Below are 57,216 nucleotides of genomic sequence, written 5' to 3' on the forward strand. Positions count from 1 at the left end.
GATCTGCTCCTCGCTGAACCTGGTCTTCTTCACATCCATCTCCTCACGAAGGTGGACTCTAGCTCAAACTGGCGGAGTTTCAGGGGAGCACGTCACCATCCTAAAATGCCAATTTCGGGAAAGAGCAATTGGGAACATATTTCGGGAAAGCCGATGCCTCCGACGCCTCTCGGCATGGTGAGAAAGGCTACTTTCCCGCTACGGGTTCCCAATCGGGAATCGCGTACCAGAGATGATAGCTCGCAGGATTCTCAGACGGGCTTCGCTGCCTCCCGATCCATCAGCCGTCGCATGGCTCCCACGATCTCTACGTGATCCACCGGCTTAGGATAGAACTCGGCACGTTCGGGGAGTTCGACGCTCTCGCGCGTGAAATACGCCGCGGTCAGGATGATCTCGATCGGCGGCCAACGTTTCCGGATCGCGGCTGCGATTTCGATACCCTTGCGACTGCGCGGCATATCGAGGTCCATGTAGACCAGGCGGATGTCCAGCCGTTCTTCAAGGAGTCGAATGGCGTCGGCGCTGCTCAGCGCTTCGACCGCCTCGAAGCCGGCTTTTTCGACCATGCTGATCGCGTCGAGCCGCAGGATCGGTTCGTCTTCGACGACCAGCACGGGCCACCGTGTAAGAGGTTGAGACTGTCCCATATCGTCTAGTTTCGCACTACGCCTCTTGGACTTGGTAAAGCGGTGCAGTGGCCTCCATCGTGAGACCCTGCGTTTCATAGCGCAGCTTAACGCCTCCGGAGCCGCTAAGACCCATGCGGATGATCCGCGAGCCGAAGCCCTTGCGGGTCGGTTCGACCGCTGGCGGGCCGTCCCGCTCGGCCCAGCTCAGATGGAGCACGTCCTGATCCGCCTCACGGCGCACCGCCCAGTTCACCGCGACCGTGCCGTCCGGCACGGTCAGCGCACCGTATTTGGCAGCATTGGTCGCGAGTTCGTGCAGCATGAGGGTCAGCGCCAGGGTCGCGCGCGGCCCGATCGTTACCTCGGGCCCGGCCAGCGTGAAGCGATCCTCGCCGAACGTCTCGAGCGCGCCGCGGGCGACCTCGCCCAGCTTCGCCGTCGACCAATGGTCGTGCGTCAGCGCGTCGTGCGCGGACGCGAGCGCGCCCAATCGCTTGCCGAAGGCAGCGACAGCCTCTTGGTCTTCCGCCTTGCCCAGCGTCTGATTGGCGATCGCCTGCACGACACTCATGGTGTTCTTGATACGGTGCGCCAGTTCCCCGTTGAGAAGCTGTTGCTGCTCGCGACCCTTCTGAAGCTCCGTGTGGTCACGCGATACGGACAAGATGCGGGCCACCTCACCGTTGGGGCCAGGAATCGGCGAGACGGACACAGACCAATGTTTGGCTGTGCCAAGATAGGTGTCAGCCGGCGTTTCGAAATGCGTCGTGACGCCGCGCTTTGCCGCTTCGAGCGCCTCCCGCGCTTGTTTGGAGCCGTTTTCCCTCAGCAGGTCGGGCCATGGACACCCGCGAACGGCATTGAAGTCGCTGATCTCCATCACCTCCATGCCGCCATCGCTCATGAAAGAGAGCGTGCCGTCCAGCTCCACCACCTTGATGCAGTCGGTGGACGCGGCAAGGACGCTGCGCATGAAGCTGGCGGTCTCCCGCGCCTCCTGCTCGGCGCGGCGACGTTCGAGCGCGGCCCGCGTCCGATTGGCGGCATCGGCGATGAATGCAAGTTCCTCGGCCGTCCAATCGCGGGGAGCATCGACATTGACGTAGAGGACCGCGACCGTTCGCCCTTTCTCTACGATCGGCCGGTTGACCAGGCTGCGCACCGCCACGGTCTCCAGCGGCATCGTGTTGGACGACGTGCGCGGATCGAGGCGGATGTCGGGGATGACGACGGTGCGACCCTGGCGGAGGTCTTCCGCATAGCCGCCATAATCATCCATGCGGTAGGCGCCGGCGAGGCTCGGGTAGCCCTCTCTGGTCCAGTCGTTCGGGACCGTGAAGGTCTCACCGTCCTCGGCAACCGTGCCGTATCCGACGCGCCCGACATCAAGGGTGCTTCCAATGATCGCGGTCGCCGCACGCACGACGTCGTCGGGATCGCTGATGGTCGGCAGAACCCGACCCAATTCCGCCAGCGCTTCGCGCCGCTGTTCAGACCGAATACGATTGGTGACTTCGAGGAAAAGAACCGTGAATCGGTCGCCTCCGGCAGGCTGGCATATACCGTCATACCAACGCTGCAGATCGCCCACCTGACGGGTGAACCGTATCGCCTCGCCCGTTTCGACGACGCGGGCGATCTCCGTCACCCATTCGTCCTCGATGCCAGGAAAGAGTTCACGGACCGTCCGTCCGACCGCGCAGCCACGTTCAACGCCGAGCAGATCATACCACGCGTTATTGACCTCATCGTAGCGCCAGTCGACGATCCGGCCGTTTTGATCGCGAACGACCTCGCCGAGAATAAACCCCTCTTCCAGCGTCTCGAACAGTTCACGCCATTTCGCGTCATTAGTCGAAAGCTCGACTGCCGTACGATCGCGGTCACGCTGAGCGTTGACCCGCACGGTGCTTTCCGATGTGACGTTGAGCAGCCCCACAACCTTTCCCGCGTCGTCCCGCACCGGCGAGTAGGCGAAATCGTACCACGTCTCTTCCGGGAAACCATTGCGCGTCATGGTCAATGGCTGGTCGCGGAAGGCGACGCTCTCTCCCGCAAAGACACGGTCGATCAGCGGCTCGATGTCATACCAAAGTTCCGGCCACACTTCGATCGTCGGGCGCCCAAGGGCACCGGGATGGCGCGTGCCCAGGATGGGCGCGTAGCCGTCGTTATAGAGGAGGATGCGTTCGGGACCCCAGATCAGGCACATCGGGTGCAGCGAAGCGAGCATCGTATCGACCGTGATCCGCAGCGGCGCCGGCCACGCGCTTCGCGCTCCGAGCGGAGTGCTGCTCCAGAGGTGCCCGGCAATCAGCTCGGCAATGCGCGGTGTAACGTTATCGACGTGCGTTACCATTCCTGCCGCCGCTTCCTCGACTTTGATGTTCGACATCTCCCGCCCCCCGGCAGGCCAAACCCGACATTTAGGAGTTCAAGCAAGAAAAGGAAACGGGAGTAGACGGATACCCTCTCGCGAAGACATCCCTGCCGATCAACGACGCCGCTGCGCTTGGCGATATCGTTACCCGGCACTGCGCAGGACCCGCGCCAACACCTTCGTCAGCTCGTCGACCGAATAGGGCTTGGAGAGCAATTCAAAACCCTGGGTGCCCCCCTCCGCCACGGCCGAGCTGTACCCGCTGGTGAGAAGAACCGGGAGTGACGGGTAGAGGCGCCCGATCTCGATGCCGAGTTCGATGCCCGTCATGCCGGGCATCATCACATCGGAGAACACCAGATCGAAGCGATCGGGTTCCGCCTCGAGCATGGCGAGCGCAGACGCCGCGTCGGGTGCCCATTCCGTTTTGTGGCCGAGCTCGCGCAGGATCTCCGTCGAGAAGGTGCCGACCTCGACATTGTCCTCCACCACCAGGATGCAGGCGTTACGGATTGGTAGCCTATCGCCTTCTTCATCCCCCGCGGCATCAGGGGTGACGCTCGCGACGCTGCACGGCAGGTAAATGGTGAAAATCGCGCCCTGCGCCGACGAGCGGACGCCTACTTCGCCCCCGGACTGCTTGGCGAAGCCGAACACCTGACTAAGGCCGAGCCCCGTCCCCTTGCCCACATCCTTGGTGGTGAAGAACGGCTCGAAGATGTGATCCAGTGCCGCATCCGGGATGCCCGGGCCAGTGTCGGTGACGGAGATAGCCAGGTGCGGCTCGCGAATAGGCGGATGGTGGCGAACCGCAGGCACCTCGGCCACGCTCTCGATCTTCAAGGAAAGGCAACCGCTTCCCTTCATCGCGTCGCGGGCGTTGGCAGAGAGATTGAGAAGCGCGGTTTCCAGCTGCGCCGGATCGGTTTCCACATGGCAAGCCGACGCGTGACGCTCGAACGTTACCTCGATCTGCGTGCCCACAAGCTGGCGCACAAGATCGAGCATGTCCTGGACCTTGGCGCCGGCGTCGATCACCTCCGATCGCATCGGCTGCCGACGCGCGAACGCCAGCAGCTGACCGGTAAGCTTGGCCGCCCGATCCGTCGTTTCCAGCACGGCGGTTGCGTATCGCTGGCGCTTGGTTTCGGGAAGGTCGGCGCGCGTGAGCAGTTCGGCGGCCGAACGGATGATCGTCAGCAGATTGTTGAAGTCGTGCGCGACGCCGCCCGTGAGCTGGCCGATCGCCTCCATCTTCTGCGACTGACGCAATGCCTCTTGGCTCGCGAGGAGCTCGCTTGTCCGGCGCGTGACTTCTGTCTCCAGTCGATCCGACAGCCTGCGCAGTTCATTCTCTGCGCGACGCCGCTCGGTGATATCCTGAAACAGCACCGCGACCTGTCGGCGCTCGGCGGGTTCGAGCCGGAAGGCGGACAATTCGAGCTGACGACCCGTTGCCACCAGCTCCTGCTCAAAGCGGATCGGCTCGCCGGTGCGCAGCACCTCACCGTAGCGCGCCACCCAACTATCCGCCTCGTCGGGCACCATTTCGCGGACCTTCTGCCCGACGACATTGGCGATGCCGGCATTGCGCTCATAGGCCTCGTTCGCCTCGACATGCACATAGTCGCTGAGCGGGCCGTGCGGGCCGTCGAGGAACTCGATGATACAGAAGCCCTCGTCCATCGCCTCAAACAGCGAACGATACCTGGCCTCACTGTCCTGCAGATCAGCCCGGGCCTGCGTCAGCGAGGTCACGTCCACCTGGCTGCCGAAGAAGTAGAGGAGATTGCCATCGCCATCGAAAACAGGGCTGACGTACAATTCGTTGACGAAGGTGCTGCCGTCGCGGCGGTAGTTGAGGATATCGACCGCGATCGTCTCGCGAGCGGCGATGGCTTCACGCACGCGACGAACCGCGCTCGGGTCGGTGCCGGGCCCCTGGAGGAACCGGCAGTTGCGTCCAACCAGCTCCTCCTCCCTGTAGCCGGACAGCGCCAGAAACGAGCGGTTTGCGAAGATGATCGGGTTGTCGGGCTGATGCGGGTCCGTGAGGATCATCGGCATGCGAGTGGATTGGATCGCGGAAAACAGCGCGGCGCGATCCGGTGCGCGGGCGATCGCCTCCGCACGCTCACGTCCGGCAGCCAGCGGCTCTGCCCCGGTGATCGGCCAGATGCCCCGCTGCGCATCCAGCATGCTCTCCAGCGCGGTGACGTCGTTCATCACCTGCGCATGACGGCGCTCCTGCGTGCGCATCTGAACGCGCGCGCTGATGAGCGCCGTCACAGATCGGCCGATCGCCAACAGTCCTGCGCGTTGTTGCTCGTCGAGGCCCTGCGGTCGGGCTACGGTATCGATTGCACACAAGGTGCCGATCGCGATCCCGCTGTCGGTGACGAGTGGGACGCCGGCATAGAAACGGATCTGCTCCGGACCGGTCACCAGCGACATGGAAGCCGTGCGCGGGTCGGCCGACAGGTCGGGGATGACGAACAGATCGCGCTGTTCGATCGCAATCGAGCAGACCGAGGTATCGCGGCCAGTCTGACCGATCGTCACGCCGGATGCGGCCTTGAACCACTGGCGGTCGCGATCAACGAGCGAGACCAAAGCAATCGGCACATCGCAGACGGTACGGACGAGCGCTACGGCATCGTCGAAGCCCTGCTCCGCCGGTGTGTCGAGGATCGCGAGGCGGGTCAATTCGGCGATACGGGCATGATCGGACGTGTCGGTCATGGTCGGGTCGATCATTTACGTCGGGTCTCATCGTATCGGTTTGACGAGGCTGGAGCGCCGGTATTTGCCTCTATCAGCAGTCGAAGGCCGGCGCGAACGACCTCACTGGCGCTGCCGTAGGAGCCTGACGACACCTGACTTCGCACGAAAGAAGCGAGTTCGGCGGTCAGCGAGACGTTCAAGGCGACACGGTTAGCCATTCCAGCGGGATGCCATGGGTGCGGTGAGGATGCCAGTCTGTGACACAGACAGGCGACGGAATTGCTATCCCGACACGCGACGAGCAGCGTAGATTCACTCGTACGATCCCAACGCTGCGGAGTTCATGCGTTACGAGACGCTCATTCCTTTCCCATTTTACCATCGATTCCGAGAACGTCGGCGCTGTCTCGCTCGCCCTTTCCGATCGGGAAGGCTGATAACCGGCTCACCCATGGAATAAACTCCGACGAGCATCGTCTATGCTTTCAAGACTGATGCGCCGGAGGCTTATGCGTAGACGAAATTGGATGCTGAGCCTGACTGCTTCGGCCCTGCTCACAGGCGCAGTCGCGGCCGCCCCCGCCGATGGCTATGCCAGCATGGTGTCTGCCGCGATGGACCGGATGATGGCGGGCATGATGGTCAAGCCGTCCGGCGACGTCGACCGCGACTTCGTGGCGATGATGCTCCCGCATCATCAGGGCGCCATCGATATGGCGGTTGCAGAGCTGCGCTATGGCCACAACGAGCAGCTCAAGCGCATCGCGCAGGAGATCATCATCGATCAGCAGCAGGAGATCGCCGCCATGAAGCTGGCGATCGGTCAGCCGCTACCGCCTTCGACGCCAGCCCCGACGCAGGGCGGCGACCACCACAGCCCTATGGAGCACTGACATGATCCGGACCATCCTGCGCTCGGCCGCCTTGCTGATGAGCGCCGCACCGGGCATTGCCATGGCCCAGCAGGCGCCGTGGAACGCCAAGGACGTGCCTGTCAGCCACCGCGACCGCGTCTATGCCTCCGAACAATTCTCCAACACGGTGTCGGTGACAGACCCGGCCGACAACCGGTTGCTCGGCGTCATCAAACTCGGCGATCCGCAGCCGATGAATTTCTCGCCACTCTACAAGGGGCAGGTGCTGGTTCACGGCTTGGGCTTCTCGCCGGACGGGAAGACGCTCGCGGTCGTGTCGATTGGATCGAACGCCGTGTCGTGGATCGACACCGCCACCAACACCGTCAAGCACACGACCTATGTCGGGCGCAGTCCGCACGAGGCGTTCTTCACGCCAAACGGAAAGGAAGTCTGGGTCACCGTCCGCGGCGAGGACTATATCGCCGTGCTCGACCCTACGACGTACAAGGAGACCGGGCGCATTAAGACGCCCGGTGGTCCGGGTATGACGATTTTCTCGCCCGATGGCCGATACGGCTATGTCTGTTCCTCGTTCAATCCGGTGCTGGCCGTGTTCGATGTCGCAACCCACGCGCAGGTCGGACAGGTGGCACAGCCAACCCCCTTCTGCCCCAACATCGCCGCGACGCCGGACGGCAAGCAGGTGTGGTTCACGCTGAAGGACATCGGCAAGACGGTCGCTTTCGATGCCAAGCCGCCTTTCGCGATCCTCAAGGTGCTGGATACCGGGCCGATCACCAATCACGTCAACTTCGCCCGCACGGCCAAGTGGCAGTTTGCCTATGTGACGGTCGGCGGGGAGAATGCGGTCAAGGTGTTCCGCACGTCCGACTTCGCGCTTGTCGCCACCATCCCGGTCGGCAAGATGCCGCACGGCGTCTGGCCATCGGGCGACGGCCGGCGCATCTATGTCGGGCTGGAGAATGCCGATGAACTCGCCGCGATCGACACCACAGGCAACAAAGTGGTCGCCACCGTGCCGGTCGGACAGGCACCGCAGGCGATCGCCTATGTGCCGAACGCTGTCCCGACAGGCCCCGGCACCGACAATCTCCAACCACTCGGCACGGCCGGCAAGGCTTTGCATTTGAACATGGGTCCGGTTGGCGGCAATGGTGCGGCAAGCAGCATCACCCTCTTCGACCAGGGCATCATTCAGGTCGTGCAGAGTGCCGTCACCGGTTTGCAGCCCAAGAAGCCCTACATGCTTGTGCTCACTGCCAACGCGGACGGCAGCGGTGCGGTAGAGCCGCTCGCGAACTTCATGAGCAACCCGGCAGGTGGGGCGATCGTCAACGCGTCGGGTCCGATACGGCAGATCGTTCAAGGCAGCACCGCGGCACCCCGGCGCTTTCTGGCGGTCGCCGAGGTGGTGAATGGCGCGCCGGGCCGCATCGTGCAGGTGCAGCGCGACTGAGATGGACCCGATTGCCGCTGCGATCGAACCGCTGATCCCCGGTCTGCGCCGCTATGCCCGGTCGTGGTTGCGCGATCCGGCGATGGCGGATGACGTGGTGCAGGATTGTTTGGAGCGCGCGGTCGGGCGCTGGCGACAGCGACGGGGTGCGGAGGTGCGCCCGTGGGTCTATACGATCCTGCACAACCTGTTGGTCGACCATCAGCGGCAGCATATGCGGCGAGGTACGGCGGTTCCACTCCACCTCGTGGACGAAGTCGTGCTCGGCCGCCCGGCCGATCAGGATACAGGCCTGCACCACCGCGACCTGCTGCGCGCGCTTGATGCGTTGCCTGAGGAACAGCGAACGGTGCTGCTCCTCGTCTCGGTCGAGGGCCTGCCCTATGCGGAGGTCGCTGCCGTCGTCGGCGTGCCGCTGGGCACGGTGATGTCGCGCATATCGCGGGGGCGCGACCGTCTGGCGACCCTCCTCCGGGAAGGGGAACGGCCGCGATTGAGGAGCGTGCAATGACCAGCCCGATCGGCGAGGACGATCTGGCCGCGTGGATCGATGGCAAGCTGTCGCCCGAGCGGCAGCGCGTGGTCGACGCCTACCTTGAAGGCCAGCCGGAGGTGCATGCCCGTTTGCGAGAGCAGGCGGAGCAGGCGCGAGCCCTTGCGTCCCTGTTCGCTCCCATCGCGGATGAACCTATTCCGGCGACGATGCGCGTCGCAGCCATCAGGGGACGGCAACGCCAACCGCGTTGGCAACTCGCCATCGCCGCGTCGCTTCTGCTGGCGGTCGGGTTTGGCGGGGGCTGGTCGAGCGCGCGGTGGAGCGGCGAACCGCGCGCGGGCATCGCGGCGCTGGCCAACGAGGCGAGTGACAATTTCCGGGTCTATGCCGCCGACCGGATCCGACCGGCGGAAATCGGCCCCGACCAGCGCGCCATGCTGATCCGGTGGACCTCCGCCCGACTGGGTGAGCGCGTCACCATCCCGGACCTCAGCACAGCCGGTTACCGCTATGGCGGGGGGCGATTGGTCGCAACGCCCCACGGCCCTGCGGCACTACTCCTCTACGATGGACCGCAAGCGTCGAAGCTCGCGGTGCTGACGAGGCCTATGCAGATCGACAAGACCGCGAGCATGACCAGCACGTCCAGCGGGACCATGGGCCGGGTCACATGGGCGGTCGACGGGATCGGCTATAGTGTGGTGGGCGAGCGGCCTGCGGCCGAGCTGCATCCGATTGCCGATGAGGTCCGGCGGCAGGCCGATGCGGCGCTGGTGTCCTGATAGCGCCCTTGCTGCTTCTCAGCGCCGACAGGCACTGGGCGGTCCAGCGCGATCAGGGCTTGCGCTCGGCATCCTTCCTGTCGGCCTCGGCCGGCGTCAGGCGGGCCCGCTCGCGGATGCGCCGTTCCAGCGGAGCGCCGACGAACAGGACGAGCATAGCAAGGCTTACCCCGCCGATGATGAGCGGCCACACCGCCAACCCTGCCGCCGCGCCGATCGTGGCCGTGACCCAGATGCACGCGGCGGTCGCGAGGCCATGCACTTCCTGACCCTGGCCGACCCGCAGCACCGCGCCGGCACCGATGAAGCCGACGCCGGACAGAATGCCCTGCATCGCCCGTCCTGCGGCATCGGCGTTCACGTTCGGCAAGCCACTGTGCACGATCGCCTGCACGGCGATGCAGCTCGCCAGACCGACCAGACCCAGCGTCCGCAAGCCCATGATCTGCCGGTTCTCGCGCGAGCGTTCCCAGCCGAGCACCATCCCGGCCGCGGTCGCCACCATCAGCCGGCCGATCGCATCGATCCAGAAGGCGATGTCCGATGCCGCTGACGCTTCGATCATTCGACCAGCACGTGCACGTGATGCCAGGCGGTGCACAGGTAGCCGGCGAAGTTCCACATCGTGTCCGGCCGTTCGGGCTGTCCCTGTCCAGCCTCGTCGAAGGCGCGCACGACAAGGTGCTGGCGACCTTTGGCGAGCGTGGCGTCGAGGGTCCAGCGCCGCCAACCCCAGTGCGTCTCCGGATCATCGGCGAACATCGCCTGTTGCCAGTCGCGACCACCGTTCACCGACACTTCGACCCGAGAGACGCGGCGATCATAGGCGATGGCATAGCCCTCGATCCGCACCTCCCCGGCCGGCAGGCTTTCGCCAGAGCCGGGCGAGCAGATCGCGGCGTTGAGCGGCATGGCATTGATGGTCAGACCCTGGCTCCAGTCGACGGTGTCGCTCGTCACGTCGGCGGGAAAGAGCTTGTAGTCATGCGCCTGGATCGGTGCGTCGGAGGGCGTGCCGCACACCTCGATCCGTGTCAGCCATTTGGCGCTGCGCACCCCGGCATAGCCCGGCACCACCATGCGGAGCGGGGCGCCGTGTTCGGGCGTCAGCGGCTCGCCGTTCATCGCCCAGGCAATCAGGACGTCGGGTTGCCGCGCCTTGTCCATCGCGATCGAGACCCCGAACAAGGCTTCCTCACCTTCGACGTCCACCTCGTCCGCGCCGGTGAACGCCACGAACAGGTCGGACGCATCCGGCGCACCGACGGCATCCAGCACGTCGGACAGTCGTACGCCGGTCCACTCCGCATTGCCGATCGCGCCCACGTCCCATGGGTCGCCGGACGTTTTGGCGACCTGCTGGAGATCCGTGCGCCGGTTGCCGGCGCACTGGAGAACCGCCGTCACAGTGCGCGTGGCAAACGCGCTCCTTAGATCCTCCACCGAGAAGGAGCGACCTGCCAGGCCTATGCCACTTACCTCGATCTGGTGATCGGCGGACAGATCGGGCACCGCACCGTGGCTGCGCACGTAGAACAGCGCCTGCGGCGTCAGGAACCGCTCGATCAGCGCGCCGGGAGTCGGCTCGGCGTTAAGGGGATCGGATTTGCGCTCGATCATATCGGTCATGGACGATTAAACGCTGCGGGCGCGCGTATCGCTTCAGGTCTTCGAGACTATCGCAGACGAAGGGTTGCCGATCGTTCCGATATCCAGATTGGAACAAACAGATCAAACGGTTGGTCGTATCGATCAGATTGCGCGATGTAAGCTGCATGACCCTGGAGCAGCTCAGAATCTTCGTCGGTGTCGCCGAGCGAGAACACGTCACCAAGGCAGCGGAAGCGCTGAACGTCACGCAGTCCGCTGCCTCCGGCGCCGTTGCTGCCCTCGAAGCGCGCTACGGGGTTCCTCTGTTTCACCGCGTCGGGCGTGGCATCCAGCTGACCGAAGCAGGCCGCGGCTTTCTGGAGGAAGCGCGCGCGGTGCTGGGGCGGGCAGCGCATGCCGAGACGATGCTGGCGGACTATGCCGGGCTTGCCCGTGGTTCATTGCGGATCGTCGCCAGCCAGACGATCGCTAGCTACTGGTTGCCGGCAAAGCTCGCCGCCTTCCACGAACTCCACCCGCAGATCGCGGTCGAGCTGGCGATCGACAACACCGAGGGCGCGGCAGCGCAGGTGCTGAGCGGCGCGGCGGAGCTCGGTTTCGTCGAGGGCGAGGTGGACGAACCGGCGCTCGCCCACTGGCATGTCGGGCGTGATCCGATGGTGCTGGTCGGCCGCGAGGACACCGGGCGCGTCGACGAGGACTGGCTGCGCAGTGCACGCTGGATCGTCCGCGAGCAGGGTTCGGGCACGCGCTCGACCTTCGAGGACGTACTGCGAACGCGCGGGTTTGATCCGGCCCAGCTGACGGTAGCGATGACGCTGCCGTCGAACGAGGCGGTGCGTACCGCGGTCGAGGCCGGTGCCGGCGTCGCTGTGTTGTCGCGATTGGTCGTCGCACGCGCGCTCAAGGCCGGCGATCTGGTCGAGCTGCCGCTTGGGTTGCCCGATCGCGCCTTTCACGCGCTGCGCCACAAGGAACGCTATCGCACCCGCGCGGCCGACGCGCTGACGGACCTCATCAAGGAGCAGGTCGCATGACTGCCGACACGCATTCCGTTCTTGGCGGCCTCAAGCCGCTCAGCCGGCTCGATCACCCCCGCGAGATGATCCGCCAGTTCACGCCCAACTGGTTCGCCGCGACGATGGGCACCGGTATCCTCGCCCTCGCGCTGCCGCAGATGCCCGGCATCGGCCCCTCGCTCAAGCCGGTCGGCGAGGTGTTGTGGTTCTTCAACATCGCGCTCTTCGCGCTGTTCGCCGGCCTCTATGGCGCGCGCTGGGCGATGTTCGGGCACGAGGCGCGGCGCATCTTCGGGCACAACACCGTGTCGATGTTCATCGGGACCATCCCGATGGGCCTGGCGACGATCATCAACGGATGCCTCGCCTTCGGGATCGCGCGGTTCGGTAACGGCATCGTGCCGGTCGCCCATATCGTGTGGTGGATCGACGTCGCCATGTCGCTCGCCTGCGGCGTGCTGATCCCGTATTTGATGTTCACCCGCCACGAGCACAGCCTGGACGGCATGACCGCGGTATGGCTGCTGCCGGTCGTCGCAGCCGAAGTGGCGGGTGCCAGCGGCGGGTTGCTCGCGCCGCATCTGACCGACGCGCAAGCGCAGCTAGTAACCCTTGCGACATCCTATGTGCTGTGGGCCTATTCGGTGCCGGTCGCGTTCGGCATCCTCGCCATCCTGATCCTGCGCATGGCGCTCCATAAGCTGCCGCATGAGAGCATGGCGGCATCCTCCTGGCTCGCGCTGGGGCCGATCGGCACGGGTGCTCTGGGCATGCTGGTGCTCGGGACGGATGCGCCGGCGATCCTCGCGGCGCACGGGCTGGCCGGTGTCGGTACCGTTGCACAAGGGATCGGCGTCGTCGCTGGGCTCTGCCTATGGGGTTTCGGCCTTTGGTGGCTGGCGCTCGCGACCCTCATCACCATCCGCTACTGGCGCGCCGGCGTCCCGTTCAACCTTGGCTGGTGGGGCTATACCTTCCCGCTCGGCGTCTACACCGTCGCCACCTTCCGCCTCGGCACGACGCTGAACCTTGGCTTCTTCGGTATCGTCGGCACGGTGCTGACGATCGCGCTCGCGGCGATGTGGCTGCTGGTTGGCGCCAAGACGCTCGCCGGTGCGTGGCGCGGCAACCTGTTCGTCTCGCCCTGCATCGCCACCCCGAACTGATCCGCCGTGGTGATCGGATCAGTTGCCCCGATCACTTGCGAAACGCCCCTTCGATCCGCCAGCGTGGCTGGCCACAGGAGAGCCTTGTCATGGACAATTTCGACGCCGGGCTGGCGAGTGAGATCAGCCGTCGCCGCTTTCTCAGGCATGCCGCGCTCGGCAGCGCCGGCCTTGCCGCAGCACCTGCGCTGGCACAGCAGCTCGTCGACCTGAAGCTGCCTGGGGGCAATGCCGAACGGCCGATGACCAGCGCCTTTCCCGGCAAGGGCAGCATGATCCTCCAGCGTGTCCATCCGCCCTTGCTGGAGACGCCGATGGATGTGTTCGACAAGTCGGTGTTCACGCCCAACGACCAGTTCTTCGTCCGCTGGCACTGGGCCGACATCCCGACCTCGATCGACGTCGAGACTTTCCGCCTCAACGTCTTCGGCCACGTCAACCGACCGCTGTCGATCAGCCTCGCTCAACTGCTGCGACTGCCGCGCGTCGAGATGGCGGCGGTCAACCAGTGTTCGGGCAACAGCCGTGGGCTGTTCCAGCCGCGGGTCGCGGGTGCGCAATGGGGCAACGGCGCGATGGGCAACGCCAAATGGCTCGGCGTTCGCCTGCGCGACGTGCTCGACCTCGCCGGGGTCAAGACAGGCGCGGTGCAGGTGCGCTTCGGTGCGCTCGATCAGCCCGTGGTCGCTGGCGCCCCTGACTTCGAGAAGGCGCTCGATATCGACCATGCCCGCGACGGTGAGGTGATGATCGCCTTCGGCATGAACGGCGAGCAGCTGCCGCTCCTCAACGGCTTTCCCTGCCGGCTGATCGTGCCGGGCTGGTATTCGACCTATTGGGTCAAGATGCTGAACGCGATCGAGGTGTTGCCCGGTCCCGACGACCGGTACTGGATGGCCAAGGCCTACAAGATTCCCGCGACGACGGGCGCGAATGTCGCGCCCGGGGCCAAGGACTTCCCGACCGTGCCGATCAATCGCATGATCCCGCGCAGCTGGATGACCAGCCTGCCCGATGGTCAGGAGATCGCATACGAGGCGTCGATCTCGGTCGGCGGCATCGCGATGGGCGGCGACTGCGGTGTCGCCAAGGTCGATGTATCGTCGGATGGTGGCCGCACCTGGTACAGGACGGCGCTTGGAGCGGACGAGGGCAGGTACAGCTTCCGGCGCTGGGACGGGCGCGTGCCGCTCCGACGCGGCCCCAACCCGATCATGGCGCGCTGCTGGAACACCAACGGGGTCGCCCAGCCGATGAAGCCGATCTGGAACCCAGGCGGGTTCATGCGCGGCAACATTGAAACCACCACCATCATCGCGGCCTGAGGAGCGAGTAGCATGAAGACCCCGTCTCCCGGCATCATGGCCGCTGGCCTGATCGGCTTGACCGGCATTATCCTCGTCTCGATCGGGGCGCCGAGTAGCCGCAAGGCGCCTGCCCCGATCTCCGAGACATCCGAGCCGGCACCGCCCACCAGCGTCTCAGCCCGCGGCTTTTCGCTCGCCTCGACCAGCGTCGACCTGCCGGTCGATGACGCTACCTACCCCGATGGTCCGCACGCCGACGTCATCAACGCCAACTGCACTTCGTGCCACTCGGCCAGCATGGCGCTAACTCAGCCTGCGCTATCGGCGGACCAGTGGAAGGCGACCGTCACCAAGATGCGTGAGGTGTACAAGGCGCCGGTGGCCGAGAAGGACGTTGACGCGATCGTTGCTTATCTCACCGCTATGCCGAGCCAGAAGGCGGCACCCGAAACCGGCAAGGCGCAGGATCCCGACCCCAAGGCGGCTCCCGATGGCTCAGGTGGAACCGGCTAAGCGAGCCACCGCCACAATCCCAAAACACCATCCCAAACGGGACGTCGTGGCCGTCTCGCCGTCCGTCCGTTGATCGGGGCTGCTGATCCGAGGGGACCTTACGCAGCCAGTTTATGGAGCGAGGCGATCACGCGGTCCTGTCGGTACGGCTTGGGGAAAAACAGGGTCTCCGCCGGCATGACAGTTCGCGGCGGCAGGGGCTTCCCCGATGTCATGATGATCTTGATCGGGGGCCAGCGGTCGCGGATGCACGCGGCCAGTTTGATGCCGTCCAGCCCGCCGGGCATGTCGATGTCGGTGAAGACGATCCGGATGTCCGGCCGGCTCTCCAGGATTGCGATGGCCTCGGCGGCGTTCGCCGCCTCCAGCGGTTCGTAGCCGGCATCCTCGACCACCTGTGCAGCGAACAGCCGCAACAGCGGCTCGTCCTCGACGACGAGGACGATCGGCACGGGATCTTGATCGGTAAGGGTCATCGGTGCCTGCTACGCCTGTGCCAGATGCTCGACGGAGGCCCGCAGGTCGGCCTCGAATCCATCGGGGTCATAACGGAGGTCGGTGCCGCCCGTTCCGGTCAGACCGAGCCGTATCAGTCTGGAGCCGAAGCCTTTCCGGCTCGGTGCGACGACGGGTGGACCGCCACGCTCGCGCCAGCGCACGATCAGCGATGCGTTCGGGGCGTTGCCCTCGATGATCCATGTCAACTCGACGTGCCCGCCCTCCATGCAGAGCGAGCCATATTTGCACGCATTCGTCATCAGCTCGTGAACGACGAGCGAAAAGGAGAGTGCGGCGCGCGCGCCCAACGGCACCGAAGGACCATCGAGGTTCACGCGGTCGCCGAAGCCGACCGTCTCCACCACCGCCTCGGCAACAGTCCGCAGGTCCGCGTCCTTCCAGCTTTTCTGCAACAGCACGTCATGCGCGGCGCTCAGCGCGACAAGGCGACGCTCGAAAGACTCTACCGGCTCGCGCTCGGACACAGCGCGCAGGGTCTGGCTGGCGATCGCCTGCACCATCGCGAGCATGTTCTTGAGGCGATGGTTGATCTCGCCGTTGAGGATGCTTTGCTGCTGCTCGGCACGCAGGCGGGCGACACCGGCTTCGAGACGGTCCGCAACGCTGCGCAGGAACAGCAGCTCGTCGGGCGTCCATGTCCGTGGTCGTGCGGCATTGACGATGAAGATGGCGACCGTGCGCCCACGTTCCCGAACCGGCATATTCACCAGCGCGCCGATATCGAGTGCGTGCATCGCAGCGGTATTGGCCGAGGTGCGGTGATCGGTAGCCACGTCCTCGATGACCAGTGGTTCGCCGGCTACCAGATCGGCGCGCAAAGCGCCGTAATCCGCGAAGCGGTGACGCCCGGCGATGCTGGCGACGCCCGGCGCGGTCCAGTCCGCTTCGACATCGACGTTTTCCACGTCGGGATCGACCAGGCCGAAGCTCGCCCGCTCCACCTGAAGGACGCGACCGACGACGGCAGCCGCTGCGGAGGTCATTTCGACTGCCTCCTCGCTGGCGCGGATGCACTCGCCGATTTCGATCAATGCCGATTGCAGTTCCAGCAGGCGAGCGCTGATCTGTCCGGCGCGTCGAAGGTCAAGCTGGTCGGACACCTGCCGTCCGAGCGCGCGCAGGAGCGTCAACTGTTCGGGCGTCAGGCCTTCCGGGCGCGGTACTGTATCGATCACGCATAGCCGTCCTACGACGACACCGGAGCGCAGAACCAGCGGCGCGCCGGCATAGAAGCGGAACGCCCGCTCGCCGGTCACCAGCGGATTCTTCGCGGTGCGGGGATCGCAGGTCAGATCAGGTATGACGAGCACGTTGGCTTCGTCGATGTCGATCTGGCACACCGACTGAGCGATCTCGGTCTCACTCACGTCCAGGCCGACGCGCGCCTTGAACCATTGCCGGTCATGATCGAGGAGACTGATAAGAGCGATTGGCGTGTCGCAGGTGCGCGACGCAATAAACACGATGTCGTCGAACGCCTGCTCTTCAGGAGTGTCGAGCACCGCCAATTCTCTTAGCGCGCCTGCATGACGCGCGGCCTGACTCTGTGGCAATCCCCGCCCCTTTCAATAGCCTGGCCGTCCCCCCGGACTTCCGGACCTGCATAGCCTTAGCCGGGTATGAGGCGGGGTGATACGCGCGAATTGCAGCACAGGACGCTAACCAAAGTTTGAGGCGATTAAGCAGGTGCGCGGCGGAGGCCGTCGTTTCAGATCGAAGCTACCGGCGTACCAGCTCGGACATCGTAGCGAGATTTTGAGAAGGCCATTCCTTTCCCGATATTCGATCGTTTGCGGGAAGGCGGTCAGTTGGCTCGACAGGCCCCCAAATGGTCAAGGGCGGTCTCGACGGCCGCCACGATGTCAGCCCCGACGCGCATGATCGGTAGCGGCGGATCGCCGATCGGCAGCGAGAGCCGGCTGGCGATGGCGTACATGAGGCGGAGACTGCCGTGTGCCTTGAACAGCGACCATAGGGGCGAGAACGCTGCGTCGATCACCGCAGCTTCGTCGCTATCGTCGTTCTGTGCTGCACGGGTCAGCCGCAACGCCGGTTCCGGCAGCAGGCCGGCGATCACGCTGTACCAGGCATCGCCCCCCGCCAGGAGCGACGGAGCCGCACCCCAATCGCCGCTGTAGCCGATCGCGAACGCCTCAGGTGTCGTGGCGCGAAGTCGCGCCAGCTCGCCGGCATAGTCCTCGCCGGCCGGCAGCGGCATCTTGATCGCGGCGATGCCCGGCAGCGCGGCCAGCTCGCCAATCAGCGCGTCGGAGAAGCTGAAATTGGTCGTGCCGGGATTGTTGTAAATGCACAGCGGCAGCGGCGTGGTGCCGGCGACCGCACGGTAGTGTGCCGCGGCCTCGCCATCCGTCAGCGCCGCATAGGATACCGGCGCGAGCAGAAGGCCCGATGCGCCGGCCTGTTCTGCGTCGCGGGCGAGGTCGATCGCCCAGCTTGTGCGGAGCGCGCCGATGCCGACGATCAGCGGCACCCGCCCATCGGCCGCCTCTATCGCGGCGGCTACGGCGCGGCGACGTTGGGTGCGATCGAGGTAGGCGTAGATGCCGGTGCTGCCGAGCAGGCCGATCGAGTCGACGCCCGCCGCCACCAGGCGCTCGACCAAGATGCCGAGCATCGCGGTATCGACCACCCCATCGCCATCGGCCGGGGTCAGCGGAAAGGCCGACAGGCCGGTGAATAGCTGGGACACAAGCGCGCCTTTCGGATCAGCGGACGGTGAGGAGTTTCATGCCGGCTCCGGCGAACACCACGGCCAGCGTTCCCTCGATCCAGCGGCGCGCGCGCGCATAGCCGCGCACCATCGGGGCGGTGGAGAACAGCAGAGCATAGCCACCGAACAGCATGGCGCCGAGCGCGACGCAGCCGAGGAAGGCCGCCACCACCCGCCCGGTGGCAGCGTGCGGGCCGACGCCGAGCGTCATGATCGCGAGCCAGGATAGCACCGACTTGGGATTGCCGAGGTGCATGAGGACGCCGCGCCGGTAGAGTGCGCTCGCGCCCGGACGTTCGCGTGATGCGGGCACCGCTGCATCGTCACCACGCAGCGCCGCTCGCGCCGACTTGAACGCCAGCCAGATCAGGTAAAGGCCGCCCGCGACCTTGAGGATGACGAGCGCCTGCGCGTAGCGCGTCAGCAACGCGGAGAGGCCGGTTGCGGCGATCAGGCCCCAGGCGAACGACATGGTGACGACGCCGGCCGCCAACGCGAGCGCGGGGCGACGCCCCTGCCCCATGGCGACGTTCATGATCGCCATCGTGCTCGGGCCGGGACTGCCCGCCGCGATCACATAGGCGACATAGACCAGCAGCAGCTCCTTCATCGTTCATCCCCCTACGGCGTCGCGAGCTTCATCATGACGAGCCCGCTCAGGATCAACAGTGCAGCGATCAGCCGCATCGCATTGGCCGGCTCGCCAAGGACCAAGATGCCGACCGCGAACGCACCGACGGCACCGATCCCGGTCCAGACCATGTAGGCGGTGCCAAGCGGCAGCGAGCGCATCGACCAGGAGAGCAGCGCAAGGCTCAGCACTACCCCGGCGACGGCGATGGTGCTCGGCACGATCCTTGTGAAGCCGTGCGACTGCTTCATCGCGAACGCCCACACAACCTCGAACAATCCTCCGACGACAAGCACGACCCACGCCACAGCAGCCTCCACGATGATGAGCTGCCGGGCCGTCCCGGTCTTGATACCCCATGAGCGGAGGCGGGAACGTCGTCGCCGCTGCCGCGAACGTAGCTGTAGCCACTATTTGAGGGAATATTGTTTAACTACATCGAATGAAGCATAGCTTCATGATGCTAGATTACACCTCGATCGCCGCTGTCTCCGCCATAGTGCGCGAGGGCACGTTCGAGCGGGGTGCCGCTTCGCTCGGCATCACTCCGTCCGCCATCTCGCAGCGCGTGCGCGGGTTGGAAGAACGGCTGGGCGCGATCCTGATCGTCCGCGGCCAGCCGTGCGAGCCGACCGAGCTGGGCCGCACGCTCTGCGCGCACCTCGATCGCGTCCGCCTCCTCGAACATGACCTCGCCCCGTCGCTCGGCCGCGGCGCGGCCGAAGCCGGCGCGCCGGTGACGCTTCGCATTGCCGTCAACTCCGACAGTCTGCCGACATGGTTTCCGGCCGCCATCGCCGCCTTCGACCCCGACCCGGCTATCACGCTCGACCTGACGCTCGATGACGAGGCGCGGACGGCCGACCGGCTCCGCGCCAATGAGGTGTTGGCGGCCGTCACCGACGATCCCGAGCCGGTCCAGGGCTGCAAGACCATCCCGCTCGGAGCCCTCCGTTATGCTGCGTGCGCTACCCCGGCGTACCTCGCGCGCTATTTCGGTGACGGGGTAACGGCCGACAGCCTCGTACGTGCACCGCACATCCGCTTCGACCGGCACGACGCCATGCAGGCCCGGTGGGCGCGGGAGGCACACGGCATCGACCTTGCCAGCCCCGTCCATTGGGTGCCGTCGACCCACGGCCTGCTCGACTTCATCCTTGCCGGCATCGGATGGGGCATGAAGCCGGTGCAGCTCGTGGAGGAGCATCTGGCATCGGGGCGGCTCGTTGAGCTGCCGCCCGCCCTCCGCCTCGACGTGAAGCTCTATTGGACCGTCGCTCGGCTCCACGCCGCTACACTCCGCCATCTCACCACCGCCATTTGTGCAGTCGCTGCTCGCGAGCTGACGTGAAGCAAGGCTTCACGCCAGTAAGAGCGATGAGTTTTACTTACCGGCGGTCAGGCACCAGATAGGGGACGACCCGCAACGGGCCAGCACCATTGTCCCGAAGGTATCCATGCCCGCAACCCTGTCCCATGCAGTTCGGAGCGCCCCAGGTGCACGATCACAGCCAACCCCATCGCACACCGCCCAGCGCGGCGGCTTGTGGCAGATGATGTTGCAGGCGTCCGAGGTGGCCGTCCGCCACCACTACGCCGCCCCTTGGCTTGTCGGCGTTCGTCGTTGACCATCGATCCGGAAGCGCCGCCCATGTTCCCGCAACCGACCATCGACCCTGCCATGGCGCCGATCGCGCCGGGGTTTCGGGCGGTAAACCTATTCGTTGACGCGCACGGTGCAGCGCCGGCTGCGCTTGATCCCGCTATTCTGGCGGGTGCGTGCCGCACCGTTCGGGAAGGTGGCCCGGCATGGGCCGAGGCGCACCTTGCGAACTGGGCGGAGGTCTATGTCCGCTTCGGTGCCAAGCCCAACCGCACGCCCTGTTCCGCGCAGGCGCTCCGCAAGCGCGTCCTGAAGGACGGCAGCTTGCCGGCGATCAACCCCGTGGTCGATCTCTATAATGCCGTGAGCTTGCTCTTTGCCGTGCCCGTGGGAGGCGAGAACATTGACTCCTATGCCGGCGCACCGCGGCTCACGATCGCCGACGGCAGCGAGCCGTTCGACACGATCGCCAATGGCGAGCCTTCGATCGAGCATCCCACCCCCGGCGAGGTGATTTGGCGTGACGACGTGGGCGTGACGTGCCGGCGTTGGAACTGGCGACAGGGAGCCCGCACCCGGCTCGACACCTTCACCGGGCGCATGTGGTTCGTGCTGGAAAGCCTCGACGCCATGCCGATCGAGGCATTGGACGATGCTGCGACGTGCCTTGAGCTGGGGCTTCGCACGCTGATCCCCGGTTGCTCCATCATCCGCGAAACGCTCGCGGTCGAATGACCGTCATCATCCAATTAAGCAGGAGAGAGGCATGAAGATCGAGACGATCGCGGTTCATTCCGGCCGCCAGGTGGACCAGGCTACCGGCGCGGTCAGCGCGCCCCTTCACCTGTCCACCACCTTCGAGCGCGACGCCGATGGCGGCTTCTCCCGCGGATTCGAGTATAGCCGGGACGACAACCCCAACCGCCGCTCGCTCGAAACCGCGCTCGCGGCGCTGGAAGGCGGCGAGGCCGCGGTCGCCTATTCGTCGGGCATGGCCGCGATTTCGGCGTCGATCGAGGCGTTGCGTCTAGATCATCCCGGCCGGCTCGTGCTGCCAAGGGATATGTATTTCGGCGTTCGCTCCTTCCTTACCGACACCGCGTTCGGCCGCTCGCTCGAAACGATCGTGGTCGATATGGCCGACCATGCCGCCATCGAGGCGGCGTGCCGCGACGGCGTGCCCGGCATCGTCTGGATCGAGACGCCTTCCAACCCGCTGGTCAGCATCGTCGATGTTGCCGCGGTGACGACGATCGCCGAGGCCGCCGGGTTCGCCACCGTCGCCGACAACACGTGGGCGACGCCGGTTCTGCAACGCCCGTTCGAGCAGGGGGTGGACGTGATCGTCCACTCGCTGACCAAGTATATCGGCGGGCATAGCGACGTGATGGCCGGTGCCGCGATCGTGCGGGAGGCCGGCGCGCATCTTGACGAGCTGCGCGCCATCCAGCGTCACCGCGGCGTATTGGCGTCCGCCTTCGATAGCTGGCTGGCGTTGCGCGGGATTGCGACGCTGCCGACCCGGATGCGCGCCCATAGCGCCACCGCCCTCACGGTCAGTCGCTACCTCGAAGGGCATCCGGCCGTCGCCAGGGTCCACTATCCGGGCCTGCCCTCGCACCCCGGCCATGAGGTCGCCTCCCAGCAGATGCGCGAGTTCGGGGGCATGGTGTCGTTCGAGGTGCATGGCGGACGTTACGAGGCGATGGCGGTTGCCGCGGCGCTGACCATCTTCACCCGCGCGACCAGCCTTGGCGGTAATCACAGCCTGGTCGAGCATCGCGCCTCGGTCGAAGGCCCGGCGACCACCGCGCCGGAGTCATTGCTTCGCGTCTCGATCGGGCTCGAACATGGCGATGATCTAATCGCCGATTTGGCCCAGGCGCTCGATCGCATCGCCAAGCCCGGTGCGTAGCTCGTTTCACCGGCATGGTGGTGGGCAACCGTTAGCTGGGTTCGGCGATGTGGCGAGGTTTGGGAAGCCGCACCTTTCCCAATGAACCATCGTTTTCGGGAAAAGGCTGTGCCGCGCGATGTCGGCTATCGCCCTCGGCGTTCCCGTAAGCAGACGTTCCGCTTTCCTGCCAATTGCGGACATAGAGGCGGAACTGACCTCCACCGCGTTCACCCACCAGCATGTCCGAAATCGCCCGATGCGATCGCCTCCGTCAGGCGTGGTATCCTGATCTCCTGGCCCGGGAAGATTTCGTCGGGATCGTCCAGCGTGTCGATGTTCGCCTCGAAGATCGCCCGCCACAGACTCGCATCGCCGTAGTGCCGATGCGCGTAGTGGCTGAGCGTGTCCGACGGCTGCACGATCTCGACCGCGAGGACGTCGGCGGCCGGCTCGAAGGTCCACATGCCCATCGCGTTGAGATCCGCAGCCACGTGCTTCAGGGTGTCGGGGCGGTATGACTCGCCGCCGAGGCGGTCGGCCGGCGTGCGCCAGCGGCGCTGGGCCGCCTGAGCGACCTGCCACACGTGTCGGGGACCGTCGCGATCGTCCTTGATGAGCTGAGTGGCGCTCCACTCCGGCTTGGTCTCGTTCACCAGCGGCGCCAGCGGGTCCGGCCTGAATCCGTGAATGCGCGTCCCGTGGGCGGTGTCGAGCTTCAGCCCGGCCTTCTTGGCCCCGGCCAGTACCCAGGCGAGCGCGTCGTCCGACAGGCCGCGTATGTCGCCGCCCCCTCCGATCGCACCGTGCACGCCCGGAAACCACTTCTCCTGGTAGGGCGCGTCCGGGTGGTCCGGCTCGACACCGGCAGATCGGTTGAGATGGGTAAGGTCGCCGAACGGAACGACGGGGAACAGTTCACGCCGCTCGTCGATCGCGACGGCTTGACGTGCGCTCTCGACGAAGGCGTCGAGGCTCGGGTCGTGGAAGTCGTACTCGCGATTGAACCATCCGCTGAACGGCAGCTTCTCGGGCACGCCGAGAGCTCCAACCGTGTCCCATACGCCCAGATATTTGACCCGCAGCTGCGGCGCCGAGCCGGGCTTGTAGCCCTCGACGTTCGCGCACCGCCACTTGTCGTCGCCTTCGCCGATGCAGACGGAGCCGGAGTACCGCGACCGGAACTGCCGCAGCGCGCCGTCCGATCCCTCGTCACCTTTGCGCCGCTCCTCGTAGAGCTTCAGCGCCTCGTCGATGCGGCCGACATGCAAGCGCTGCAGCGGGCCGACATGACGGATGAAGCCGACGAAGGTGCGCGCGCTGTATGCTCCCCGCGAGAAGCCGAAGACGTGGATCTCGTCTCTGGGATCGTAGTTGAAGATGAGGAAGCGGTACGCCTCGCGGACGTTGTCGATCAGGCCGGTGCCGAACATGCCGCCCCGGAACTGGTCCAGGTCGCCGGTACCGACCCCCTCGTCGTAGTGGATGATCTGCGGAACGCCGTCGCGTCCCATCCGCTCGATACTGGCTGCGGTCAGCACTACGTTCGTAGCCCGTCCGGGCTCCAGCTTGTTCCAGGTGCCGTCGAAACAGAAAACAAGCCGCTTCATCGAGTTTCTCCCGCACTGACCTGCATCGTGACTTGATGGCCAGGATCAGGCCAGCGGTTTTCAAGCCCATTTGACCTGTTTCGCCGATGCGCAGGGCGAGGCGTAGCGAGTGCTCGGCTGCCCGTGACGATGTCAGGACCAAGCAGGCGAACCTCTGTCTTTATTGCGCCATCGCAGAATTGTGACCGCACCTGAGCGGTGTCACGCTGCACTCGCCGGGGCAGATCGTCGCGCTTGCCGACATGTTGTCGCCCGTTCTCGTGAGCGTCGCGCCCCGAAAAACCGGTGCCGCTCGCCAACTTCACGTCCCGACTCTCGGCCTCGCCTCGAAGTCGGCAGGTTTGTCGCCCCGCGCCGCTGCAGGCCCTGACTGCCGCCAATCGGCGCTCAAGCAACCACGAGAGCCGCGCAGCTCATCTGAAAACATCATACCTTGGCGTAGGTGGACCAGCGGGCCAACGGGTGCCACTCGGCTGCTAGCTCAGGCATCAAGGAAGACGGCATGACGGAAGAGAACTCAGGGCGCTCCGAAGCACAGTCGCAGGAAAACGCCCTCGACGAGGCGTTGGAGGAGTCGTTCCCCGCCAGCGACCCCGTCGCCATCGACCCGCCCGGCCGCATGGGAGTCGGCGACTCTTCTCTTTCCGGAAACTACGGCTAGGCGCTCAAGAAAGTAGCGTGCTGACGCGAACGTCGCTGAGCCGAGGCTGCCTTTCCGTCCCGGCACGCTTTAGAGGCCGACGTGAGCTGTATGAGGGCGTAGGCTGGACCGGAGAACGACGTAGGGTCGAATGGCAGGTTGTTCTTCAGCCAGCCGCCGCGTCCCCGTCCCGCTCCGATGGCGGCAAGGACACGGCAGTCGCTCGCGCTCCCAGAACCGAGAAGTTGCCCACGGCATGCACGACCAGTGTGCCGTTGCGATCGACGATGTCGCCTGTGACGTAGACCACTCTTCGACCGACGTTCAGGACCCGACCTGTCGCGGTCACCGGCGTGTTCCTGGCGTCTATGGGGCGAACGTAGGTCAGCGTGAGATCGAGGGTGACGACCGCAGCGCCGATCGGCAGCATGGTATGGGCGGCCGCCCCCATAGCCGTGTCGAGCATGGTCGCGGCGACGCCGCCGTGAAGCATCCGCAGCGTGTTCTCGAGCGAAGGATGATGGTCAAGGCGCATGCCCACCTCTCCGGGCTCCGCGACGACGCACCGGAAACCTATCGTCTCCGCCATCGGCGGAGCGGGTAGCGTCCCGTCGCGGATGCCTCGCATGATGTCGAGTCCGGAGAGTCCCGACGTCAGCGACGCAGCCATCGCCGCGTCGTGCCACGACGTAAGGCGCTCCCGTAGGGCATCGTCCGGAATGGGATACCCGGAAGCGGGTACGGTGGACGAGCCACGATCCGGTTTGCGGGACGACATCAGCGGGCTGCACGCCAGTCGCCGGCCTCCTGCACCTCCGCTCTTCCTGTTCGACGGTCATAGAGGCACAGATAGCTCACCCGCACTGGCCGCCCTCCCTTTCTCGACAGCACGCCGGCCACGAGCATCGCGACCTTGCCGGAGAGGTCGCTGAATACCACCGGATCGGAGGTCGTGGCGCCGCGAAGCCTCGTCTCCGCGGAACAGCGCTGACGCACGTCCGCGCCCAGCCTGGCCCAGGCCGCCGTCGAGGAGGCGGTTGCCGCTTCCGGCGTCAGCAGCAGAAGCGAGAGCAGGACGACCTTCTTCATGACTTCTGCGCTCCGGGTGTTCGGGCCTTCGTGGAGAGCCCTTGTCCTGCAACGCCAGCGTACCTGACAGCCCGACTTCGGTATGGGCTATTCGGCGCCGCTTGGGAGGTTCGGAGCAGCGCCTTCTTCTTCAGATGCTGCGGCGGCTAGGGGGAGCGATAGAACGAACCTAGCTCCCTTCGGGCACGCCATGGCGGTGATCGACCCGCCATGTGACTCTGCGATCGAGCGGCACACCGCCAGTCCGATGCCCATGCCCTGCGGCTTCGTCGTGAAGAAGGAGTCGAACACCCGCTCCTCCGCGCCGGCCGGGATGCCCGGCCCGGTGTCATCCACCGTGAGCGTGACGAGATCGCCGCTCCGAGCGGTCGCGATCTCGATCTCCCGATCCTCTTCCGGAACGCTTTGCATCGCCTGGATGGCGTTCAGCACGAGATTGACCACCACCTGCTGAAGCTGGACCCGATCTCCGCATGTGGAGGGCAGATTCTGCTCGAAGCGAAGCGTAAGCTGCACTCCGCCCTGCTTCAGCTCGTGCCGCACGAAGGGAAGCGCCTCCGACACCATCGTCTCGAGAGAAAGCGGCTGGCGCTCCGGCGTCATCGGAGCGACCACCGAGCGGATCCGCGTCACGATCTCGGCAGCGCGTCCCGCTGCGCCGAGGGTGTGCTCGGCAAGGGATCGCAACAATGCCGGTTCCGACGGGTGCCGCTCGAGTGCCCGCAGAGCCGTTCCTGAGTTCGTGATGATGGCGGAAAGCGGCTGACTGATCTCGTGAGCGACCGACGCCGCGAGCTCGCCAAGGGTGGCTATCCTCGATGCATGCGCGAACTCGGTCCGTACGAGCTCGAGCCTCTGCTGCGCCTCGATACGCTCGCTGATGTCCACCACGCCGCAAAGTACCGGCTGATCCGGCCGGCGTTCGGGTTCAGCCCACAGAGTGATATTGACGTTGACCTCCGAACCGTCGGGACGTCGTAGACGGTGGTCCAGCGGTGGTATGAGGCGTTTCTCGTACCGCCCGTGCACGGCTCGCCCCACGATGTGCCATCGTTCACGAGACCATAGCCAGCCGACGCCGCTTGACTTCACGTCCTCTCTGGTCAGCCCGAAGATCTCCAGCGCCCGGTCGTTGATGGCCGCAACGCGCATCGCGTCGATCATCTCCTGCATGCGCCCGTCATCCGCGAGCAGGTGCGAACCGAGGTCGGTCACGCCCTCGGCGCGATACCGGGCGATCACGCGATCGGCGTCGCAGAAGTCGTACTCGAGCAGGCCGATCGACATCGCGTCGAACAGCTTCCTGAACTTTTCCTCGCTACGCTGCAGCTCCGTAAAGGCCTGCTTCTGCGAGCGAAGGTCGATCACCCCCACTACCATGATGCCGCGCTTGGCGCTTTCCGGCGACCAGGCGACGGTGAAGAGCGCGTCGATTAATCCGCCATCGAGCGCGCGCAGCCTGGTCTCGCACACGAAGTGCGGCTGCTTGTCCATCACCGCAACGAGGGCACCGACATACTCTGGGATGCTCTCGTCGGGCCAGAGACGGCTGCTGCGGCGACCAAGCAGCGCTCCGATGTCCGGTGCTCCGAACAGCCGGACGCTTGCGTCGTTCACGTCGACCACGTCCTCCAGGTCCATGAGGGCGCGGACTCGAGTGTAGTCGGCGAGAAGGTACTCCTTGAGATCGGTGACTCCGTTGTCCCTGAGCTTCTTCAGCTCGGCGCCGACCATCCGGAAGTCGGTTTCGAAGAAGCTCACCGCCAGCGCCTGGAAGAGATTCTCGTACCGATGCGTGGCGGAACGGACCTGCCGCCGAAGCTGCTGGATCTCGGCTGCGCTCCTGCCGGTCTCGACGACTTCGCGGAGCCTGCCGTCGGCGTCCCGCCTCGCTTTCCAGCGGAGCTGGACGAGCGTCGGCCCCCTGGTGGTCGAGCGCACGACCTCCCCGCTCCAGCTGTCGCTGCCGTCCAGCCGCTCGCCGGGGCAAGGACCGACTTCCTCCAGCAGCTCGCGCGCGTCTCGGCCGAGCGCGGTGGCGCGATCGTATCCGTACAGAGTCTCGGACGCCTCGTTCCAGCCGGTCACGACACCGTCCGGATCGAGCCGAACAACGCTCTCGTTCAGCAGGTCATACGGGTCGGCAGTGTCGACCGTCTCCTCGGCCACTTGATGGAGCGGCGTCGCGCCCTGGAGGTTCTCGATCTCTGACAAACTCTCGGCTTCAATCCAGCGACACACGCCAACGGGGCTTCGCTCCCCTTCTACATCCGCTCGCACACGTCGGATACCGGTTCCTGTCGGCTGCACCACGTACATCGGTATGCTTGTGGAGGCGCCTGCCGCCGTATAGTCCCTTGAGCGGAGTGGTCGCGGCGGAAGGATTGCTGACTTGGGCGTCCAATCGCTTGTTGCCGTGATCGACGATGACGAGGACGTCAGGATCTCGCTCGAGATGCTCATCGTCAGCATCGGGCACGATGCCATGCTCTTCGACTCCGCCGATGCCCTGCTTGCAGAAGCGGATCTGCAGGCGTTCTCCTGCTTCATCAGCGACGTCCAGATGCCGGGAACCGACGGACTGCAGCTGACCCGCCGGCTTGGTCAGCTCACGAACGCGCCGGTGATCCTCATTACGGCGTTCGCAAGCGAGGACGTCGAGCGCCGTGCGCGCGATGCGGGCGCGCGCCGCTTCCTGACCAAGCCGTTCGACCCGAACGAGCTGATAGACGAACTCGAGGCCATTCTCGGGTGACCCGCCGTCTTTCTCCCATACCGAGGTAGGGCTGGCACGCTCCACCGTACGATTTGCACTCGGATCGGCAGGCTTCACGAAGGAGGGGTCGCCCAAGCGGCGGCTCATTCCAGGAGCAGGCCGATGAACGCCTTGACCAACATCCAAGTCGTCGAGCTCGAAGCGTCGCTCGAGTACGAGGCGCCTCTCGGTTGCTGCCGCGAGCGCGACGAGGGCGAAGGCGTGTTCGGTCCGCTGGAGTGGCTTGTAATTGCCATTGGCCAGCGGGACGGATCGGTGGGCTGCCGGTCGAGGCCGCTTCTCGACGCTCTGGACCGGCTTTTCGCCGTGCGCCACCCCAACCAGCTAGCCAATGCCGGCCTCGAGCAGCTGCGCCGAATGGCCGCCCTCGCAAGTGAGCTCGGCTGGCACGTTCCGCCGAGCGAGATGTCGGCCTTCCTTCGTGCGGGATGGTCGGAGGATCAGCTAGAGCTGCTCATCGAGCGAGTGGCACCGAAGTGGGGCGACGGGGCGCTGACTGACGGCTGCCGTCCCGGCGCCGTCCTGTCCTTCTTGGCGGAAGCTGGGACCTACCAACGTATCGTACCGTGAAGCTGCACAAGACCTGTAGACGCAAGTCGAACGAATTGGAGCAGATCCCATGGACCCGCTTGCAGCGGAAATCATCGAGGCTCACGGTGGGCTGGAGCGGTGGAGGCAGCTTCGCAGCATCTCCGCGCATCTCACCCAGGCGGGCGCACTGTGGGAGATCAAAGGGCGCGCTGGGGTCCTCGCGGACACACGCGTTACCGTGAGCCTCACGGAGCAGTGGGCATCGCATGCCCCGTTCGGCGATCCGTCAAGGAGATCCGAGTACACGCCCGGAAGGGTTGCGCTGGTCTCGTCGGAAGGTCAGGAGCTCGAGACGCTGGAGGGCCCGCGGGCATCGTTCGACGGCCATACTCTCGAGACGCCCTGGACCGACCTCCAGCTCGCCTACTTCGCCGGCCTGGCGATGTGGACGTACCTGAACGTGCCCTACGTTCTGGCGCTCCCGGGGGTTCGATCGGCGGAGATCGCGCCGTGGATGGAGGAAGGATCCACCTGGCGCCGTCTGCAGATACGCTTTCCGGACCACATCACCACCCACAGCTCCGATCAGACGCTCTACGTCGACGCAACAGGACTGATCCGACGTCATGACTACGATGTGGAGATAGCTGGAGGAACGCCCGGCGCTCACTACCTTTCGGGGTACCGGCATAGAGGTGGCCTCGCGTTTGCCACCAGTCGGCGGATCTACCCGCGGCAGCATGACGGCACGCCGCAGCGGGACATGCTGGTGGTATCGATCGACCTCGATCACCTGGAGCTTTCCTGAGATGACTGCGGTCCTTCACGCGACCTCGGATCCCGAGGTCGCACCTTCGCACCCGCGCGAGGCCCAGATCTTTCCACGGCTGCACGACGATCAGGTGAAACGCCTCCGTCGATACGGTCATGTCGAGCACTTTAAGGAAAGTGCCGCCCTTTTCGAGCGCGGCGAAAGGTCGGTGGACTTCTTCGTGGTTCTGGAGGGCTCGATCGAGCTCCTGGACGAGGTGGACGGGAATGCGCTCACCCGCTTTCGCCAGTATGGTGTCGGCGAGTTCACGGGCGAGCTGCACCTCTTCAACGATCGGGCGGTCCTGATTACCGGACGAGCGGCGGCTGGCTCGCGTCTGCTACGCGTCGGGCGGGAGCAGTTCCGTCACATGGTCTCGACCGAGGCTGACGTCGGCGAGATCGTCATGCGCGCCTTCATCCTTCGCCGGATGGAGCTCATCGCGACCGGGCACGCCGCCGTGACGATCGTCGGCTCCGCCGGCACCGCGGAGACACACCGCGTGCGCGAGTTCCTGAGCCGGAACGCGCATCCATATCGCCTCCTCGACGTGGACGTTGATACAGTGGCGGCCGCGGCACTGCCAGACCTCGCCCTCACGCGGGAGGACCTGCCGCTGGTCCTTCTGCAGGGAGGTGCGATTCTGCGGCGCCCGACCCTTGCCAGCCTCGCTGTCGCGCTCGGCATAAGCGAGGCGCTCGACGCCGAGAAGATCTACGACGTCGCTGTCGTAGGAGCCGGTCCTGCGGGCCTGGCGGCATCCGTCTATGCGGCCTCCGAAGGACTCTCGACGATAGTGGTCGAGGGCAGCGCGCCGGGCGGTCAGGCGGGGACCAGCAGCCGCATCGAGAACTACATAGGCTTCCCGACCGGCATCTCGGGACACGCGCTGGCCGGTCGCGCGCAGGTTCAGGCGCAGAAGTTCGGCGCCCGGCTGGCAGTCTCACGACAGGTCGTCGCGCTCGACTGCTCGAGCGTTCCGTACGTCCTGACGCTCGAAGACGGCGAGCGGATCGCCGCAAGAACCGTGGTGATCGCCACCGGTGCGCGCTATCGCCGCCTGAACCTGCCCGGTTACGAGCGGTTCGAGGGTCGCGGAATCTACTACGCGGCCACGCAGATCGAGGCTCAGCTCTGCGCCGGCCGCGACGCAGTCGTCGTCGGCGGGGGAAACTCGGCGGGTCAGGCGGCGGTGTTCCTGTCGCGCACCTGCAGACATGTCCACGTGCTCGTCCGGTCAGAGGGGCTTGCCGCTACCATGTCGGACTATCTCGTGCAGCGTCTGCAGCGGGCGGCCAACATCACGGTGCGTGCGCTCACCGAGATCAGCTCCCTCGAGGGCGAGGACTACCTGTCGCACGTGACATGGTCCGACCGGATCACCGGTGAGAGCGAGCGGCGCGCGACAGGCGCTCTCTTCGTCATGATCGGAGCGGACCCGAACACCGACTGGCTCCGTGGCTGCATTCCCCTCGACGCCGCCGGCTTCGTGCTTACGGGACGTACGGAGGACGGCACTTTACCCCTCTCGCCGTACGCGACCGGCCTGAGGGGCGTGTTCGCCGTCGGCGACGTGCGCTCCGACTCGGTGAAGCGGGTAGCCTCAAGCGTCGGCGAAGGCTCGGTAGTGATCTCGGCGGTGCACCGGGTGCTTCAGGACGCTAGATCAGACAAGGCTGGCGCCTCGAACATCGAGTGACCCGAGGTCACAGGCGAATAAGGCAGGCGATGACGTCGTCTACACAGGCTATCGTAGTCAGCGCGGCCAGCCGCCCCGACGGTAGGCGAAGCGATGCAAGGAACGAAGGTGCAGCGAGTTTCCGCCCAGATGCTGGATCTTTCCAGCGAGAGCATGATCTCGACCGGGGCGGACGGCGAGGTGACGAGCTGGAATCTCGCGTCGAAGACGCTCTACGGCTGGCAGCCTCACGAGGCGATCGGGCGTAGCCTCGCCGATCTGCTGGGCCGCTACCCGCCTGCCGCCATTCGGGCCGTTCAGGCGACTGGACTGTGGGAGGGACGTGTCGATCGGCGTCGTCGCGACGGCACGGCCTGTACCGTCCGCCTGCGTGTCGCCCGCGCCGCCGGGACGCCAGCCTACGAACTGATGGAGGTGTCCTCGCTGCTGGAGGTCGAGCACCCCGCGGAGAAGGCACTTGCCGCCAGTCGGCATCGCTACCGGAATCTGTTCGGAGCGGTCGCGGCGTCCTTCTGGGAGCTCGACTTCGCGGACGTCGGCCGGATGATCCAGGCGCTGGCCCGGAGCGGCATCAGAGACATACCGGAACATCTCAGGGCCGATCCCGACATAGCTCGCGCAATGATGAGGGCGACGAGGATCGTCGACACGAACGACCGATCGGTCGAGATGTTCGGCCCCGCCACGAAGCGGGAGCTGCTTGCCACTCCTCTCGACTACTACTGGCCGGAGGAGAGTACGCGAGATTTCGCCGAGAGTGTCATATCGGCCATCACGAACAAGCCACGACACGTCGCCGAGACAAGGATGCGAGCGCTCGACGGCAGGATCTTCGACGCGCTGTTCACCGTCTCCTTCCTCCCGGGAGCCATCGGCGGCGGCACTCTTCTGGTCGGCTTCACGGACATTTCGGACAGGGTACAGGCGGCAAGACAGCTCGGCGACCTGAGCGCACGCCGCCAGATGCTGCTGGACGTACCCACCATAGCGCTGTCCGAACTTACGGCACCTGAAGTCGCCGAGAGCTTCCGTCGGCTGAGATCGGAAGGGGTGACCGACATCGGACGGTACGTCGATACACACCCCGAATACGTCGACTTCGTGATCGCGAGCCTGCGCCTGGCGACGGTCAACGATGCCGCCGTCCGGCTCTTCGGCGCGTCGTCAGCTCAGGAGCTGATCGGCCGAAGCATGACGGGCATCATCCCGCCGGGCTGCGAGGTGCTGCGGCGCTCCGTCGAAGGATCCTTCGTACGCGAGCCTGTCTTCCAGTCCGAGATGCGGATGCTGCGCCTCGACGGTCACCCCGTAGACACCCTCTTCTGCCGTGTCTCCAATCCCGACCCATCTAGCAGCGAGGTCCTGGTCGCTCAGATCGACATCACCGATCAGGTGAGAGCAAGAAGCGAGGTGGACCGAATGCGGCAGCAGCTCGCCCATGAGTCCCGGATCTCGCTGCTCGGGCAGCTTACCGCGTCGATCGTGCACGAGGTCAGTCAGCCTGTCACCGCCATCGCGAATCATGCGGCCGCGGCGGAACGGCTCGCAATGAGGCCTGCTCCGTCTTTGGAGCGCCTCGCCGGCGTCGTTTCGATGATCGGTCAGCATGCCGTGCGGGTCGGAGAGATCATTCACCGGCTACGCGCCGTTGCGGCTAACCGGCAGGTCGCCCTCGTTCGACTCTCGCTCGAGGAGGTCGCCGCGGAGGCGCGGGTGCTGCTCCGGCAGGAGCTCGACGAGCGCGGGATCAGGCTGGTGACGGGTCGGGACGGGGTCCTGCCGCTCGTCATGGGAGATCGAATTCAGCTGCAGCAGGTCCTGGCCAACCTCATGCTCAACGCCATCCAGGCGCTCGACGAGGTACCTCGGGCCGCCCGGCGGATCGACCTGCAGCTCCGGTCGGATGCACGCGCCGTCGAGGTGGCGATCGTCGACAGCGGACCGGGGCTGTCTCCCGAGTTCCTGGCGGCGCCCTTCCAGACGTTCCGCACGAGCAAGCCGGACGGGCTTGGCATGGGGCTCACGATCTGCCGCTCGATCGCCGAGGCACACGGCGGCAGCGTCTCGGTAAAGAACCGCGAGGACGGACGTGGCGCGGTCTCTTCGCTCCTGCTTCCAGCAGCCGACTAGCGTCTGAGAGTCCCGGCTGACTGCTGGAATCCGGAGGTTCGTCTCTAGAGGCCGAGTCGCTCGATCTTGCGGATCATGTCGGCGACGGATACCGACTTCAGCTTACGGCCTGCGCTGGAGCGATGCATCTTCACCGTGATCTCGGTGATGCCGAGCTCGAAGGCGATCTGCTTGTTTAGAAGCCCCTTGCCGACGCCGCGAAGAACGTCGCATTCACGGGGCGTGAGCTGGCTTGCGAGCGCCCTGATGCCGTTCACCTCCTCCTCGTCCCGTCGGCGCTCTCCGTCGAAGCGGAGCGCCTCGGCGACCGCATCCAGCAGCTCCTGCTCGCGGAACGGCTTGGGAAGGAAGTCCAGGGCACCGGCCTTCATCGCACGTACCGAGGTTGGCACGTCCGCGTAGCCGGTCAGGAAGATGATGGGCAGCCGAATACCCTTTCCCGAGAGCTGCGCCTGAAGCTCCAGCCCGCTGACGCCTGGCAGACGAAGGTCGAGGATCAGGCAGCTCGGACGGTCGGGGAGACCGGCATCCATCAGCTCGGCCGTGGAGCCGTAGGTGAGGGTCTCCATGCCGACGGAGAGGAACATGTCGGTAAGGCTTGCGCGGACATCGGCGTCGTCGTCCACCACCAGCACGAGCGGCGGAAGGGCGCTTTCGACGGAAGCGTTCGCCTTTGCGTTCAGGTTGCTTGCGACGCTCATGGGTTCCAGCCTCCGCGTGATGCCGGGCGCCGTCAGCCTAGCGCGACGTATTCCGCATTGCCATCTCCGATAGGGCTTCAGACCTCATACATCGGTATGGGGTCGGTACCCGCCAGGCATAGCAGGTCGGAGACCCCGACGCTGACAGGAACCTGCTCATCGCCCAGGAGTACTCGGAAAGGGACAGGTCGCGACAATAGCGCCGCCGGGGAAAGGATCAGCGTGACGACAGCGACGATGCCGACCATGCCTTCCACCGCGCTCATCGCCGTGGTCGACGACGACGAGGACGTCCGTATCTCCGTCGGAGCTCTTCTCGGCAGCGTCGGACTGGATGTCGCGCTCTTCGGCAGCGCGGACGATCTGCTCGCTTCGTCGACCCTTTCCGAGGCGGCCTGCGTGGTAAGCGACGTGCAGATGCCAGGTACCGACGGTATTCAGCTCGCTCGTCAACTTCGCGCCGAGGCTGGTCCTCCGGTGATCCTCATGACCGCGTTTGCCACTGCCTCGCTTCGACAGGACGCGGAGCTAGCCGGAGTGAGGAGGTTTCTCCAGAAGCCGTTCGCACCCGACGACCTGCTCGGCGAGATCGAGGGTCTTCTCAATTAGGCGCTCTGTCCGCTCGCGACATGGCTGCTCTCGTCACGCGGTTCGCGGGACGGTGGTGGGGCTGCTTTCTGATGGTCGTCGCGCCTGCCCAGAATGCGGACGTCTTTGTTAGCTTAGCTACGGCCCCGGGAGGCGACTGGCAGCGAGCCGCCGGAGCGCCCAGCTCGACCGCCCTTCTGGCCGCACCGTAGAACGGCGGCGGCGAAGTATGGTCGAGTCCGGCCCCCGGCGCGTATTGCCGACTCAGCTTTTTATGAAGGCGAGCAAGTCCGGATTGAGGACATCGGCGTGCGTCGTGAGCATGCCGTGTGGGAAGCCCTTGTAGACCTTCAGCTGGCCGTGGCGGAGCAGCTTCACCGCGAGCGGCGCCGCGTCCGCGATCGGGACCACCTGATCGTCGTCGCCGTGCATGACGAGCGTCGGCACGGAGATCTGCTTGAGATCTTCGGTGAAGTCGGTCTCGGAGAAGACGGCGACGCAGTCGTAGTGCGCCTTCGCTCCTCCCATCATGCCCTGCCGCCACCAGCTCTGGATGGTGCCGGGGTAGATCTTCGCACCGTCGCGGTTGAAGCCGTAGAACGGTCCGCTGGCGATATCGATGTAGAGCTGCGCCCGGTTGGCGGCGAGCGCCTGCCGGTAGCCGTCGAAGACCGACATCGGAAGTCCGCCGGGGTTCTTCTCGGACTTGAGCATGACGGGCGGGATCGCCGAGACGAGAACCGCCTTCGCGACGCGGCCAGGCTTCGCCCGCGCAGCGTAGCGGCACGCCTCGCCGCCGCCGGTCGAGTGACCGATGTGGACGGCGTTCCTGAGTTTCAGGTGATCGGTCAGCTCGATCACGTCGGCGACGTACGTGTCCATGTCGTTGCCGACGTCGGTCTGGGTCGAGCGGCCGTGACCACGCCGGTCGTGCGCGATGACGCGGTAGCCCTTCGACAGGAAGAACAGCATCTGGGTGTCCCAGTCGTCCGACGACAGCGGCCATCCATGATGGAAGAAGATGGGCTGGGCGTCCTTCGGCCCCCAGTCCTTGTAGAAGATCTGCGTGCCGTCCCTGGTCGTGAACGTGGTCATGTCCTTGTCTCCGCTCGTAGGTGATTCGAATGCGAGAAGCGGGCTCGCGCCTGCGCCCGCCACCGCGCCTGTGGCGATGAAGCCGACGAGAGCCTCCCGCCGCGTGAGGTTGTTCGTCCGGTCGGACGCAAAGGCGTCGGTCACGACGCGATCTCGTCACGCACGATGACGGATCGCGGCGCCCGCGACGGGCTCGCCGGGATCGCGTTCATGACCCTTCCCGGAATCGAATCGCCGCACTGCCGCTGGCGTGCCGTAGCAGGACCGTCCGCCTGCATGCTGTCTTGAGAGTACATCTAAGCACCTTCCCGGTTCGGACGGCATCTGCCGTGCTGCCCGGTGATGAAGCTGCTTCGTCTTCCGACCAATTCTACGATGGCAGGGACCTACCCATACCTTCGTGCAGTGCAATTCAGGTCGGGAGCGGCGCTATTTCCTGCCGATCATTTCAGAAGCGGGAACAGAGACATGTCCGTACACGCTCGAGGATCACGCCCGCGCATCGCCGTCGCCGGTGCGACTGGCCGCGTGGGAGCCGCGCTCGTAGCTCGTCTGGCCGAAGATCCGGTCGACGTGGTGGCGCTTTCTCGCAGCCCGGTCTCGGAGAAGCTGCCGGAAGGCACGCAGATGATCCAGGTGGACTTCGATGCGCCGGCTACGCTCTCGACCGCGCTACGCGGCATCGACAGGCTCTTCGTCGCACATGGTACCTCCGACCGGCAGGTCGAGAACGAGATCGCCATGATCGACGCCGCGGTACAGGCAGGTGTCTCTCACATCGTCAAGCTATCGGCGATGGGTCCGCCGACTCGCCTGCATCCGTTCGACTGGCACATGCGGATCGAGGCGCATCTGGCGCAGTGCGATGTCGGCTACACGGTCCTGCGGCCGAGCTGCTTCGTGGACGTGCTCGCTCGTGCTCAAGCTCCGGTGGCAGCCGATGCCTGGGGCGGCACGGCCGAGGACGGCCTGGTCAACCTGATCGACACGCGCGACGTCGCCGACGTGGCGCGCGTCGCACTGCTCGACGGCGAGTTCGTCGATGCCCAGCGCGCCTACCATCTCACGGGTCCCTTCCCCGTGAGTATGCCAGGCATCGCCGAGGAGCTCACGCGACTGCTGGGCCGGCAGGTCGGCTACACGCGCCGTACGCGCGAGGAGCACCGTCGCGTACTCCTGTCCTACGGCGTGAGCGAGATGGTCGCCGATCTGCTGCTCGGCCTCGACCGCATCTTCCGCGAGGGCGTGCTCTCGGAGACGACGGTCACAGTTCCGGAGCTCACCGGAAAGGAGGCCAGGTCGCCCGGCGACTGGCTACGCGATCACCGAAGCGACTTCGGTCAGGCATCGTGAGCAGTCGCCTGAGAGACGGGAGCTTGAGCGAGAGGCGGTGAATCATGATCCGGACTGATGTGTCCTTCAGAGCTGACGGCAATGTGATCCTGCGCGGTTGGCTCTTCCTGCCCGAGGGATCCGGGCCGCACCCGGCCATCACCATGTGCGCCGGATACGGCGGCACCGTCCACCACGGTCTCGAGCCGTTTGCCGCCGCCTTCGCGAAAGCCGGCTTCGCCACCCTCCTCCATGATCATCGAGGTTTCGGAGCAAGCGACGGGGAGCCGCGTCAGGACGTCGATCCATGGCGTCAGATCGCGGACTGGCGAAGGGCGCTCTCGTACCTCGAGAGCCGCCCCGAAGTCGACGCCCGGCGGATCGGACTGTGGGGGACCAGCTTCTCGGGCGGGCACGCCCTGATGCTCGGCGCAAGCGACCGCAGGCTCAAGGCGGTGGTCGCGCAGGTACCCACCATCAGCGGCTACGAGCAGGGACTAAGGCGTGTCGCGCCCGACCAGCTGGCTGCCGTCGACGAGGCGCTGGCGAATGACGATCGGGAGCAGCTCGACGGCGCTCCGGGCTACCAGGCCCTCGTCGGTGCCGATCCGAACGTGCCGGCGGCGTACCGTTCTGCGATGCGATCGACTTCATGCTGCGGCCGGTGCCGGCCGGCGTCTGGGAGAACAGGGTCACCCTACGCTCGTCCCGGCTCGCCCGCATGTACGAGCCTGGCGCATTCGTGAGCAGGGTGTCGCCGACCCCCCTCATGTTCATCGTCGCGAGCCAGGACGCCTCGACGCCGACCGACCTGGCACTGGCAGCCTACGAGCGGGCACTCGAGCCCAAGCGCCTCGTCCTCGTACCTGGCGGACACTACGACATCTACGTGGCGCAGCGATCCATAGCCATCGCCGCCGCCGTCGAGTGGTTCCGCGAACACCTCTGACGACAGGCAAGGAATATTCGATGAACAACTCCGAAAAGGTCCCGCTGGAGTTCGAGCTCCTGATCATGAAGCGCGGCAGCGCCACCCGCGGCGTTCCGCCCGGCAAGGAGGACCTGAGCTGGGTCGCCAACACCGCTACAGTCTTCTGGGGCAGAAGTGACGCCGTGCTGGTAGATACCTTCCTGAGCGATCAGCAGACCTCCGCGCTGGCGGACTTCATCGAGAGCAAGCGCCGGACGCTTCGGACGATCTATCTAACCCATGCCCACCCGGATCATTTCTTCGGCCTCACCACGCTGCTGCAGCGCTTTCCCGAAGCGCGCGCCGTCGCGACCCCGAAGGTGGTCGCCGCCATGAAGGCCACGACTGCTCCGCAGACGCTCGAGTCGCTCTGGAAGCGTCGCTTTCCAGGCCAGATTCCGGAACACCTCTCGATCGCCGACGTGCTGGAGAGCGACGGCTTCGAGCTTGAGGGTCATCGCTTCGAGGTCATCGATCTGGGCCATACGGACACGGACGACACAACCGGCCTGCATGTTCCCTCGCTCGGTCTCGTGGTCGCAGGCGACGCGGTCTACAACGAGGCGCACCCCTTCCTGGTCGAGACCGATCGCGCGGGTCGGCGTGCATGGCTCGCTGCGCTCGACAAGATCGAGGCGCTCCGCCCCTCGAAGGTCATCGTAGGTCACGGTTCGCTGACGCCGGACAACAGTCCGCGCCACATCGAGGCGACTCGTCGCTACATCGAGAACTTCGACCGCCTGGAGCGGGTGACCTCCACCGCGCGAGAGCTTTATGACGCCATGCTGAGGCTGTACCCGGACCGCATCAATCCAGGATCGCTGTGGGGAAGCGCCCATGTGGCGAAGGGCGAGCCTCTCGGCTAGGCCGCGGGGCATGAGCCAATTCGCGAGCTACGCCGCCTTGCTCCGCGCAGCCGGGACGGCTCCGGACAGACTGGCTTGGCCTGAGTGTCGAGGAAGCGATATGCTGCGCCCGGCGGCAGCGGCAGGCTGACGCGTACGCGGGGGGCGGCGCGCATGGCACGGCGACTGGGAAGACCGATGCTCCTGACGCTGGCGACGCTGCTCGCCGGTGTCGTCTTCCTGCTCGACGTGCTGGTGCGCTACGATCTTTCGCTACCGATCCTGTACCTCGCGGTGATCGGCGCGGTAGCGATGGCGGCGAACGCGACGGCAGTCACGCGCGCCGCACAGGCATGCGTCGCGCTTACCGTTCTCGGCCTTGTACTGGGTGATCCGCTCGTCCCCTCCCCATCGGACGTGCTCCGATGTCTGCTGGCGTGCGTGGCCATCGGGCTCACCGCTGCGCTTCTGGTCAGCCGCAAGCGCCTGGAGGCGACGAAGCAGGATCTCGAACGCAGCCGCGCGGAAGTCGAGCTCTTCGCGAACTCGGTCCCGTTCGTCCTCTGGCGGTCGAATCCGCAGGGCGAGATCGAATACCTCAACGAGAGCTGGACGTCGGTGACGGGGCTCGACCGCTGGAGCGTGCTCAAGGATCAGCGCTACAACGACGTCGTCCATCCCGACGACGTTCCGGCACTCGGCGAGACCGTGTCGCGGGCCGTTGCGACGAGGACGATGACCGACCTCAAGATACGCGTTCGGCAGCGCGACGGAGGCTACCGGTGGATGCAGATCTACGACAGTCCCGCCTTCTCGCCCGTGACGGGACTGGTCGAGCGGTTCGGCGGCCTCTCGGACGTCCATGACGAGGTCATGGCGAAGGAGGAGCTTGAGAAGGTACGCAGCGAGCTCGAGGCGAGCAGGGCCGAGCTGATCAACATCACCGACTCCGTGCCCCAGATTCTCTGGCGCGCGGATGCGACGGGAACCCTCGACTTCTACAATCGCCGGTACCCAGAGGTGACGGGAAGGCACTTCGGGGAGCGCGTCACGCCCGAGGAATACCTCCCGGACATCCATCCCGACGATCGCGATGCGTTCGTCCTGCTGCTCGAGCGGACCATGCCTGCGGGCGAGGAGGTCCGCGCCATGTACAGGCTCCGTCATGCCGACGGCAGCTACCGCTGGATGTCGCATGTCGGACGTCCGGTACGGGTCGGCTCGGGCGAGGTGCGCTGGTACGGCGGCATGTCCGACATCCACGAGGAGGTGACAGCGCACAACAGCCTGCGCGACCTGGCCGAGACGCTCGAGAAGCGGGTGCTCGAGCGCACATCCGAGCTGATGCGGACGGAGCGGCGATATGCAGGGCTCTTCGACGTCAGCAACATGACCTTCGCCGAGATGGACTTCAGCGAAGCGGAGCCGATCGTGGACGAGATCAGGCGGAGCGGCGTCACCGACCTGCGGTCGTACATGGCGACCCGTCCCGACGAGCTGTCTCGAGTGCTCGGCACGATCCGGACAAGACGGGTGAACGAGGCGCTTGCGCGATTGCTCGGGTACGAGAGCGTGGCGGAGCTCGTGTCCAGTCCTCCCGCGCAGAACGCGGAAGACGGTGCCGAGATTCTACTGCGGCAGCTTGAGATGTACTGGCAGGGCGTCAGCCATATCGATGGCCGCACCGTTCTCGTCGGCAAGGGCGGGCGCCGTGTTCCGGTCTACTTTACCGTGACGCGACTTCCGGACGGACTGCATCTGTCCAGCCACGTCGATCTTTCCGATCAGGAGCGTATCGAGGGAATGCGTCGAGCCGCACAGGCGGAGCTCGCCCGCGCCAACCGCATAGCGACGGTAGGCGCGTTCTCGGCGTCGATCGCCCACGAGCTGAACCAGCCGATCGCGTCGATGCTGATGGACGCCAGGACCGGACTTCGGCTCGCAGGCCGTAAAGACGCGGACATGGAGGCGATCGCGCGTATCCTGCAGCGGGTGGAGAGGACTGCACAGCGCGTCGCGAGCATCGTGCAGAAAACCCGGGACAGCATCGTCGCGGGCAGACGCCGAATTACCAGCATCGATCTGCCCGGGCTTGCCGCGGACACAGCCGACCTGCTCCACCACGATCTCGTCCGTTCGGCGGCCGAGATCGAGATCGTGTGCGCTCATCCGGTTCGGGCGGTCGCAGGAGATCCGATCGAGGTGCAGCAGATCCTCGTCAATCTCGTGAGCAACGCAGCCGACGCCATGCGGGAGCAGCCTGGCCCGAGGCGGGTGAGGCTCGAGATCGCCAACGGGAGCGACTCTGCCCGTGTCCGCGTGCTGGACACCGGCCCGGGCATTCCCGAGGAGCATCTCGCCCGGCTCTTCGATCCGTTCTTCACCACGAAGTCGACCGGCATCGGCATGGGCCTCGGGATCTGCCGGTCGGCCGTTGAGGCCATGGGCGGCCAGCTTCTGGTGGAGAACCTGCCTGGTGGTGGCGCCGGCTTCTCGTTCGATCTCCCTTACGCGGACGGTCCTGGCTAGCGCATCGCTTCGGTACCATTCCCCTACGCGCGTGCGGCCGGGCCATACCGAGGTGCATATCGCTCCGGAGGCCGGGCTGGGTCACGATCGCTGCAAGGAGATCGACCCATGCAGACGCACCAGAACGCCCAGACCCGCTTCATCGAAGCAGGATCCAACCGGTACGCGTACCGCCGCTTCGGACGCGCGGGTAGCATGCCGATCGTGCTGCTTCAGCACTTCACCGGAGGTCTCGACCACTGGGATCCTGCGTTCACCGACGGTCTGGCGCACGATCGCGAGATCATCCTCGTGGATAACGCCGGGGTCGGTGCGTCGACCGGCGAGACGCCGAAGACCATCGAAGGCATGGCTGCCTGCATACGCGACTTCGTCGACGCGCTGGGCCTCGAAGTGTTCGACCTGCTGGGCTTCTCTATGGGCGGGATGGTGGCGCAGGCGTTCGCGAAGACGAACGCCAGTCGCATCCGTCGGCTCGTGCTCATCGGCACGAGCCCGCGCGGTGGCGACCCGTCGCCGTACATCGCGGAGGTCTCCCAGCGCGCTCGCGGCGACGCCGGGGTCGAGGACATGGCCTGGCTGTTTTTCGGCCAGTCGGACGCCGGCCGCGAGGCGGCGGCAAGGTACTGGGAGCGGCGACATGCGCGCACGGTCGACGTGGATCCGCCCAGCGGCCTTCCGACGATCATGGCACAGGTCGCGGCAGGGCGAGACTGGCTTGAACCTCATGGTGATCGCTTCGCTGATCTCGCCGCCATCACGATGCCCACACTTGTAGCGAATGGCCATCTCGACGTCATGCTGAATACCGCAAACTCCTTCCACCTGCAGCAGCACCTTCCCGACGCCCAGCTGATCATCTACCCGGATTCGGGACACGCGCCTCACTTCCAGTACCCGGAGCTGTTCCTGGCTCACCTGCGTCTCTTCCTGAACGCCTGAAGCGGGAGACGACGGCCTCGCCACCTTTCAGCAGAGATCAAGGGGAAGACACAATGGCGAGACTTGATGGCAAGCTGGCCGTCGTCACCGGCGCAAGTTCGGGCATCGGCCTTGCGATCGCGAAGGCGTTCATCAGCGAAGGCGCACGGGTTATCGTCACCGGCAGGCGCGAGAAGGAACTCGGCGACGCGGTGGCGGCACTTGGCGATGCTGCCGTTTCCTTCCGCGGAGACGTGTCGTCGCTAGCCGATCTGGACCGGCTCTTCGGTACGATCGCGCAGGCAGGACCAATCGACGTGCTGGTCGCCAACGCCGGAGTTGCCGAGATACAGACGCTGGATGACATGACCGAGGAGCACTTCGATCGGCTGTTCTCCACCAACGTCAAGGGTACCGCGTTCACGGTGCAGAAGGCGCTTCCGCTTCTACGGGATGGTGCGTCGATTATCCTGATCGGCTCGGTGGCTGGAGTAAAGGGTACCGCGGGACTTGGCGTGTACGGCGCCACGAAGGCCGCTCTGCGCAACTTCGTAAGATCTTGGACGATCGAGCTGAAGGATCGACGCATCCGTTCCAACGTCGTCAGCCCGGGCCCGATCGACACGCCGGGCACGCAGCGCATGTCCGCGGAAGCGTTCCGCAAGCTGGCCTCCACCGTTCCGATGGGTCGGGTGGGTACGCCCGAGGAGGTGGCCGAAGTGGTCGTCTTTCTCGCATCTGACGCCTCGAGCTTCATCAGCGGCACCGAGGTCTTCGTCGATGGCGGCCGGGCACAGGTCTGACATCGACCTAGCGCCCAGAAGCGATCGTCGAGGTAGCGATTGAGCCACCTCGTCGACGGCTCAGCCTGGCTTTCCTCGCCCGACCATGAACGTTTTCGCGAGATGCGCGACGGTTTCCTAGTCGGTCGAGGAGATCACGCGTCAGCTTGAAGAGTTCGCACGTGCGTGTGCCTACGGCGCGAGGAGCTCTCGTCAGGGTCGCTCGACTGAAGCGCTAGCTGCGTACCGCGAAAGTCTGCTTCTGCCCGATCCGTCGCGGCCTCTCGTAACCACCTGTCATCGCCACTACAGGCGTACACCCATACCTAGCTGATCGAGCTGCAATGCACGAAACCGACGCAACAACCGCGATACCCTCGATGGAGTCCTATTACCTCCCGCAGGAGCTGCAGGGCATCGTCGAGTCATGCATCGTCCAGAAGCGGCCTGCACTCGCGGCGCCGATCCTCGATTTCGCGTCCGTGATCAACGATGCCTTCCACCAGCCCGCCGTCACCGGCATTGACCTGGCGATGCTTGACCTCGTGCATCAGGGTTCGATTGACCTGCCCGTCTACTATTGCGTCAGTGCGGCCCCCGCCGTGAACGCGATGGTCGCGCGGTTCCAGAGCTTCTACTGCATTGTCATCAGCGAGGGACTGTACGGCCACATCTACCCGATTGCTGCAGGCCTGCTCTCTCACGAGCCGCTTCGGACCTTCCTCGCCGGTGGCAAGGAACCGCACGATGACAACGGCTCGCCCGGACGCACGCGACGCGACGCGTTCGCGTGGTTGCACGCGCATGGCGCGACTGCTGCCGGACCAGAGGCTCTTCAGCTCTGCCGTTACTACGTCGAAGTGATCATCTATTTCGTCGTGGCGCACGAGATCGGCCACATCGTCGGGGGCCATCTTGGCAGTCGATCGCTCGACGCGTCGCTGATTACTGAAGCAGATGCACTCACCGGCGAGGCCGCCGACGGCAAACGCGCACTGGAGATCGACGCCGACATGTTCGCTTCGCTCGCGACTGCGATGTTCATCGGTCGCCGCGGTTCGAGTCAGCTCTGGAGCGAGCTCGATATCAATCCGACCACCGGGATGCGTCTACTCTTCGGCGCCGCATATATCCTGTTCTCGGTCATGGATCTGTTCGGACCAGAGGATGCGCTCGCCCGTCGCCAGAAAGGCCACCCCGCGCCGCTGATCCGAATGCACATTCTTGGCCTAGTCGTCGCGAACACGGTCGCCCAGCTCTCGCGCTTCAACCGAGAATCGATCTGGGACCAGGGCGTACACGCCGTACGGGCCGTCGAGATCGCGCTCTACGAGATGGCCGGCGGCATCATGGAGGATCCCCAGGCGCTGGCCTATGAGGAGGCGGCCAACGTCATCTGGGAGGAGCACATCAGGCGGTGGCCTGAGGTCGTGACGACGCTGGATCGTTCGAGGCGCTCATCCTATCCCTGGGCAGCGACCCTGCCGTAAGGGGCGGGTCCGGCGCTTGCGCCGGAAGATCCACGGAGCTCTCCTTGCCGAAGATCGACCTCGTACGTGAATTCGACAATCTCGCCGCTGATCTTCTGCGCGCTGTCGATCGCGGGCGTGTCCTGCACGAAACCGGCAACATTGCGAATTCGGGCGCGCCACTTGAACATCTCTTTCGCGACTTGGTCGGCAAGCGACTACCCGAACCCTTTCGCATGCGCACCGGGTACCTTTTTGACGCGGAACGCGAAGTCTCGCCGCAGATCGATGCGATGATCGTCGACGCCACCACGTCGCATGAGATCTTCCGTCAGGAAGATGGTGCAGGCTATCTTCCCTATGTAAGCGCCGTTGCGGTACTCGAGATCAAGAACGCGGCCGGAAGGTGCGCGGGATCGATCGCACAGATCCGAAAGATCGCCGCCTCGATCAAGAAAATGCATACCAGATCAGGCGTCGGGATTGAGGAGCGGGAGCGTCGAACCCCGCTCTACATTCTGGTGCTGGGAACCGCATCGACCAACCTTCCCGAGCTGAAACGAGCACTCGCATCGGATGAGCCTAGTCCGGACATTATCTATCTGATCGAGCAAGGCCTCATGCTTGCTCGCGACGACGGCATCTTCGAATTCTCGTCGGGTCACCGCGGTTTCCGAGAACGGATGGGCGGCGACTGGCAGATCTACGGGCCGCCACGCGAGCACCAGAGCCGCGCTGGCTGGATGCTGCAGTGGATCTATTTCGCACTGCTCTCGCAGATAAAGACGTTTAGCGGAAACACCGGGATCTACGCCGAATTCCTCAACAGCATAGAGCGGTCTCATTCCGTCTCCAACCTCGGCAAGCTCGAAGCCGCAACCGCCTGGCCCTGAGTTGTAACCAACTATTTGGTGCCTGAAGCATTTATGGAAAGTGTTGGGGAGTTGCGCGAATCGGAGGTCCCCTACCAAGGAAGGTAAGTGCCACACCTCCTGATGACTGCCGCGCGGGAGTTGGAGGCGGCATACAGCTGATGACCGGGACGGCACCACCTGCCCCCTGATCGGCCCCGCCGCTCCTCCCCTCGGCCAGCCGATCCGCCGTTCCGGTCACACCTTGGCTACGAACTCGTGGCTGACGCAGACTTCGGAGCGCCGCATGCCTCAGACAGGTCGAGATCTGTCGATGACGTTCGTCGTCGTGCTGACCGCAGGCTGCGTAGCGGCCGCGTTCGGCGCGATGCAGGTCCTGGAGGACGTGGCGATGTCAGCCGTAGCGGGCGGTGTCCTGTTCGTCTTCCTGGCGTCGCTCAGCCGACTGCCGCATACCCAGGGGGCCTGCCGCCCGACGCGGCGGGCGGGCCGACTGAGACGCTAGCCCGCGCGTGGCAGCGTGAACTCGAAGGTGGCGCCGCCCTCCGGATTGTTGCGGGCCGCAAGGTCGCCGCCGAAATTCTGGATGATTGTCCTGCAGATCGCCAGTCCCATCCCCATGCCCTGCGGCCTAGTCGAGAACAGCGGATCGAAGATGCGATCCTCGCTGCCCGACGGCAGCCCCGTCCCCCGGTCGCGCACCTCTACGGACACGTCGTCACCGCGTTCGCTCAGCTTCAACGTGATGGTGCGGTCGTTGGTCGGAGAACCCTGACTCGCTGCCAGGGCGTTCAGCAGGAGATTGATGATGACCTGCTGAACCTCCATGCGGTCCGCCGCGACCTTCATCTCGCTGCACGTCTCTTCCACCAGGACGCTGCATCCCTGCAGGCGTGCCTCGTGCTGAAGCAGTGCCACGCTCGAACGGCTGACCTCCACCATATCCACCAGGTCCACCGTCCTCTCTCGTCGAGTGGCGGTCTCTCTGGTGCGGTTGAGCAGATCCGCGGCACGTCGTGCCGAGGAGATCACCCTGTCCATGGCCTTCCTGGCCATGTCGGCGTCAGCCGGCGTGGCGGCAAGCGATCGTGCGCCGACCGTCGCATCGATGGCGATCGCGCTGATCGGCTGTCCGAGGTCATGGGCGAGCGACATGGAGAGGGCGCCGACCGTCAGCGCCCTGTTCGCGCGGGAGAGCTCCTCCCGCGCCTCCAGGAGCAGCTCGCGCGTGTGCTCGCGATCGGTGATGTCGCTGAGGTGAGTGAACGCCCTGAGTCCGGTCGAGCAGCGCATGAGGGTCACGCCGCAGAGCGCCTGCCTGACGCTACCATCGGCCACCATCAGGCTTACGATGCCTTCCCAGTGATCCTTCGCACCCTCTGCGATCAGCTGGAGGAGCTCGGCGAACGGCCGGGGATCGGCGACGCCAGGTCGCGACTGCCTCAGGATCGTGTCGCGAGGCTTGCCGAGGAAGTCGAGCGCGGCCGCATTGACCTCCTCGGTTCTCAGCAGCTGAAGCAGCTGCGAGATCCGCTCGGGATGTTCCTGCAGGTGGGCGGCCAGCATGGCGCCATGGGCCTCGTGGAGTGGCAGCAGGGCGGCTGAGAGGTCGTCCAGGTTCTGTTCAAAGAGAGCCACATGCGACCGCTCGAAGATCGACCTGTAGCGGCTCTCGCTGAGGGAGAGGTCTCGCGTCCGCTCCTCCACCCTCTGCTCGAGCGTCTGGTTGAGAGCCCGCACGCTCAGCTTGGCCTGCATTTCGCCGTGGATGTCGGTGGAGACGCCGTACCAGCGGACGATGTCGCCCGCGGCGGATCTGACCGGTCGCGCACTCACCTGCAGCCAGCGATAGCTGCCGTCGGCATGCAGCAGCCGACGACACGAGTCGAACTGCTGTCCGGTCGCGCGGGCGGTGGCCCAGTCGTCCAGCAGTCCCTGCCGATCTTCTGGGTGGAACCAGTTCTGCCATGCCCATCCATCGTCGCTGAGCCCCTCGTCCACCGTCGCGCCGGTGATCTCGGTCCAGCGTCGATTCATGAAGGTGACGCGGCCATCGGGCAGACCCTGCCAGAGCACCTGCGGTACGGAGTCGGCGACGTGCCGGAGGTTGTCGTCGGTTTCACTGCTGTCGGGCACATTCCGGATGGAACCCAGGCGTCGCACGACCAGCGCGCCTGCGAGAGCGCCCAGTGCCGTTGCTGCCAAGATCGCTTCCGACGACATTCCGCCCCACCCTGCTGCGCCGACACGCTGACGGCGCCGCTCGCCATGGTACTGCTCGATAGCCACGCGGAATCTAAGCTGGACGCTGGTAGGGGGTGTGAGCCGCCGCGGCGTCGACTCGGCTCTTCATGCACCTGTTCTGTGAGCCGGAACCTTCCCCGCCGCGGGACGGCCTGATCGGGCGTCAGTTTCTGCTGCGCGGCCATCGAACACCCAGCTCGAGCGAACGCCGGTCCCCTTGCTCTGGCCGATGATCGAGACGGATGCGTCGAACCTGAGGATCAGGCGTCCGCCTGAAGCATCTCGGCTGCACGTTCCGCTACGATCACCGTCGGCGCCATGGTGTTGCCGGTCGGGACCCAGGGAAAGACCGACGCGTCGGCGATGCGCAGGCGCTTCACGTCCCGCACGCGAAGGCGCGCATCCACGACCGCCATGTCGTCGGTGCCCATTCGGGCCGTGCAGGACTGATGCCAGTAGCTCGTGGCGGCATTGCGGATGAAGTTCTCCAGAGCTTCGCCGTCGAGCCTGCCGGGAAGCGACTCGCGTAGGCGGAAGGAGGAAAGGGGCTCGGCGTTGCCTACGGATCTCGACAGCTCGACCGCCGCGACGAGCGCGGCCATGTCCCGCGGCTCCGACAGCGCACCCCAGTCCACGACGACAGGATCGCAGGCCCGAGGACCGGAAAGTGCCACCCGCCCTCTGCTTGCCGGTCGCAGAAGCGCCGGGAACAGCGACCATCCGGTAGCGAGCGGCTCGCCACTCGCCGCCTGCACCTCGGGCGTGACCGCCGCCGCCGCGACGAGCAGGGAGTGGATGTCCGGCTGTTCCGCGCCGCCATCGCTCCTCCAGAACAGAGACGCCTCGCAGCCGTTGTTCGTGAACGGCACGGGCTCCGGCGAGGCCCAGGTGCAGCCCCGGAGCAGCACGTGGTCCTGGAGGTTGCGGCCGACCCCCGGCACGTGCCGCAGGACGTCGATTCCATGACGGCCGAGCTCCTGCCGATCTCCGATGCCGGACTGCATGAGCAGCTTGGGCGTATGGAAGGCGCCCAGCGCGAGCACCACCTCCGCGTCGGCGGAGATGCGGACGGTCTCGCCATCGACGTCGACGAGGACGCCGGTCGCCCTGCCTTCCTCCATCAGCACTCGCGTGACGAGTGCCCCGGTCATGACCGTCAGGTTCTCTCTGCCCAGCAGCGGCGCGACGTAGCTGCGGTAGATCGACTGCCGCCGGCCGTCCCGGATGCGCAGGTTCGTCAGCGCAGCTCCGCCCGGCTGTTCCATCATCACGCCGTTCGCGTCGGCGACGGGCAGTCCGGAGCTGGCCGCGGCGGCGAGCACGGCGCGAGTGAGCGGAGCGGGATCCGGCGTCGGCTGCAGGAAGATCGCTCCTCCGGTGCCGCGACGGCGTCGGTCCTCAGCACCATGCCAGTCCTCGATGCGGCGGAAGATGCGAAGGACGCTGTCGTAGCTCCACCCCTCGTCGCCCACGGCCCGGGAGTACCCGTCCCAGTCCGACCTGTGCCCCCGAGCCCAGATCATCGCGTTGATGCTTGAGCCTCCGCCGAGAACCCGGCCCATCGACAGCAGCGGCGTCCGCCCGTTCAGATGCTCGCTGGGCAGCGCCGTAACACCCCAGTCCCGCAGCGAGCCGATGTTGGACAGCCAGGCCTGCGGTACGTCGATCTGCTCGCCTGCGTCATCTCCGCCGGCCTCGATCAGCAGTACCTTGGCGGCGGAGTCGGCGGCGAGCCTTGCAGCCACGACGCTCCCGCCTGTTCCGGCGCCGCAGACGACGTAGTCATAGGTCAAAGGTCGGTCTCCCTTGCCGGACAGCCCCACGCTGGCCGCGGCATTGTCGTGGACGATCACTGGGTCAGGCTGCCGTCTGCGCGTGCTCGTCCCGAACTCATCATCATCCTGACGCTCCTCTTGGCAGCAGCGACCGCCTTCCGGGTGTGGCGGTTCGCCATCGCTCCTCGCCGCGACCTTATTCTGCGTCGGGGACACGTCGTTGTCGGAGCGGGAGCTAGCGGCTCCGTACACGTGCGGCACAGACGTACCTGCGTATGGAGACCACTACCTTGGTAGGTCGTCCCGCATCCAAGGTGGGCTTCCCGCCATACGAGCGCGCGATGGCCACGCTCGGAAGCGCCATCGATGATGCCGGAGTGCGGATCGCACGACCGCGGGAGCTTCCGACAGATGGCCATCGACGTGACCTCGGCTACAGAGGCCTACCTCCGGCTCGTACCGCCGGCTCGAGACATGATCGCGACGGAGTACACGAGAGGATCGCACTGGCTTCTTCTCTGGTCCAAGCTGATGGCGCTGTCGGTCGCCACCGTGCTGGCGCGTGTCGACGTCGTACGCCTGCTTCCTGCGCGACTGATGCCGCCTTCCAGACCCCGCGTAGCCGCGTTCTGGACGAGCCTTTCGATCCTCGCCTGCTACCTGACGCTCGAAATGCCCTGGTTCGCCGCGGCCGACTGGTACCGCGAACGTCTTTATGGCTTCTCGCATCAGCCGCTCGTCGCCTGGTTAGCAGGATACGCGATCCAGTCGCTCGTACTGTCGGTCGCCGGAGCGGCCCTGCTCACAATCTTCTACGCGGCGGTGCGACGGGGTGGCCCGCGCTGGTGGCTCTGGGGCACGGCTGTCGCGGCGATGGGACTGGTCCTCGCCCTGATCGTACAGCCCATTCTCCTCGTGCATCTCCTGCAGAATCATCGCCCGGCGCCTAGGGGCAAGATGCAAGCAGCCGTCGAGGAGCTGCTCGTGCGGACGGGAGCGCCAGGCGGCGAGGTCCTCGTCTACGACGGCTCGCGGGAGAGCAGCCGGTATACCGCCACGGTCACCGGCTTCGGGAGCTCGGCGACGGTCCTGCTCAGCGACAGCATGTTCGCACGAGGTGCCGACGTCGCGGAGGTGAGGGCGGTCGTCGCTCACGAGCTCGGACACGAGAGACATAATCACGCCATTCTGCTCGCGATCGTCCTGACGCTGGTCGTCGGCGCCGGACTGCTCGTCACCGACCGGGCATTCGGTCCGGTGGCGCGGCGCCTCGGCATGCCGCAAGCCGCACTCGCCGACCCCAGGACGCTGCCCGTCCTGCTTGCGATCTTCGCGGCGTATACCTTCGTCACCACGCCGCTCGTGAACACCACCGAGCGCCTCGTCGAGGTCGATGCGGACCGGTACGGCCTCGAACTTGCCCAGGAACCGGACGGAATGGCCAGAGCGGTCCTCGCGACAGCCGACTATCGGGCAAGCCGACCGGCCTTCCTGGAGGAGCTTCTCTTCTACGACCATCCAAGCGTGAGAAGCCGCATCGAGCACGCGATGCGCTGGAAGGCGGATCATGACCGTTCCGCCGACACGTCGCGATGAGCGCCGATCCAGGAACCGATCGAGTGACGGGCGCCGGTACAGCCGGCTGCGCAGGCGTTGGCAGGAACGGCTCGGTTCTCGAGACGTCGGCGCCCGAAAGGGCGTTGCGTTCGGTGATGACCGCTGCCGGACACGACCTCATGCAGCCGCTGCAGATCATCTCGCATGCGCTGGAGAGGGTCGCTGCACGTGACCAGAGGAAGGACGACCGGATCTGGCTCGAGGCGGCCCTCGTCCAGGTGGAGCGTCTGGCGAGCGGGCTCTCGCAGCTGGTCGAAGCGGGCGTCTCCGGCGAAGCCGCACCGCTTCCGTCGCCGCAGTGTCTCGGCATCATCATGGAGGAGTCCCGGGCGGCATGGGAGAAGTCGGCGACGGCGCGCGACATGACGCTGGAGATTACGCCTGTCCCGGTGCGGGTGAGGACCGATCGTGCCCGAATGCGCTCGATCCTGGACAATCTGATCGGAAACGCCCTCAAGTACGGACGCAGCCGCGTCCGCGTATGCACGACCGGCGGGCCGGGCGAGATCCGCCTGGACGTGACGAACGATGGCGATGTTATCCCCGGCGACGTGCGGGAACGGCTCTTCGACGCCTTCTATCAGGCGGACGGAAGCCGGGAGGGGATCGGCCTGGGACTTTCGATCGTGCACGGTCACTGCAGCGCGCTAGGACATCGGATCGAGTTCGCGTCCGACGCGGAAGGTACGCGCTTCAGCGTCGTCATCGATCGGGCGGACGGCTGATCCAGGAAGCGAGCTGGCTCCTCTTTCGTCGGGCCACGGGTTCGAGGTCGCCGTCAGCCGCGCAGCGCAGGCAGCCTGCAGGTGAACGTCGCGCCCCTCCCCTGCCCGTTGCTGACGACCAGCTCCCCGCCCAGGCGCTGTACCGTAGCGAGGCAGATCTGGAGACCTAGCCCCACTCCGTCCTTCTTGGTCGTGAAGAACGGCTGGAAGAGCCGCTCGAGGTCGTCCTGCGCGATGCCGGGACCGACGTCCGCGACGGAGAGCTCGACATGCTCGCCGACGCCACGCACTCCGACAGTGATGGTCCTGTCGGGTCGCTCCTCCCCGACCATCGCGTCGCGCGCATTGTTGATCAGGTTGATGAGAACCTGCTGCAGGTCGACGAAGTCGCCCTCGATGGGCGGGACCTCGGCCGCCTCCAGCTTCAGGCTGACGCCGCCTACCCGCATGTCCCGTTCGACCAGCGCGCAGGTGTTTCTCGCCAGCTCGACGAGATCGATCCTGCGGACATCCTGCTTCCCCCCGCGGATCCGGTCATGCGTGTGCCTGACGATCGTGCCGATCCGCTCGGTCGTAGCCGACACCCGCTCCAGGAGGCGGATCGCCGCCTGGACGTCGGGTTCGGCGCGCCTCAGAAAGCGGAGCGCCGTTCCGGCGTCCATGCTCACCGAGGCGATCGGCTGGTTCAGCTCGTGGGCGATGGACGCGGAAAAGGCGCCGACGGTCGCTACTCGGCTGGCGCGCGCGAGCTCCTCCCGCGCCGCCCGCCGCATCTCCTCGATCTCCTCCTGGCTGCTTATGTCGATTAGGCTGGAAAGCTGACGCTCGTCGCCGAGCCGGGTGACCGAGTAGAAGACAGGCACGCGCCGGCCACCGGCACCGATCAGGACGACCCGACCCTCCACGCTTTCCCAGCCGTAGAAGATCATCTCGAACTGGCGGAGGAGGACCGCCTGGATGTCCTCGGCAGTCCCGTCGACGGGACGATCGACCGCGCCATCCACGTCGTCGAAGCCCAGCATCCGCATGCAGGCCTCGTTGACCGAGACGGTCCGCACGCCCGCGACGCAGCGCGCCAGCACGTCTGGATGCTCCGCCACGTAGGCCGCGAGGTCTTCCACTCCCGCGCTTCTCAGTTCACGAAGTATGAGGGACGCCTCGGACATGTCCTGTTCCGCGAAGGCGATGCGGCTGATGGCGAAGAGGCTCGAGTAGCGCTCCTCAATAGTGGCCAGCTCCCCCGCCTTGCCGCGCAGCAGCCCACGCATCTCGTGCAGCTCCCGTCTTGCCGATCGTTCGGCCTGGATGTCGGAGACGACCCCATGCCAGAGCGGTCGACCGTGCCGGCCATGCCCCATGCGCGCGGCGAGCCGCATCCACCTGAACGTCCCTTGGGCATGTAGCAGTCGGAACTCCGCGTACACGTCCGGAGGCGATGCCGTGATGGCGGCAAGCGCGCTCTCCAGTCCCGCGATGTCGTCGGGATGTATCCTCCTTCGCCAGAGCCGATCCGAGACGGCCGTGTTCCGGTCGTCGCCGGTAAGCTCCTCGTACCTGCGATTCAGGAAGACGATGGCGCCGTCGCCGTCGGCCTTCAGCACCAGCTGCGGAAGGGAGTCCGCGTACTCGTCGTGCGCGTCGGACGGTGCGATCGGCAATGGAGGAACTTGGATGCGTCCATTCAGTTCTCCGCTCCCGCTCACGATCGCACGTCCCCTGTCCTGGTCGGCGAAGGCGCGGGGTGCCACTTCGAAAGCCAAATGTTGGTGATCATCGCGCCGCCGGGACACGAGTGACCGGCTCAATGGCGTTCAGCCTGCCCAGGAGGTCGGCCACAGGCGAGATCTGCGACAAGCCTGCGGCCTGCGCCACCTGGCTGGAGCGGGAGAGCACGATCTTGCCGGGACCTCGACGCTGAGCCAGCAGCGCGAGGGCGTCGGGCGCTCGCTCGAACGGCATGACCCTGTCCAGCACCGGCCTGATGGCCCCGTTTTCCACCAGCTCCGCGATGCGTGCGAGCTGCTCGCCGTCAGAGCGTACGAAAAGGAACGAGTACTCGATCCCAAGTCGACGTGCGTGACGACGAATCCGGGCGCTTCTTGCGCGTATGATCTGGCGCGCAGCCCAGCCGGCTCCGATCGACCGCGCGAAGGTGGGATCGGGCGGACCGGAGAGGGAGATGAGCCTGCCGCCACGGCGCAGTACGCCGAGGGAGCGCTCGAGGATGTCGGTGTCGAGCGAGGTAAGGACGAGGTCGTAGCCGCGCAGTCGGGTGAAGTGCTCGGCGCGATAGTCGATGGCGACTGCGGCTCCCAGCGACCGCATCAGCTCGAGATTGAAGGTACTTGCGGTCGTAGCGACGCTGGCGCCGAGATGTCGGGCGAGCTGGATCGCAATCGTACCGACGCCACCCGACCCGGCATGCACGAGGACCTTCTGGCCGGGCTGGACGTCGGCCAGCTCCACGAGCGCCTGCCACGCGGTCAGGCCTACGAGCGGCAGCGAGGCCGCCCCCTCCATCGAGAGACCACGCGGCTTCGCCGCCAGCTCCATCTCGCTCACCGCTACACGCTCCGCTAACGTGCCGATCCGCATGAGGTCCACCTTGCCGAACACCTCGTCCCCGACGCGGAAGCGCGACACGCCGGGTCCCGTGGCCACGACCTTGCCGGCGAGATCGCTGCCCAGGACGAGCGGCATCCTGTGTCTCGCCAGCATCTTGAGATCACCTGCGCGTACCTTCTCGTCGAGTGGGTTAAGGCTCGCCGCCTCCACCTCCACGACAACCTGCCCAGCGCGCGCGACGGGCTCCGGGACGTCGACGAGCCGCAGCGCATCGCCGTAGCTGCCGATTGCGAATGCCTTCATCGATTGGCTCCGTACTGCCGGCAGTAGTCAGGATCGGTGTCCAGGGCTCGAGGCGGACATGCGCTCAGAAGGCCCGGTCGGCGACGCCGCTGCCGCATGCTCGCAACTGCGCACCTGCCTGCGCCACGATCGCATCCCGAGCCGCTGCCGGATGCCTTGCGTCGGATGCGGCGCGATCGTGCTCGACGCGGTCGTGCGCGCTCCGAATGCTCGCGCTTCATCACCTGGATGCGCCTTTCCGGGAGGCGAGAAGCCTGTGCGTGCTCTCGACGGCGCCAGGTCCCGGGCGCAGCTCTATGCGGCTTGGCGGCACGCGCTCGCCAGTCTCGCGGTCGACCATCGCCAGTTCGAGCGGCCTCCCCGTCTCGCGATCCGCGACGACGATCGTGGGAGCGCCGTATCCGGACGTGTCCCAGCGATCACCCCACTCCCGCAGCGCGATGCTCACCTTCCACAGGTCGCGCCCCTGCGGCGTGAGACGGTACTCGTCGCGCGGAGGCCGCTCCTGGTAGCGGCTCCGGACGACAAGCCCGGCCTCCTCGAGCCGCTTCAGTCGCGTGGCGAGCGTCGCGGGCGGGATGTCGAGACTGCTGCGCAGATCTTCGAAGCGGGTTGGCCTCATCAGCAGGTCGCGGACGATGAGCAGCGCCCAGCGGTCGCCGATCAGCTCGAGCGAGCCGGCGATCGAGCATCGCATGCCCACGAACGACTTGGTTCTCATGGCAGCGACATAGCGACTTCAATTATTGAAGTGAAGCGTCACGGCGCAGTTCGGCTGGAAGAGAAGGACAGTCGACCTTGGCGTTCGGCCAGGTGACGCCAACCACCGGATCCGTGAGGCCAGCACAAGCAGCCTGCCGAACAAGGCGGACCCGCCTCGTGCGGCCGCAACACACCGACGCTGCGCGGGGCGTCCACGCTTAGTCCGACTACGTGTCCAGCATGTCCCGAGCGGAGCGCATCCCGACGCTCCGTCGACTCCGCCTGAAGAGAGGGTTCGTCAACAATCTCGCGCTAGCTCGCACTCATGCAAGAACCGACACCTGACCAGCCCATCGCCATAGATCTCGCCCGCGTCGCTTCGCGGCTGAACGACCAGGTTGCCTGCCCAGATCTGGTCAAGGTCATCGAGCGAACCCGTCGGGTGGCATCCTGCGTGGTGGACCTGGAACATGCAGCGGACGCGCTGAAGGTCCTCGCCGACCTTGACCCGCAAGCGTTGCCGGATAGCGTGGTGAGACCCTTGCGGCAGTCGCTGCTCTATAGTGCGCTATCCTGGTATGCACGTGCGACGTCGACCGCCGCCCAAAGGGGCGAAAGGGGTTCATTCGCTCCCAGGTTCGATGCCCGTCTTGCCGAGATGCATGGCAAGATCCGACACCTGCGCAACACCGCTTTCGCTCACGTGGACTTCGACGCTGAAGGGCACGATTTCAGCTGGCACTCGGCCTGCGTCGCTCTGGTGATGGATGGGGTTCGGCAGGGCGTCTTCTCGATCGCGGCCAGTTCCGATTACGACCCTGAGATATCGGACATGCTGACGGAGCTCGTTCCTGCCGCCCACGAGCAGATGCTCGAGCTCGAGAGCAAGGCGCGTGGAACGGCCGTGAGGATGCTTGCAGATGTGGCGGGCGATGGTTTCGAGGTCACCATGGAAGACGACGCACTCGATCTAGCCCATCATTTCGGGTCCGATGAAGGGGGCGCGGTCTACCTGCGAGCACTGCTCGATCAGGGTTCGTGACCTAGGCCGTCGAGCGCGCACGGCTGATGAACGCATTAGACAGCTCGCATGCGCTAGCTTCCTGGTTCCACACTCGCAGCTTCAGGGCAGCTGTTTCGTATCTGACGTGTCTCGCCGCGCTGCGACGTAGCATGCGCCGGATCCTCCAGCCCGAAACCTCCGCCTAGCCGTCGGCCCAGGGTAGCTTCCTGAGCAGAACCTCATTTCGGCTCACGCCGAAGCTCCGCCTCCTCCGCACGCCATCCCCCGCCGAGCGACTGGTAGAGCGCGACCGCGGCATTCAGGCGGTCGCCTCGGACCTGCACGAGTGCAAGCTGCCCGGCGAGGAGCGACCGTTGGGCATCCAGCTGTTCCAGGAAGGGCGAATAGCCGGAGCGATATCGCTTCGTCGCCAGTTGCAGCGACACTTGCTGCGCCTCGACCTGCAGCTCGAGTGCGGCTTCCTGATCCGTCAGGTCTCTCGCTCGCGCGAGGCCGTTCTCGACATCGCGCAGCGCGCCGAGAACGGCCT

General features: G+C 65.7%; 54 protein-coding genes (1 of these 54 only partly in view). 31 read left to right on the forward strand and 23 right to left on the reverse strand.

The genetic code is table 11. The annotated features are described in order from the left end of the window. Positions 1-251: 251 nt before the first annotated feature. From FHY02_RS13605 to FHY02_RS13620, 4 genes are all read right to left on the reverse strand, one after another. Positions 252-617 carry a response regulator gene (locus FHY02_RS13605; protein ID WP_311731836.1) on the reverse strand — a complete coding sequence of 122 codons (366 nt, stop codon included), beginning with the start codon at positions 615-617 and terminating at the stop codon, positions 252-254. A gap of 49 nt (positions 618-666) precedes the next feature. Further along, on the reverse strand, positions 667-3,027 hold the full coding sequence (locus FHY02_RS13610; protein WP_183923019.1) for a PAS domain-containing protein: 2,361 nt from the start codon (positions 3,025-3,027) through the stop codon (positions 667-669). Between the two features lie 129 nt (positions 3,028-3,156). Further along, the gene (locus FHY02_RS23330; protein WP_183923021.1) at positions 3,157-5,754 is read right to left on the reverse strand and encodes a PAS domain S-box protein; all 2,598 of its coding nucleotides are present in this window, start codon (positions 5,752-5,754) and stop codon (positions 3,157-3,159) included. 11 nt (positions 5,755-5,765) lie between these two features. Further along, positions 5,766-5,954 (reverse strand): type II toxin-antitoxin system ParD family antitoxin, encoded by a 189-nt coding sequence (locus tag FHY02_RS13620; RefSeq protein ID WP_183923023.1) that lies wholly within the window; start codon positions 5,952-5,954, stop codon positions 5,766-5,768. Positions 5,955-6,263: 309 nt separating this feature from the next. Between FHY02_RS13620 and FHY02_RS13625 the strand changes: the two genes are divergently transcribed. From FHY02_RS13625 to FHY02_RS13640, 4 genes are read left to right on the forward strand one after another with little or no spacing between them, the layout of a single operon-like run. Beyond that, positions 6,264-6,629 (forward strand): DUF305 domain-containing protein, encoded by a 366-nt coding sequence (locus FHY02_RS13625; RefSeq protein WP_221198647.1) that lies wholly within the window; start codon positions 6,264-6,266, stop codon positions 6,627-6,629. A gap of 1 nt (position 6,630) precedes the next feature. Continuing rightward, positions 6,631-8,070 carry a YncE family protein gene (locus FHY02_RS13630; RefSeq protein ID WP_183923027.1) on the forward strand — a complete coding sequence of 480 codons (1,440 nt, stop codon included), beginning with the start codon at positions 6,631-6,633 and terminating at the stop codon, positions 8,068-8,070. 1 nt (position 8,071) lies between these two features. Next, a complete protein-coding gene (locus FHY02_RS13635; RefSeq protein ID WP_183923029.1) occupies positions 8,072-8,581 on the forward strand; it encodes an RNA polymerase sigma factor in 510 nt (169 codons plus the stop codon). Next, entirely contained in the window at positions 8,578-9,348 is a 771-nt protein-coding gene (locus FHY02_RS13640; protein ID WP_183923031.1) for an anti-sigma factor, read from the forward strand. The genes FHY02_RS13635 and FHY02_RS13640 overlap by 4 nt, the downstream gene beginning before the upstream one ends. Positions 9,349-9,400: 52 nt before the next feature. Here the strand turns inward: FHY02_RS13640 and FHY02_RS13645 are convergent, their stop codons facing one another. Next, complete coding sequence (locus tag FHY02_RS13645; RefSeq protein WP_183923033.1) at positions 9,401-9,913, reverse strand: MgtC/SapB family protein; 513 nt, start codon at positions 9,911-9,913, stop codon at positions 9,401-9,403. After that, positions 9,910-10,977 carry a molybdopterin-dependent oxidoreductase gene (locus tag FHY02_RS13650; RefSeq protein ID WP_183923035.1) on the reverse strand — a complete coding sequence of 356 codons (1,068 nt, stop codon included), beginning with the start codon at positions 10,975-10,977 and terminating at the stop codon, positions 9,910-9,912. Before FHY02_RS13650 ends, FHY02_RS13645 begins: the two co-directional genes overlap by 4 nt. Before the next feature lie 146 nt (positions 10,978-11,123). Here FHY02_RS13650 and FHY02_RS13655 point away from each other — a divergent pair, with 146 nt between their 5' ends. From FHY02_RS13655 to FHY02_RS13670, 4 genes are all read left to right on the forward strand, one after another. Then, positions 11,124-11,996 carry a LysR family transcriptional regulator gene (locus tag FHY02_RS13655; RefSeq protein WP_183923037.1) on the forward strand — a complete coding sequence of 291 codons (873 nt, stop codon included), beginning with the start codon at positions 11,124-11,126 and terminating at the stop codon, positions 11,994-11,996. Then, positions 11,993-13,144, forward strand: coding sequence for a TDT family transporter (locus FHY02_RS13660; protein WP_183923039.1), 1,152 nt, complete (start codon positions 11,993-11,995; stop codon positions 13,142-13,144). The genes FHY02_RS13655 and FHY02_RS13660 overlap by 4 nt, the downstream gene beginning before the upstream one ends. A gap of 89 nt (positions 13,145-13,233) precedes the next feature. Next, the gene (locus FHY02_RS13665; protein WP_183923041.1) at positions 13,234-14,469 is read left to right on the forward strand and encodes a molybdopterin-dependent oxidoreductase; all 1,236 of its coding nucleotides are present in this window, start codon (positions 13,234-13,236) and stop codon (positions 14,467-14,469) included. Between the two features lie 12 nt (positions 14,470-14,481). After that, on the forward strand, positions 14,482-14,964 hold the full coding sequence (locus tag FHY02_RS13670) for a cytochrome c (RefSeq protein WP_183923043.1): 483 nt from the start codon (positions 14,482-14,484) through the stop codon (positions 14,962-14,964). Between the two features lie 98 nt (positions 14,965-15,062). Here the strand turns inward: FHY02_RS13670 and FHY02_RS13675 are convergent, their stop codons facing one another. The 5 genes from FHY02_RS13675 to sugE all read right to left on the reverse strand — a co-directional run bounded on the left by FHY02_RS13675 (position 15,063) and on the right by sugE (position 19,153). Further along, positions 15,063-15,440 (reverse strand): response regulator, encoded by a 378-nt coding sequence (locus FHY02_RS13675; protein ID WP_183923045.1) that lies wholly within the window; start codon positions 15,438-15,440, stop codon positions 15,063-15,065. Between the two features lie 9 nt (positions 15,441-15,449). After that, positions 15,450-16,985, reverse strand: a complete 1,536-nt coding sequence (locus tag FHY02_RS13680; protein ID WP_311731837.1) for a GAF domain-containing protein — start codon at positions 16,983-16,985, stop codon at positions 15,450-15,452. Positions 16,986-17,287: 302 nt separating this feature from the next. Beyond that, a complete protein-coding gene (locus FHY02_RS13685; RefSeq protein WP_183923056.1) occupies positions 17,288-18,193 on the reverse strand; it encodes a dihydrodipicolinate synthase family protein in 906 nt (301 codons plus the stop codon). 16 nt (positions 18,194-18,209) lie between these two features. Then, positions 18,210-18,824 carry a LysE family translocator gene (locus FHY02_RS13690; RefSeq protein ID WP_183923058.1) on the reverse strand — a complete coding sequence of 205 codons (615 nt, stop codon included), beginning with the start codon at positions 18,822-18,824 and terminating at the stop codon, positions 18,210-18,212. 11 nt (positions 18,825-18,835) lie between these two features. Next, entirely contained in the window at positions 18,836-19,153 is a 318-nt protein-coding gene (gene sugE, locus FHY02_RS13695) for a quaternary ammonium compound efflux SMR transporter SugE (RefSeq protein WP_183923060.1), read from the reverse strand. Between the two features lie 134 nt (positions 19,154-19,287). Here sugE and FHY02_RS13700 point away from each other — a divergent pair, with 134 nt between their 5' ends. The 3 genes from FHY02_RS13700 to FHY02_RS13710 all read left to right on the forward strand — a co-directional run bounded on the left by FHY02_RS13700 (position 19,288) and on the right by FHY02_RS13710 (position 22,363). Next, entirely contained in the window at positions 19,288-20,196 is a 909-nt protein-coding gene (locus FHY02_RS13700; RefSeq protein ID WP_260172896.1) for a LysR family transcriptional regulator ArgP, read from the forward strand. 273 nt (positions 20,197-20,469) lie between these two features. Then, the gene (locus FHY02_RS13705) at positions 20,470-21,183 is read left to right on the forward strand and encodes a B3/4 domain-containing protein (protein WP_221198648.1); all 714 of its coding nucleotides are present in this window, start codon (positions 20,470-20,472) and stop codon (positions 21,181-21,183) included. 31 nt (positions 21,184-21,214) lie between these two features. Then, entirely contained in the window at positions 21,215-22,363 is a 1,149-nt protein-coding gene (locus FHY02_RS13710; protein ID WP_183923062.1) for a PLP-dependent aspartate aminotransferase family protein, read from the forward strand. Positions 22,364-22,572: 209 nt separating this feature from the next. On the opposite strand, the gene FHY02_RS13715 is transcribed toward FHY02_RS13710, so the two are convergent. Then, positions 22,573-23,952: a phospholipase effector Tle1 domain-containing protein gene (locus FHY02_RS13715; RefSeq protein WP_183923064.1), complete on the reverse strand. Its 1,380-nt coding sequence runs from the start codon at positions 23,950-23,952 to the stop codon at positions 22,573-22,575. 502 nt (positions 23,953-24,454) lie between these two features. Between FHY02_RS13715 and FHY02_RS13720 the strand changes: the two genes are divergently transcribed. Beyond that, on the forward strand, positions 24,455-24,613 hold the full coding sequence (locus FHY02_RS13720) for a hypothetical protein (protein ID WP_183923066.1): 159 nt from the start codon (positions 24,455-24,457) through the stop codon (positions 24,611-24,613). 145 nt (positions 24,614-24,758) lie between these two features. Here FHY02_RS13720 and FHY02_RS13725 read toward each other — a convergent pair whose 3' ends face one another. The 3 genes from FHY02_RS13725 to FHY02_RS13735 all read right to left on the reverse strand — a co-directional run bounded on the left by FHY02_RS13725 (position 24,759) and on the right by FHY02_RS13735 (position 28,000). Further along, positions 24,759-25,262, reverse strand: coding sequence for a PaaI family thioesterase (locus FHY02_RS13725; RefSeq protein WP_221198649.1), 504 nt, complete (start codon positions 25,260-25,262; stop codon positions 24,759-24,761). A 107-nt stretch (positions 25,263-25,369) separates the two neighbouring features. Further along, a complete protein-coding gene (locus tag FHY02_RS13730; RefSeq protein ID WP_183923070.1) occupies positions 25,370-25,681 on the reverse strand; it encodes a hypothetical protein in 312 nt (103 codons plus the stop codon). An 87-nt stretch (positions 25,682-25,768) separates the two neighbouring features. Beyond that, on the reverse strand, positions 25,769-28,000 hold the full coding sequence (locus FHY02_RS13735) for an ATP-binding protein (protein ID WP_183923072.1): 2,232 nt from the start codon (positions 27,998-28,000) through the stop codon (positions 25,769-25,771). A gap of 97 nt (positions 28,001-28,097) precedes the next feature. On the opposite strand from FHY02_RS13735, the gene FHY02_RS13740 reads away from it, so the two are divergent. From FHY02_RS13740 to FHY02_RS13760, 5 genes are all read left to right on the forward strand, one after another. Then, entirely contained in the window at positions 28,098-28,436 is a 339-nt protein-coding gene (locus FHY02_RS13740) for a response regulator transcription factor (RefSeq protein ID WP_221198650.1), read from the forward strand. Positions 28,437-28,559: 123 nt separating this feature from the next. After that, on the forward strand, positions 28,560-29,027 hold the full coding sequence (locus FHY02_RS13745) for a hypothetical protein (RefSeq protein WP_183923075.1): 468 nt from the start codon (positions 28,560-28,562) through the stop codon (positions 29,025-29,027). A 49-nt stretch (positions 29,028-29,076) separates the two neighbouring features. Next, positions 29,077-29,796 (forward strand): hypothetical protein, encoded by a 720-nt coding sequence (locus FHY02_RS13750; protein WP_183923077.1) that lies wholly within the window; start codon positions 29,077-29,079, stop codon positions 29,794-29,796. A 1-nt stretch (position 29,797) separates the two neighbouring features. After that, positions 29,798-31,498 (forward strand): cyclic nucleotide-binding domain-containing thioredoxin-disulfide reductase, encoded by a 1,701-nt coding sequence (locus tag FHY02_RS13755; protein ID WP_183923079.1) that lies wholly within the window; start codon positions 29,798-29,800, stop codon positions 31,496-31,498. A gap of 108 nt (positions 31,499-31,606) precedes the next feature. Beyond that, positions 31,607-33,628, forward strand: coding sequence for an ATP-binding protein (locus FHY02_RS13760; protein ID WP_183923081.1), 2,022 nt, complete (start codon positions 31,607-31,609; stop codon positions 33,626-33,628). Between the two features lie 44 nt (positions 33,629-33,672). Here the strand turns inward: FHY02_RS13760 and FHY02_RS13765 are convergent, their stop codons facing one another. Beyond that, positions 33,673-34,329, reverse strand: coding sequence for a response regulator transcription factor (locus FHY02_RS13765; RefSeq protein ID WP_183923083.1), 657 nt, complete (start codon positions 34,327-34,329; stop codon positions 33,673-33,675). Positions 34,330-34,566: 237 nt separating this feature from the next. Here FHY02_RS13765 and FHY02_RS13770 point away from each other — a divergent pair, with 237 nt between their 5' ends. Further along, positions 34,567-34,938 (forward strand): response regulator transcription factor, encoded by a 372-nt coding sequence (locus tag FHY02_RS13770; RefSeq protein WP_183923085.1) that lies wholly within the window; start codon positions 34,567-34,569, stop codon positions 34,936-34,938. Positions 34,939-35,181: 243 nt separating this feature from the next. Here FHY02_RS13770 and FHY02_RS13775 read toward each other — a convergent pair whose 3' ends face one another. Further along, complete coding sequence (locus FHY02_RS13775; RefSeq protein ID WP_183923670.1) at positions 35,182-36,012, reverse strand: alpha/beta fold hydrolase; 831 nt, start codon at positions 36,010-36,012, stop codon at positions 35,182-35,184. A 468-nt stretch (positions 36,013-36,480) separates the two neighbouring features. Between FHY02_RS13775 and FHY02_RS13780 the strand changes: the two genes are divergently transcribed. From FHY02_RS13780 to FHY02_RS13820, 10 genes are all read left to right on the forward strand, one after another. Next, entirely contained in the window at positions 36,481-37,365 is an 885-nt protein-coding gene (locus FHY02_RS13780; RefSeq protein WP_183923087.1) for an NAD(P)H-binding protein, read from the forward strand. Positions 37,366-37,409: 44 nt separating this feature from the next. After that, complete coding sequence (locus FHY02_RS13785) at positions 37,410-38,090, forward strand: alpha/beta hydrolase (RefSeq protein WP_221198651.1); 681 nt, start codon at positions 37,410-37,412, stop codon at positions 38,088-38,090. Between the two features lie 23 nt (positions 38,091-38,113). Beyond that, positions 38,114-38,293, forward strand: coding sequence for a hypothetical protein (locus tag FHY02_RS22665; protein WP_221198652.1), 180 nt, complete (start codon positions 38,114-38,116; stop codon positions 38,291-38,293). A 20-nt stretch (positions 38,294-38,313) separates the two neighbouring features. Continuing rightward, positions 38,314-39,180, forward strand: a complete 867-nt coding sequence (locus FHY02_RS13790; RefSeq protein ID WP_183923089.1) for an MBL fold metallo-hydrolase — start codon at positions 38,314-38,316, stop codon at positions 39,178-39,180. Positions 39,181-39,357: 177 nt separating this feature from the next. Next, the gene (locus FHY02_RS13795; protein WP_183923096.1) at positions 39,358-41,688 is read left to right on the forward strand and encodes an ATP-binding protein; all 2,331 of its coding nucleotides are present in this window, start codon (positions 39,358-39,360) and stop codon (positions 41,686-41,688) included. Positions 41,689-41,796: 108 nt separating this feature from the next. Next, entirely contained in the window at positions 41,797-42,630 is an 834-nt protein-coding gene (locus FHY02_RS13800) for an alpha/beta fold hydrolase (protein WP_183923098.1), read from the forward strand. Between the two features lie 53 nt (positions 42,631-42,683). Continuing rightward, positions 42,684-43,412, forward strand: a complete 729-nt coding sequence (locus FHY02_RS13805) for an SDR family NAD(P)-dependent oxidoreductase (RefSeq protein WP_183923100.1) — start codon at positions 42,684-42,686, stop codon at positions 43,410-43,412. 323 nt (positions 43,413-43,735) lie between these two features. After that, positions 43,736-44,881: a hypothetical protein gene (locus tag FHY02_RS13810; protein ID WP_183923102.1), complete on the forward strand. Its 1,146-nt coding sequence runs from the start codon at positions 43,736-43,738 to the stop codon at positions 44,879-44,881. A 44-nt stretch (positions 44,882-44,925) separates the two neighbouring features. Then, positions 44,926-45,753 carry a DUF6602 domain-containing protein gene (locus tag FHY02_RS13815; protein ID WP_183923104.1) on the forward strand — a complete coding sequence of 276 codons (828 nt, stop codon included), beginning with the start codon at positions 44,926-44,928 and terminating at the stop codon, positions 45,751-45,753. 292 nt (positions 45,754-46,045) lie between these two features. Next, complete coding sequence (locus tag FHY02_RS13820) at positions 46,046-46,237, forward strand: hypothetical protein (RefSeq protein ID WP_183923106.1); 192 nt, start codon at positions 46,046-46,048, stop codon at positions 46,235-46,237. On the opposite strand, the gene FHY02_RS13825 is transcribed toward FHY02_RS13820, so the two are convergent. Both FHY02_RS13825 and FHY02_RS13830 read right to left on the reverse strand, forming a co-directional pair. Then, positions 46,234-48,021 (reverse strand): ATP-binding protein, encoded by a 1,788-nt coding sequence (locus FHY02_RS13825; RefSeq protein ID WP_183923114.1) that lies wholly within the window; start codon positions 48,019-48,021, stop codon positions 46,234-46,236. The two genes, FHY02_RS13820 and FHY02_RS13825, sit on opposite strands and share 4 nt — an antisense overlap. A 215-nt stretch (positions 48,022-48,236) precedes the next feature. Next, positions 48,237-49,769 carry a GMC family oxidoreductase gene (locus FHY02_RS13830; protein ID WP_183923116.1) on the reverse strand — a complete coding sequence of 511 codons (1,533 nt, stop codon included), beginning with the start codon at positions 49,767-49,769 and terminating at the stop codon, positions 48,237-48,239. Between the two features lie 393 nt (positions 49,770-50,162). On the opposite strand from FHY02_RS13830, the gene FHY02_RS13835 reads away from it, so the two are divergent. After that, entirely contained in the window at positions 50,163-51,347 is a 1,185-nt protein-coding gene (locus FHY02_RS13835; RefSeq protein WP_183923118.1) for a M48 family metalloprotease, read from the forward strand. Then, positions 51,344-52,093 carry a HAMP domain-containing sensor histidine kinase gene (locus tag FHY02_RS23335; protein WP_221198653.1) on the forward strand — a complete coding sequence of 250 codons (750 nt, stop codon included), beginning with the start codon at positions 51,344-51,346 and terminating at the stop codon, positions 52,091-52,093. The genes FHY02_RS13835 and FHY02_RS23335 overlap by 4 nt, the downstream gene beginning before the upstream one ends. 53 nt (positions 52,094-52,146) lie before the next feature. On the opposite strand, the gene FHY02_RS13845 is transcribed toward FHY02_RS23335, so the two are convergent. From FHY02_RS13845 to FHY02_RS13855, 3 genes are all read right to left on the reverse strand, one after another. Then, positions 52,147-53,883 carry an ATP-binding protein gene (locus tag FHY02_RS13845; protein ID WP_311731838.1) on the reverse strand — a complete coding sequence of 579 codons (1,737 nt, stop codon included), beginning with the start codon at positions 53,881-53,883 and terminating at the stop codon, positions 52,147-52,149. Further along, positions 53,864-54,961 carry an NADP-dependent oxidoreductase gene (locus tag FHY02_RS13850; protein WP_183923122.1) on the reverse strand — a complete coding sequence of 366 codons (1,098 nt, stop codon included), beginning with the start codon at positions 54,959-54,961 and terminating at the stop codon, positions 53,864-53,866. The genes FHY02_RS13845 and FHY02_RS13850 overlap by 20 nt, the downstream gene beginning before the upstream one ends. A gap of 220 nt (positions 54,962-55,181) precedes the next feature. Next, positions 55,182-55,658, reverse strand: a complete 477-nt coding sequence (locus tag FHY02_RS13855) for a helix-turn-helix domain-containing protein (protein WP_183923124.1) — start codon at positions 55,656-55,658, stop codon at positions 55,182-55,184. A 330-nt stretch (positions 55,659-55,988) separates the two neighbouring features. Here FHY02_RS13855 and FHY02_RS13860 point away from each other — a divergent pair, with 330 nt between their 5' ends. After that, entirely contained in the window at positions 55,989-56,705 is a 717-nt protein-coding gene (locus FHY02_RS13860; RefSeq protein ID WP_183923126.1) for a hypothetical protein, read from the forward strand. Between the two features lie 200 nt (positions 56,706-56,905). On the opposite strand, the gene FHY02_RS13865 is transcribed toward FHY02_RS13860, so the two are convergent. Then, positions 56,906-57,216, reverse strand: partial view of an efflux transporter outer membrane subunit gene (locus FHY02_RS13865; protein ID WP_260172899.1) — the final stretch only. 1,069 nt of this gene lie beyond the right edge of the window; the window shows 311 of its 1,380 coding nt (coding positions 1,070-1,380); the start codon falls outside the window, past its right edge; it ends in the stop codon at positions 56,906-56,908.

The organism is Sphingomonas sp. BK069, assembly GCF_014193405.1.
In the GTDB taxonomy this organism is placed as follows: Bacteria; Pseudomonadota; Alphaproteobacteria; order Sphingomonadales; family Sphingomonadaceae; genus Sphingomonas.

Coding starts and splice junctions, on each gene's coding strand:
- FHY02_RS13610 (WP_183923019.1), bottom strand. CDS start 3,027: ATGTCGAACATCAAAGTCGAGGAAGCGGCGGCAGGAATGGTAACGCAC.
- FHY02_RS23330 (WP_183923021.1), bottom strand. CDS start 5,754: ATGACCGACACGTCCGATCATGCCCGTATCGCCGAATTGACCCGCCTC.
- FHY02_RS13620 (WP_183923023.1), bottom strand. CDS start 5,954: ATGGCTAACCGTGTCGCCTTGAACGTCTCGCTGACCGCCGAACTCGCT.
- FHY02_RS13625 (WP_221198647.1), top strand. CDS start 6,264: ATGCTGAGCCTGACTGCTTCGGCCCTGCTCACAGGCGCAGTCGCGGCC.
- FHY02_RS13630 (WP_183923027.1), top strand. CDS start 6,631: ATGATCCGGACCATCCTGCGCTCGGCCGCCTTGCTGATGAGCGCCGCA.
- FHY02_RS13635 (WP_183923029.1), top strand. CDS start 8,072: ATGGACCCGATTGCCGCTGCGATCGAACCGCTGATCCCCGGTCTGCGC.
- FHY02_RS13640 (WP_183923031.1), top strand. CDS start 8,578: ATGACCAGCCCGATCGGCGAGGACGATCTGGCCGCGTGGATCGATGGC.
- FHY02_RS13645 (WP_183923033.1), bottom strand. CDS start 9,913: ATGATCGAAGCGTCAGCGGCATCGGACATCGCCTTCTGGATCGATGCG.
- FHY02_RS13650 (WP_183923035.1), bottom strand. CDS start 10,977: ATGACCGATATGATCGAGCGCAAATCCGATCCCCTTAACGCCGAGCCG.
- FHY02_RS13655 (WP_183923037.1), top strand. CDS start 11,124: ATGACCCTGGAGCAGCTCAGAATCTTCGTCGGTGTCGCCGAGCGAGAA.
- FHY02_RS13660 (WP_183923039.1), top strand. CDS start 11,993: ATGACTGCCGACACGCATTCCGTTCTTGGCGGCCTCAAGCCGCTCAGC.
- FHY02_RS13665 (WP_183923041.1), top strand. CDS start 13,234: ATGGACAATTTCGACGCCGGGCTGGCGAGTGAGATCAGCCGTCGCCGC.
- FHY02_RS13670 (WP_183923043.1), top strand. CDS start 14,482: ATGAAGACCCCGTCTCCCGGCATCATGGCCGCTGGCCTGATCGGCTTG.
- FHY02_RS13675 (WP_183923045.1), bottom strand. CDS start 15,440: ATGACCCTTACCGATCAAGATCCCGTGCCGATCGTCCTCGTCGTCGAG.
- FHY02_RS13690 (WP_183923058.1), bottom strand. CDS start 18,824: ATGAAGGAGCTGCTGCTGGTCTATGTCGCCTATGTGATCGCGGCGGGC.
- FHY02_RS13700 (WP_260172896.1), top strand. CDS start 19,288: ATGAAGCATAGCTTCATGATGCTAGATTACACCTCGATCGCCGCTGTC.
- FHY02_RS13710 (WP_183923062.1), top strand. CDS start 21,215: ATGAAGATCGAGACGATCGCGGTTCATTCCGGCCGCCAGGTGGACCAG.
- FHY02_RS13715 (WP_183923064.1), bottom strand. CDS start 23,952: ATGAAGCGGCTTGTTTTCTGTTTCGACGGCACCTGGAACAAGCTGGAG.
- FHY02_RS13720 (WP_183923066.1), top strand. CDS start 24,455: ATGACGGAAGAGAACTCAGGGCGCTCCGAAGCACAGTCGCAGGAAAAC.
- FHY02_RS13725 (WP_221198649.1), bottom strand. CDS start 25,262: ATGGCTGCGTCGCTGACGTCGGGACTCTCCGGACTCGACATCATGCGA.
- FHY02_RS13730 (WP_183923070.1), bottom strand. CDS start 25,681: ATGAAGAAGGTCGTCCTGCTCTCGCTTCTGCTGCTGACGCCGGAAGCG.
- FHY02_RS13735 (WP_183923072.1), bottom strand. CDS start 28,000: ATGTACGTGGTGCAGCCGACAGGAACCGGTATCCGACGTGTGCGAGCG.
- FHY02_RS13745 (WP_183923075.1), top strand. CDS start 28,560: ATGAACGCCTTGACCAACATCCAAGTCGTCGAGCTCGAAGCGTCGCTC.
- FHY02_RS13750 (WP_183923077.1), top strand. CDS start 29,077: ATGGACCCGCTTGCAGCGGAAATCATCGAGGCTCACGGTGGGCTGGAG.
- FHY02_RS13755 (WP_183923079.1), top strand. CDS start 29,798: ATGACTGCGGTCCTTCACGCGACCTCGGATCCCGAGGTCGCACCTTCG.
- FHY02_RS13765 (WP_183923083.1), bottom strand. CDS start 34,329: ATGAGCGTCGCAAGCAACCTGAACGCAAAGGCGAACGCTTCCGTCGAA.
- FHY02_RS13770 (WP_183923085.1), top strand. CDS start 34,567: ATGCCGACCATGCCTTCCACCGCGCTCATCGCCGTGGTCGACGACGAC.
- FHY02_RS13775 (WP_183923670.1), bottom strand. CDS start 36,012: ATGACCACGTTCACGACCAGGGACGGCACGCAGATCTTCTACAAGGAC.
- FHY02_RS13780 (WP_183923087.1), top strand. CDS start 36,481: ATGTCCGTACACGCTCGAGGATCACGCCCGCGCATCGCCGTCGCCGGT.
- FHY02_RS13785 (WP_221198651.1), top strand. CDS start 37,410: ATGATCCGGACTGATGTGTCCTTCAGAGCTGACGGCAATGTGATCCTG.
- FHY02_RS22665 (WP_221198652.1), top strand. CDS start 38,114: ATGTTCATCGTCGCGAGCCAGGACGCCTCGACGCCGACCGACCTGGCA.
- FHY02_RS13790 (WP_183923089.1), top strand. CDS start 38,314: ATGAACAACTCCGAAAAGGTCCCGCTGGAGTTCGAGCTCCTGATCATG.
- FHY02_RS13795 (WP_183923096.1), top strand. CDS start 39,358: ATGCTCCTGACGCTGGCGACGCTGCTCGCCGGTGTCGTCTTCCTGCTC.
- FHY02_RS13800 (WP_183923098.1), top strand. CDS start 41,797: ATGCAGACGCACCAGAACGCCCAGACCCGCTTCATCGAAGCAGGATCC.
- FHY02_RS13805 (WP_183923100.1), top strand. CDS start 42,684: ATGGCGAGACTTGATGGCAAGCTGGCCGTCGTCACCGGCGCAAGTTCG.
- FHY02_RS13810 (WP_183923102.1), top strand. CDS start 43,736: ATGCACGAAACCGACGCAACAACCGCGATACCCTCGATGGAGTCCTAT.
- FHY02_RS13820 (WP_183923106.1), top strand. CDS start 46,046: ATGACGTTCGTCGTCGTGCTGACCGCAGGCTGCGTAGCGGCCGCGTTC.
- FHY02_RS13835 (WP_183923118.1), top strand. CDS start 50,163: ATGGCCATCGACGTGACCTCGGCTACAGAGGCCTACCTCCGGCTCGTA.
- FHY02_RS23335 (WP_221198653.1), top strand. CDS start 51,344: ATGAGCGCCGATCCAGGAACCGATCGAGTGACGGGCGCCGGTACAGCC.
- FHY02_RS13850 (WP_183923122.1), bottom strand. CDS start 54,961: ATGAAGGCATTCGCAATCGGCAGCTACGGCGATGCGCTGCGGCTCGTC.
- FHY02_RS13855 (WP_183923124.1), bottom strand. CDS start 55,658: ATGCGATGCTCGATCGCCGGCTCGCTCGAGCTGATCGGCGACCGCTGG.
- FHY02_RS13860 (WP_183923126.1), top strand. CDS start 55,989: ATGCAAGAACCGACACCTGACCAGCCCATCGCCATAGATCTCGCCCGC.